Annotated in this window: 56 protein-coding genes and 1 other annotated feature (1 of these 57 running past the window's edge); of the genes, 23 read left to right on the top strand and 33 right to left on the bottom strand. The window is 30.8% G+C overall.

Going from position 1 to position 57,671, the window contains the following annotated elements; genetic code table 11:
• Positions 1 to 747 carry the 5' portion of a DUF6414 family protein gene (locus tag N3C_RS03400; protein ID WP_074364672.1) on the bottom strand. The gene continues 171 nt to the left of window position 1, outside the view, so only the first 747 of its 918 coding nucleotides appear in the window; its start codon is at positions 745 to 747; its stop codon lies beyond the left edge, outside the window.
• 140 nt (positions 748 to 887) lie between these two features.
• Between N3C_RS03400 and pflA the strand changes: the two genes are divergently transcribed.
• Both pflA and N3C_RS03390 read left to right on the top strand, forming a co-directional pair.
• The gene (pflA, locus tag N3C_RS03395) at positions 888 to 1,634 is read left to right on the top strand and encodes a pyruvate formate-lyase-activating protein (protein ID WP_074364671.1); all 747 of its coding nucleotides are present in this window, start codon (positions 888 to 890) and stop codon (positions 1,632 to 1,634) included.
• A gap of 62 nt (positions 1,635 to 1,696) precedes the next feature.
• Positions 1,697 to 1,924, top strand: coding sequence for a hypothetical protein (locus N3C_RS03390; protein WP_074364670.1), 228 nt, complete (start codon positions 1,697 to 1,699; stop codon positions 1,922 to 1,924).
• A 15-nt stretch (positions 1,925 to 1,939) separates the two neighbouring features.
• Here the strand turns inward: N3C_RS03390 and N3C_RS03385 are convergent, their stop codons facing one another.
• The 3 genes from N3C_RS03385 to N3C_RS03375 form a co-directional block, all read right to left on the bottom strand.
• A complete protein-coding gene (locus tag N3C_RS03385; RefSeq protein ID WP_074364669.1) occupies positions 1,940 to 2,398 on the bottom strand; it encodes a hypothetical protein in 459 nt (152 codons plus the stop codon).
• A gap of 136 nt (positions 2,399 to 2,534) precedes the next feature.
• On the bottom strand, positions 2,535 to 2,894 hold the full coding sequence (gene spoVAE / locus N3C_RS03380) for a stage V sporulation protein AE (RefSeq protein WP_074364668.1): 360 nt from the start codon (positions 2,892 to 2,894) through the stop codon (positions 2,535 to 2,537).
• Between the two features lie 167 nt (positions 2,895 to 3,061).
• Positions 3,062 to 3,319, bottom strand: coding sequence for a hypothetical protein (locus tag N3C_RS03375; RefSeq protein WP_074364667.1), 258 nt, complete (start codon positions 3,317 to 3,319; stop codon positions 3,062 to 3,064).
• A gap of 419 nt (positions 3,320 to 3,738) precedes the next feature.
• Here N3C_RS03375 and N3C_RS03370 point away from each other — a divergent pair, with 419 nt between their 5' ends.
• The 4 genes from N3C_RS03370 to asd all read left to right on the top strand — a co-directional run bounded on the left by N3C_RS03370 (position 3,739) and on the right by asd (position 7,594).
• The gene (locus tag N3C_RS03370; protein WP_178377756.1) at positions 3,739 to 4,917 is read left to right on the top strand and encodes a glycosyltransferase family 39 protein; all 1,179 of its coding nucleotides are present in this window, start codon (positions 3,739 to 3,741) and stop codon (positions 4,915 to 4,917) included.
• A gap of 108 nt (positions 4,918 to 5,025) precedes the next feature.
• Positions 5,026 to 5,409 carry a GtrA family protein gene (locus N3C_RS03365; protein WP_074364665.1) on the top strand — a complete coding sequence of 128 codons (384 nt, stop codon included), beginning with the start codon at positions 5,026 to 5,028 and terminating at the stop codon, positions 5,407 to 5,409.
• Positions 5,406 to 6,374 (top strand): glycosyltransferase family 2 protein, encoded by a 969-nt coding sequence (locus N3C_RS03360; protein WP_074364664.1) that lies wholly within the window; start codon positions 5,406 to 5,408, stop codon positions 6,372 to 6,374. Before N3C_RS03365 ends, N3C_RS03360 begins: the two co-directional genes overlap by 4 nt.
• Before the next feature lie 134 nt (positions 6,375 to 6,508).
• Positions 6,509 to 7,594, top strand: a complete 1,086-nt coding sequence (gene asd, locus N3C_RS03355; protein ID WP_074364663.1) for an aspartate-semialdehyde dehydrogenase — start codon at positions 6,509 to 6,511, stop codon at positions 7,592 to 7,594.
• 30 nt (positions 7,595 to 7,624) lie between these two features.
• On the opposite strand, the gene N3C_RS03350 is transcribed toward asd, so the two are convergent.
• On the bottom strand, positions 7,625 to 8,428 hold the full coding sequence (locus N3C_RS03350; RefSeq protein ID WP_074364662.1) for a tetratricopeptide repeat protein: 804 nt from the start codon (positions 8,426 to 8,428) through the stop codon (positions 7,625 to 7,627).
• Positions 8,429 to 8,537: 109 nt separating this feature from the next.
• Here N3C_RS03350 and N3C_RS03345 point away from each other — a divergent pair, with 109 nt between their 5' ends.
• The 4 genes from N3C_RS03345 (at position 8,538) to N3C_RS03330 (ending at position 14,191) form a co-directional block, all read left to right on the top strand.
• On the top strand, positions 8,538 to 9,089 hold the full coding sequence (locus N3C_RS03345; protein WP_074364661.1) for a hypothetical protein: 552 nt from the start codon (positions 8,538 to 8,540) through the stop codon (positions 9,087 to 9,089).
• A 312-nt stretch (positions 9,090 to 9,401) separates the two neighbouring features.
• Entirely contained in the window at positions 9,402 to 10,742 is a 1,341-nt protein-coding gene (locus N3C_RS03340) for an aspartate kinase (protein WP_074364660.1), read from the top strand.
• Positions 10,743 to 10,806: 64 nt separating this feature from the next.
• Positions 10,807 to 11,006 (top strand) — a binding site (T-box leader).
• Positions 11,007 to 11,077: 71 nt separating this feature from the next.
• The gene (gene thrS, locus N3C_RS03335) at positions 11,078 to 13,012 is read left to right on the top strand and encodes a threonine--tRNA ligase (protein ID WP_074364659.1); all 1,935 of its coding nucleotides are present in this window, start codon (positions 11,078 to 11,080) and stop codon (positions 13,010 to 13,012) included.
• Between the two features lie 117 nt (positions 13,013 to 13,129).
• Positions 13,130 to 14,191 (top strand): S1C family serine protease, encoded by a 1,062-nt coding sequence (locus N3C_RS03330; protein WP_074364658.1) that lies wholly within the window; start codon positions 13,130 to 13,132, stop codon positions 14,189 to 14,191.
• 73 nt (positions 14,192 to 14,264) lie between these two features.
• Here the strand turns inward: N3C_RS03330 and mnmA are convergent, their stop codons facing one another.
• A complete protein-coding gene (gene mnmA / locus N3C_RS03325) occupies positions 14,265 to 15,359 on the bottom strand; it encodes a tRNA 2-thiouridine(34) synthase MnmA (protein ID WP_074364735.1) in 1,095 nt (364 codons plus the stop codon).
• Positions 15,360 to 15,455: 96 nt separating this feature from the next.
• Between mnmA and N3C_RS03320 the strand changes: the two genes are divergently transcribed.
• Positions 15,456 to 15,824, top strand: a complete 369-nt coding sequence (locus N3C_RS03320; protein WP_074364657.1) for a L,D-transpeptidase — start codon at positions 15,456 to 15,458, stop codon at positions 15,822 to 15,824.
• Here the strand turns inward: N3C_RS03320 and N3C_RS03315 are convergent.
• Positions 15,819 to 16,091 (bottom strand): hypothetical protein, encoded by a 273-nt coding sequence (locus tag N3C_RS03315; RefSeq protein ID WP_074364656.1) that lies wholly within the window; start codon positions 16,089 to 16,091, stop codon positions 15,819 to 15,821. The two genes, N3C_RS03320 and N3C_RS03315, sit on opposite strands and share 6 nt — an antisense overlap.
• 138 nt (positions 16,092 to 16,229) lie before the next feature.
• Between N3C_RS03315 and N3C_RS03310 the strand changes: the two genes are divergently transcribed.
• Entirely contained in the window at positions 16,230 to 16,682 is a 453-nt protein-coding gene (locus N3C_RS03310; RefSeq protein ID WP_074364655.1) for a hypothetical protein, read from the top strand.
• A 25-nt stretch (positions 16,683 to 16,707) separates the two neighbouring features.
• Here the strand turns inward: N3C_RS03310 and N3C_RS03305 are convergent, their stop codons facing one another.
• Positions 16,708 to 17,205, bottom strand: coding sequence for a TspO/MBR family protein (locus N3C_RS03305; protein WP_074364654.1), 498 nt, complete (start codon positions 17,203 to 17,205; stop codon positions 16,708 to 16,710).
• Positions 17,206 to 17,392: 187 nt separating this feature from the next.
• Between N3C_RS03305 and N3C_RS03300 the strand changes: the two genes are divergently transcribed.
• Both N3C_RS03300 and N3C_RS03295 read left to right on the top strand, forming a co-directional pair.
• On the top strand, positions 17,393 to 18,415 hold the full coding sequence (locus N3C_RS03300; RefSeq protein ID WP_074364653.1) for a branched-chain amino acid aminotransferase: 1,023 nt from the start codon (positions 17,393 to 17,395) through the stop codon (positions 18,413 to 18,415).
• 171 nt (positions 18,416 to 18,586) lie between these two features.
• Positions 18,587 to 19,501: a 2-oxo acid dehydrogenase subunit E2 gene (locus N3C_RS03295; RefSeq protein ID WP_074364652.1), complete on the top strand. Its 915-nt coding sequence runs from the start codon at positions 18,587 to 18,589 to the stop codon at positions 19,499 to 19,501.
• Positions 19,502 to 19,637: 136 nt separating this feature from the next.
• Here the strand turns inward: N3C_RS03295 and N3C_RS03290 are convergent, their stop codons facing one another.
• The 5 genes from N3C_RS03290 to N3C_RS03270 all read right to left on the bottom strand — a co-directional run bounded on the left by N3C_RS03290 (position 19,638) and on the right by N3C_RS03270 (position 25,121).
• Entirely contained in the window at positions 19,638 to 21,371 is a 1,734-nt protein-coding gene (locus N3C_RS03290; RefSeq protein WP_074364651.1) for an NADH-dependent [FeFe] hydrogenase, group A6, read from the bottom strand.
• A gap of 10 nt (positions 21,372 to 21,381) precedes the next feature.
• A complete protein-coding gene (gene nuoF, locus N3C_RS03285) occupies positions 21,382 to 23,268 on the bottom strand; it encodes an NADH-quinone oxidoreductase subunit NuoF (RefSeq protein WP_074364650.1) in 1,887 nt (628 codons plus the stop codon).
• Between the two features lie 13 nt (positions 23,269 to 23,281).
• Positions 23,282 to 23,746: an NADH-quinone oxidoreductase subunit NuoE family protein gene (locus N3C_RS03280; protein ID WP_074364649.1), complete on the bottom strand. Its 465-nt coding sequence runs from the start codon at positions 23,744 to 23,746 to the stop codon at positions 23,282 to 23,284.
• A gap of 140 nt (positions 23,747 to 23,886) precedes the next feature.
• A complete protein-coding gene (locus N3C_RS03275; RefSeq protein ID WP_074364648.1) occupies positions 23,887 to 24,177 on the bottom strand; it encodes a hypothetical protein in 291 nt (96 codons plus the stop codon).
• Between the two features lie 2 nt (positions 24,178 to 24,179).
• Positions 24,180 to 25,121, bottom strand: a complete 942-nt coding sequence (locus tag N3C_RS03270; protein ID WP_074364647.1) for a VgrG-related protein — start codon at positions 25,119 to 25,121, stop codon at positions 24,180 to 24,182.
• A gap of 290 nt (positions 25,122 to 25,411) precedes the next feature.
• On the opposite strand from N3C_RS03270, the gene N3C_RS03265 reads away from it, so the two are divergent.
• Positions 25,412 to 26,440: a 3-deoxy-7-phosphoheptulonate synthase gene (locus N3C_RS03265; protein WP_074364646.1), complete on the top strand. Its 1,029-nt coding sequence runs from the start codon at positions 25,412 to 25,414 to the stop codon at positions 26,438 to 26,440.
• Positions 26,441 to 26,633: 193 nt separating this feature from the next.
• Here the strand turns inward: N3C_RS03265 and N3C_RS03260 are convergent, their stop codons facing one another.
• Both N3C_RS03260 and N3C_RS03255 read right to left on the bottom strand, forming a co-directional pair.
• Positions 26,634 to 26,960: a hypothetical protein gene (locus tag N3C_RS03260; RefSeq protein ID WP_074364645.1), complete on the bottom strand. Its 327-nt coding sequence runs from the start codon at positions 26,958 to 26,960 to the stop codon at positions 26,634 to 26,636.
• Positions 26,961 to 27,064: 104 nt separating this feature from the next.
• On the bottom strand, positions 27,065 to 27,376 hold the full coding sequence (locus N3C_RS03255) for a hypothetical protein (protein WP_083604400.1): 312 nt from the start codon (positions 27,374 to 27,376) through the stop codon (positions 27,065 to 27,067).
• Positions 27,377 to 27,626: 250 nt separating this feature from the next.
• Here N3C_RS03255 and N3C_RS03250 point away from each other — a divergent pair, with 250 nt between their 5' ends.
• The gene (locus tag N3C_RS03250) at positions 27,627 to 28,226 is read left to right on the top strand and encodes a flavin reductase family protein (protein WP_074364644.1); all 600 of its coding nucleotides are present in this window, start codon (positions 27,627 to 27,629) and stop codon (positions 28,224 to 28,226) included.
• 26 nt (positions 28,227 to 28,252) lie between these two features.
• On the opposite strand, the gene N3C_RS03245 is transcribed toward N3C_RS03250, so the two are convergent.
• From N3C_RS03245 to N3C_RS03210, 8 genes are all read right to left on the bottom strand, one after another.
• Positions 28,253 to 29,422: a DUF4317 family protein gene (locus N3C_RS03245; RefSeq protein ID WP_074364643.1), complete on the bottom strand. Its 1,170-nt coding sequence runs from the start codon at positions 29,420 to 29,422 to the stop codon at positions 28,253 to 28,255.
• A gap of 98 nt (positions 29,423 to 29,520) precedes the next feature.
• On the bottom strand, positions 29,521 to 30,177 hold the full coding sequence (locus N3C_RS03240) for a hypothetical protein (RefSeq protein ID WP_074364642.1): 657 nt from the start codon (positions 30,175 to 30,177) through the stop codon (positions 29,521 to 29,523).
• A 148-nt stretch (positions 30,178 to 30,325) separates the two neighbouring features.
• The gene (locus N3C_RS03235; protein ID WP_074364641.1) at positions 30,326 to 33,664 is read right to left on the bottom strand and encodes an ATP-binding protein; all 3,339 of its coding nucleotides are present in this window, start codon (positions 33,662 to 33,664) and stop codon (positions 30,326 to 30,328) included.
• Between the two features lie 59 nt (positions 33,665 to 33,723).
• Entirely contained in the window at positions 33,724 to 34,599 is an 876-nt protein-coding gene (locus tag N3C_RS03230) for a deoxyribonuclease IV (RefSeq protein WP_074364640.1), read from the bottom strand.
• A 39-nt stretch (positions 34,600 to 34,638) separates the two neighbouring features.
• Positions 34,639 to 35,301 (bottom strand): DUF6483 family protein, encoded by a 663-nt coding sequence (locus N3C_RS03225; protein WP_074364639.1) that lies wholly within the window; start codon positions 35,299 to 35,301, stop codon positions 34,639 to 34,641.
• Positions 35,302 to 35,548: 247 nt separating this feature from the next.
• The gene (locus N3C_RS03220) at positions 35,549 to 35,821 is read right to left on the bottom strand and encodes a hypothetical protein (RefSeq protein WP_074364638.1); all 273 of its coding nucleotides are present in this window, start codon (positions 35,819 to 35,821) and stop codon (positions 35,549 to 35,551) included.
• Positions 35,822 to 35,884: 63 nt separating this feature from the next.
• Positions 35,885 to 36,133: a hypothetical protein gene (locus N3C_RS03215; RefSeq protein ID WP_242944033.1), complete on the bottom strand. Its 249-nt coding sequence runs from the start codon at positions 36,131 to 36,133 to the stop codon at positions 35,885 to 35,887.
• A 70-nt stretch (positions 36,134 to 36,203) separates the two neighbouring features.
• A complete protein-coding gene (locus N3C_RS03210) occupies positions 36,204 to 36,467 on the bottom strand; it encodes a hypothetical protein (protein WP_074364637.1) in 264 nt (87 codons plus the stop codon).
• Between the two features lie 209 nt (positions 36,468 to 36,676).
• Between N3C_RS03210 and N3C_RS03205 the strand changes: the two genes are divergently transcribed.
• From N3C_RS03205 to N3C_RS03195, 3 genes are all read left to right on the top strand, one after another.
• Complete coding sequence (locus N3C_RS03205; RefSeq protein WP_074364636.1) at positions 36,677 to 37,222, top strand: DUF5662 family protein; 546 nt, start codon at positions 36,677 to 36,679, stop codon at positions 37,220 to 37,222.
• Positions 37,223 to 37,297: 75 nt separating this feature from the next.
• On the top strand, positions 37,298 to 38,092 hold the full coding sequence (locus N3C_RS03200) for a thymidylate synthase (protein ID WP_074364635.1): 795 nt from the start codon (positions 37,298 to 37,300) through the stop codon (positions 38,090 to 38,092).
• The gene (locus tag N3C_RS03195) at positions 38,092 to 38,580 is read left to right on the top strand and encodes a dihydrofolate reductase (protein WP_074364634.1); all 489 of its coding nucleotides are present in this window, start codon (positions 38,092 to 38,094) and stop codon (positions 38,578 to 38,580) included. The genes N3C_RS03200 and N3C_RS03195 overlap by 1 nt, the downstream gene beginning before the upstream one ends.
• A gap of 60 nt (positions 38,581 to 38,640) precedes the next feature.
• On the opposite strand, the gene N3C_RS03190 is transcribed toward N3C_RS03195, so the two are convergent.
• The 3 genes from N3C_RS03190 to N3C_RS03180 form a co-directional block, all read right to left on the bottom strand.
• Positions 38,641 to 38,853 carry a DUF3006 domain-containing protein gene (locus N3C_RS03190; RefSeq protein ID WP_074364633.1) on the bottom strand — a complete coding sequence of 71 codons (213 nt, stop codon included), beginning with the start codon at positions 38,851 to 38,853 and terminating at the stop codon, positions 38,641 to 38,643.
• A 13-nt stretch (positions 38,854 to 38,866) separates the two neighbouring features.
• Entirely contained in the window at positions 38,867 to 39,805 is a 939-nt protein-coding gene (locus N3C_RS03185; protein WP_242944032.1) for an alpha/beta hydrolase, read from the bottom strand.
• 158 nt (positions 39,806 to 39,963) lie between these two features.
• Positions 39,964 to 42,084 (bottom strand): alpha-amylase family protein, encoded by a 2,121-nt coding sequence (locus tag N3C_RS03180; RefSeq protein WP_074364632.1) that lies wholly within the window; start codon positions 42,082 to 42,084, stop codon positions 39,964 to 39,966.
• Between the two features lie 200 nt (positions 42,085 to 42,284).
• Between N3C_RS03180 and mltG the strand changes: the two genes are divergently transcribed.
• The gene (gene mltG, locus N3C_RS03175; protein WP_074364631.1) at positions 42,285 to 43,292 is read left to right on the top strand and encodes an endolytic transglycosylase MltG; all 1,008 of its coding nucleotides are present in this window, start codon (positions 42,285 to 42,287) and stop codon (positions 43,290 to 43,292) included.
• A 101-nt stretch (positions 43,293 to 43,393) separates the two neighbouring features.
• Here mltG and recQ read toward each other — a convergent pair whose 3' ends face one another.
• From recQ to N3C_RS03145, 6 genes are all read right to left on the bottom strand, one after another.
• Entirely contained in the window at positions 43,394 to 45,544 is a 2,151-nt protein-coding gene (gene recQ / locus N3C_RS03170) for a DNA helicase RecQ (protein WP_074364630.1), read from the bottom strand.
• Between the two features lie 96 nt (positions 45,545 to 45,640).
• Positions 45,641 to 46,684 carry a DNA polymerase IV gene (locus N3C_RS03165; protein WP_074364731.1) on the bottom strand — a complete coding sequence of 348 codons (1,044 nt, stop codon included), beginning with the start codon at positions 46,682 to 46,684 and terminating at the stop codon, positions 45,641 to 45,643.
• Positions 46,685 to 46,738: 54 nt separating this feature from the next.
• Positions 46,739 to 49,984 carry a DEAD/DEAH box helicase gene (locus N3C_RS03160; RefSeq protein WP_074364629.1) on the bottom strand — a complete coding sequence of 1,082 codons (3,246 nt, stop codon included), beginning with the start codon at positions 49,982 to 49,984 and terminating at the stop codon, positions 46,739 to 46,741.
• A gap of 139 nt (positions 49,985 to 50,123) precedes the next feature.
• Positions 50,124 to 52,370, bottom strand: a complete 2,247-nt coding sequence (gene clpA / locus N3C_RS03155) for an ATP-dependent Clp protease ATP-binding subunit ClpA (protein WP_074364628.1) — start codon at positions 52,368 to 52,370, stop codon at positions 50,124 to 50,126.
• A 3-nt stretch (positions 52,371 to 52,373) separates the two neighbouring features.
• Entirely contained in the window at positions 52,374 to 52,673 is a 300-nt protein-coding gene (locus N3C_RS03150; protein ID WP_074364627.1) for an ATP-dependent Clp protease adaptor ClpS, read from the bottom strand.
• Between the two features lie 30 nt (positions 52,674 to 52,703).
• Complete coding sequence (locus N3C_RS03145; RefSeq protein WP_074364626.1) at positions 52,704 to 53,123, bottom strand: hypothetical protein; 420 nt, start codon at positions 53,121 to 53,123, stop codon at positions 52,704 to 52,706.
• A 258-nt stretch (positions 53,124 to 53,381) separates the two neighbouring features.
• Between N3C_RS03145 and cwlD the strand changes: the two genes are divergently transcribed.
• From cwlD to N3C_RS03130, 3 genes are all read left to right on the top strand, one after another.
• Positions 53,382 to 54,092 carry an N-acetylmuramoyl-L-alanine amidase CwlD gene (gene cwlD, locus N3C_RS03140; protein WP_074364625.1) on the top strand — a complete coding sequence of 237 codons (711 nt, stop codon included), beginning with the start codon at positions 53,382 to 53,384 and terminating at the stop codon, positions 54,090 to 54,092.
• 68 nt (positions 54,093 to 54,160) lie between these two features.
• Complete coding sequence (locus N3C_RS03135) at positions 54,161 to 54,724, top strand: YsnF/AvaK domain-containing protein (RefSeq protein ID WP_083604398.1); 564 nt, start codon at positions 54,161 to 54,163, stop codon at positions 54,722 to 54,724.
• Between the two features lie 91 nt (positions 54,725 to 54,815).
• Positions 54,816 to 55,244, top strand: a complete 429-nt coding sequence (locus N3C_RS03130) for a YsnF/AvaK domain-containing protein (RefSeq protein WP_074364624.1) — start codon at positions 54,816 to 54,818, stop codon at positions 55,242 to 55,244.
• Between the two features lie 75 nt (positions 55,245 to 55,319).
• Here N3C_RS03130 and N3C_RS03125 read toward each other — a convergent pair.
• Positions 55,320 to 57,671, bottom strand: a 2,352-nt coding sequence (locus N3C_RS03125) for an AAA domain-containing protein (protein WP_143312586.1), incomplete at its 5' end; no start/stop codon positions are given.

The raw sequence follows: 57,671 nt of genomic DNA, 5'->3' as shown, positions 1-57,671 counted from the left end.
TTCTTTAAGATAATTTGATTCAGAACTTTCCTTATTATCTATCATGGATTGTACTACCTTACCCAATATCCTAACATTACCAGTTAGCATATAATCTTCATGGTCTAGCAAACTCCCTAATTTTAAGGGTACTATTGCCTTTAAAGAATTATTTACTCCAGTAGCAATATATCTTATACATCTTTCCTTTTGGTGGGAAGTTAAACTTTTCTTTAAATAGTTTAGTAGCTCCTCTCTTTTTATATTAGAAATATTAGTATTTTCTTCAGCAATTTCATCTACAGTAACCTCATTTTTGTTTTCATTTATTGCTCCTTCAATTTCTAGAAGATTTATAGCATTTATCATATTTTCAACATAGGGATTTCTTTTAAGTTTACAATAGAATTCAACATAATCATTAACCTGAATATTATTAGAGGAATAATTATTATCTATGAACTTTAATAAATTTTCCCTAGCTAATATGTCTTTTAGTTTTTTTAAAATTACAATGGTTGCAGATACCCTCTCCTCTGTTCTTTGTTTTATAAATTCATTCTGAATCTGAATAGTAAGATCCCCTTGCATATGTCTACCAAATAAATCGTGGGAAAATTCACTAATAGGTGTTCTTATTTGAGCATTTAATATATCCTTTGCACTAAAACTTTTTATTTCAACAAACTCTTGTATTACGATGGTAAAAAGATTGTTAAGCATATCAGTATTTAAGTATAAAGGAATTATAGCTTTATTTTCAGGCATATCTAAACCCCGTATCACTTTATATTTTCTCGTAATATATTATGAATAAAAGTAAGTAATAATGATATTTAATAAGCTTTTAAAATATTAAAAAGCATTGTATAATAAGATAAAAATCGATGAAAAAGTGGGTGACATACATGAAAGGAAGAATTCATTCTATAGAAAGTATGGGATTAGTAGATGGACCAGGTATAAGAACTGTAGTATTTTTTCAAGGTTGTAAGTTAAGATGTGCCTATTGCCATAATCCAGATACCTGGGCTATGAATGAAGGTACTGAAATAGAAGCAGATGAATTATATAAAAAAATCACACGTTTTAAACCCTACTTTGAACGTTCTGGTGGTGGAGTAACATTTTCCGGTGGAGATCCATTGATGCAGGCGGACTTCCTAATTGAAATTTTAAAACTTTGCAAAGAAAATGGAATTCATACCACAATCGATACAGCTGGTTATGGTGTTGGTAAATATGAAGAAATTTTAAAGTATACCGATTTAATCTTGTTTGATATTAAACATGTTACCTCAGAAGGATACAAAAATCTTACTGGTTTGGATGGCAGAGGGGCATATGATTTTTTAAATATTGCTCAAAAACAAAAAGTCCCTCTATGGATAAGACATGTAGTTGTACCTGACATTACAGATAGTAAAGAACATTTTGAAAAGTTGGCCTCAATTATTAATGATATAAACTATATCGAAAAAATAGAACTTCTCCCCTATCACACTTTAGGAGTAAATAAATACGAAACTATGGGAATAAAATATAGATTAAAGGATACAGAACCTATGTCAAAAGAAAAAATTAAAGAAAAAGAAAAAATCCTTTTGGAAATGTTAAGAATTGACTTAAAGGACAAACTAAAGATAACAGAATAAAACTTCTTCTATGAGGAAAGATATAAATAAAGCAATTGACTTAAATAAGGGGAGGAATTTAAATGAAAGAGGGATTAATACCAACTGCTTTAGGTACTATTGTTACAACCGCTGGAGCAATTGTTGATTATAAAGCTATGAAAGCAAAACATACGAAAAAAAATGATCTAGTAAGAATGGCTGCAGCTGGAGTTGTAGGCTTTGGATTAGCGCATATAGTTTTAGGAACTATAGATTTAATTGAACATTGTAATTTAAGAAACAAAAAAAACTGTTATAATTTATTATAACAGTTTTTTTTATAATTACTTCATAAGAGCAACTTCATCTCCATTGACTGTAGAATAATTTATCATAGTATGCTCTTCATTGTAAATATGTTTTTTAGGCTTTTCGGACCTCTTGTAGTTTTCAATAGATTTTAATTCTATAGAAACTACCTCCATGTCCACTCTTCCTAATTTAATTATATTTTTATGATAAAATCCTTGAACTAAATCAAGCACAGTACTATAGGATGGACATGAAATATAGCAACTTATGGAATCCTTAAAAATAATTTTTCCCTCATGCACTTCATACTTCTTACAGAACAATGGAGAAAAAAACAGTTTGTCCTTTTGCTTCTTTTCTTCAGTGAATGTTGGATATCGCTTCCTATTGAATTGTATAAGTTCTTTGCATAAAGCATTTAATCTTGGCCTATAGTTTATATTAATGGCCACTCTTTTCATAGGTCTTAGTTGAACTTTTAATCTAAACATATTCCCCCCTAGTAAAGTAATGACAGTTTAAATTATACCATTTTATTATATTTTTTCCAATATTTATTATCACAAATATTTATATACATTTCTACAAATATTTGTTTTATTTTTCGATCTAAATTTCAGTTACATTTTATCCTTTAGGTTTAAAAATTAAAGAAGCTACAAAAGCAAAAATTATAGCAACAGAAATACCTCCGCTTGTGATTTTAAATATACCTGTTAAAACACCAATATAACCTCTCTTTTCTGCTTCCATCATAGCGCCCTTAAGTAATGAATTTCCAAAACTACATATTGGAACTGTAGCACCTGCCCCTGCTAACTTAATTAATGGTTCATAAAGACCTAATCCACCTAATATAGCTCCTGCTACTACTAAAGTGCACGTAGTGTGCGCTGGTGTTAATTTAAACACATCCATTAGAATTTGACCTATAACACATATCCCTCCACCAACTGCAAAAGCCCAAAATAACTTTGATAAATGCATATGTTTCTCCCCTTTCATCCTATGATTGTTCTTATAATTCCATAAGTAAAACTTTTGATCTTTAATCTATTATTTCTCATTCCTTTAATTGTTATGATTTTTTATTAATTCTTCATTATTACAATTGCATACTAGCAAATAAGACTGAGATCTCCTCAGTCTATGTTTTAATTAGTTTCTAAGGATAAAAAATCACATCCTATTTTGTCAGCCTGTTCAATAGCTTCTTGTTTTGTTAATCCATTAGATATAATATTATCTTCTCTAGTATTTAATTCCACAATACTTTTAACAATGGAAGGATCGTCTTTACCGCGACTTTTCATATCTTTAATTTGATTAAAAGAATTTTGACTTACTTTCTTGATAGAACATGTATCTTCATTTTCTACTAAAATAACCGCATATTCTTTCCTCTTAGACACAAGCTCATCTCCTTTTTATAAAATATATTTCTCCTCTTAAATATTATGTGTAACATTTTCAATAATATTTCCTTTTATAAAAAGCTTGTAGATAAATAACAATGAACTTATAATCATAATAGAAGAAAATTATTTTTAAGGAAGGTGTTGTAATAACAATGGTTAATTATTTTAGCAGTTTTTTAAGATATGCTATGAAAACAGTGGTAATTTTTATTTGCATATTTACTATTTTAATTCCTTTTTACTTTATTATAGAAACCAAAAAAATAATATTTCCGATACTTACTCTTTTTTTATTAATATTAACAACTTATATTTACATTAAAGACCGATTTAATATTAAAACAACAATTTTTAATTTATTTGAAAGAAATATAACTTTTTATATTTTAGTTTTAGCTTTTGCACTTAGACTTATGTGGGTTTTGTTAGTTCCATCAAAGCCCGAATCTGATTTTGCCTTGATGTATAATACCGCAGCATCGGTAGCACAGGGACACTATCAATCCTTTCATGGCACTGCTTATTTCGCTAGATTTGCTCATGATACTATTACAGTTCTGTATTTTTCACTGTTTTACAATTTTTCTAACAGTCCATTGTTACTAATAAAGATCCTGAATATATTTTTTCAAACTTTTGCAGTTTATGCTATGTACTTATTGATAAATGAGCTATACAAAGATAAAAAGGTATCTAGATATGCTGCTTTTTTTATGGCCATCTTTCCACCTTATATAATGTATTGTTCTCAAGTTGTATCAGAAAATATGGCAGTTCATTTTTATCTTCTTAGTGTCTATTACTTTTTTAAAAGTCTTCATAGAGAAAAAAACTACTTATATCCATTACTAGCAGGACTTTTTTTGTCTGTAGGAAACTTATTTAGAATGGTTGGTATTGTATTTATAATTGCTTATTTAATGTATACTCTTTTGTATAAAGGTTTCAAGGATCTTGTCAGAACCTGTATTCCTTTAGTAATAGCATTTCTATTACCTTTATTATTTATTAGTAATATGTTGTTTCATAACAATATAACAGATACCCAATTATGGAATTCCAAAGAGCCATACCATACATCAATACTTAAAGGTACAAATATAAAATCTCTAGGCCGTTGGAATGAAGAAGATGCTGCTTTACCTGATAAATATAACTATGATACTGAATTAGTAAAAAATGAAGCTACAAAAATTATTAAAGAAAGACTAACCACTACTCCAATTTATATATTAATTCCCTTCTATATTGGAAAATTAGTATTTCAATGGGGTTTGGGAGACTTTGGTGCTTATGATTGGACTGTGCCTAATGCGGATTTAACTTTTGTATCTAGCTTTTTCAATAGTAATAAGGCCTCAGTAATAATAATATGTAATTTTATCCTACTTATCTTCCTTTGGAAAATTGTCAAGAAAACCAGTAAAAAAGAGAATATAAATAGTTTTGATTATTTCTTTATAATTCTCTTTGCAGGATATGTTTTACTATATTTGATTACAGAAATGCAAGCAAGATATGCCTTTATTATTTCATGGATTTTTATACCAATATCTCTTTCTTGTAACCTTAAAAGAAAATCTTTACAGTAGAGCGTTACTATTGATTAATCTTCATTTTAAATATATAATTCTATTGTTTTGTATTAATCAGAAAAAACTATAATTTATAGTTAGTTATTTTAGGAAAGGATTTTAATAATGTTTAAGCAATTATTTAAATTTGGTATAGTAGGAGTTATAAATACTGTTATAAACGTCATTATATATCAAATACTAACTAATATAGGTATCGATCCTAATTTATCTAATACAATAGGATATGTTGCAGGTACTGTCAATAGTTATTTTTTTAACAACTATTGGGTTTTTACGGCAAAAGATAAGAGTAAAGAAGTACTGAGTAAATTTATTGTTGTAAATTTACTTACCCTTGGATTAAGCAATATTCTGCTTGCATTCTTTATAAATAAACTTAATATAAGCAAAACATATGCTCAATTTTTTGTTATTCCTATCACTATGATATTTAATTATTTGCTTAATAAGTTTTGGACCTTTAAAAAAGGAGGAAAAAGTAAATGAAAGAGAATTTTTTATTATCAGTTGTAGTGCCAATGTATTATGAAGAAGAAGTAGCTGAAGAATGCTACAATAGACTTAAATCTGTTATGTTAGAAAATAACTTTAACCATGAACTTATATTTGTTAATGATGGAAGTACTGATAGAACTCCTGATATTTTAAAACAAATAGCGGAAAAAGATTCAAGTTCAAAGGTAGTTAACTTTTCTAGAAACTTTGGACATCAAGCGGCTGTTACTGCTGGTGTACAAGTTGCTAGGGGAGATGCCATAGTCATTATTGATGCAGACCTACAGGATCCACCAGAACTAATAGTTGATATGGTGAAACTTTGGCAAAGTGGAAATGAGGTAGTTTATGCAAAAAGAAAAAAAAGAAAAGGAGAAACATGGTTTAAGCTTATTACAGCTAAGTACTTTTATAAGTTTTTAGATGCTATGTCTGATACTAAGATACCACAAAATACTGGGGACTTTAGATTAATTGATAAAAAAGTTGCTGAAGTATTTCTTCAATTACCGGAGAGAAACAGATTTGTAAGAGGAATGATTTCATGGGTAGGCTTTAAGCAAGTAGCCATCGAATATGTTAGAGATGAAAGATTTGCTGGCGAAACCAAATATCCTTTAAAAAAGATGATTAAATTCGCCAAAGATGGAATTATAGGATTTTCCAGTAAACCGCTAAAATTAATAACTACTCTCGGTTTATTTTCTGTTTTAATATCATTTTTAATACTAATATACACTTTAATAAGCAAAATAGTTCAATCAGATATTGAACAAGGTTGGACATCTATTATGGTTGCCATCTCCTTTTTTAGCGGAGTACAATTGCTATCTTTAGGTATAGTTGGCGAATACATAGCTAGAATATATGATGAAACTAAAGGAAGGCCTCTGTATATAATAAAAGATACATACAACATTACAGAAGAAAAGAATAAAAATTATTCAGAAAAATAAATTATCCGACAAAATGTATAAATATTCATCTTCTATACTAAATACTTGTTTTATTTTGTAGATATAGTATAATATTTTTACGATGATTCGAATATATATCCAATTAATGAATTTTATTAGAGGGGTGCTAAAGTATGAAAAAGTTGAAAGTTGGAATTCTTGGGGGTACAGGTTTTGTTGGCCAGCGATTTATAACTTTACTCAACAATCATCCATACTTCCAAGTTGTAGCAATAGCTGCTAGTGAAAGATCTGCTGGCAAAACTTATGAAGAGGCCGTTAATGGTAAGTGGAAACTAGATCTTCCAATACCAGATGCCGTTAAAAATATAGTTGTAAAAAATGTTTATGACATAGATGACATAAAAAATGAAGTAGATTTTGTTTTCTGCGCTGTAGATATGAACAAAGATGAAATTAAAAAATTAGAAGAAGCATATGCTAAAGCAGAGGTTCCAGTGGTATCAAATAATTCTGCTAATCGTATGACACCAGATGTTCCCATGATTGTGCCAGAAATTAACAATGATCATTTAAAAATAATAGAAGCTCAAAAGAAGCGTTTAGGAACCAAGAGAGGTTTTATAGCTGTAAAACCAAATTGCTCTATTCAAAGTTATGTTCCTGCTTTAAATGCATTAAAAGAGTTTGGACCTAAAGAAGTTGTAGTAACAACTTATCAAGCTATATCTGGAGCAGGAAAAACCTTTAAGGATTGGCCTGAAATGGTTGATAATATTATTCCTTTTATCGGTGGAGAAGAAGAAAAAAGTGAACAGGAACCTCTAAAGGTTTGGGGCCATATCGAAAATGACCAAATAGTTCATGCTACTTTACCAAAAATCACAACTCAATGCATTAGAGTTCCAGCATCTGACGGTCACATGGCTGCAGTATTTGTAAATTTTGAAAAGAAGCCTACTAAAGAGCAAATTCTTGAATGTTGGAAAAACTATTCTGGCAGACCTCAAGAATTATCTTTACCTAGTGCGCCAAAACAATTTTTGAATTATTTTACAGAAGAAAATAGACCTCAGACAAAACTTGACCGAAACCTTGAAAATGGTATGGCAGTATCTATTGGAAGATTGAGAGAGGATTCAATTTATGACTATAAATTTGTATGCTTATCTCACAATACTATAAGAGGTGCCGCTGGTGGTGCTGTTTTAACAGCTGAATTACTTTATGCTGAGGGTTATTTAACTTCTAAAGAATAGTAACTAAGACAGTCTTATGAAAGACTGTCTTTATTTTATGCTACTTTTTAACTGCTCAAATTGTTGTTTTGATGGTGATTCCTTATTTAAAGCTACTCCATTAGCAATGGAAACCGCTGCATCTTCTTTAAAGCCAGCCTTTATCTGAGCATCTGCTAAATAGTACCAAGCCCAAGCATTATCCCTCTGAAGGGAGCAAAGATTTTTATAGTATTCTACAACTTTTGCAAAATACTTTCTATTTAAATCTTTTGCTTCTATTAATTCCTTTCCGTTCCAACGTACCAACTCTATTTTAAAACAATTTTGCTCACCTCTTTTCCAAAAAGCCATAACTACAGAACTATCTTTAGAATCCTCTAAAATATCAAGTTTACTATATGAATAAGAGAATTCTTTGTGCATTTTATTTTTGCCGTGAGAATATACCGTTAGTTCATGAATATCCATTCCAGTTCTCGTGCCTAAAACTATATCCTTTTTTCCATCACCATTTATATCGTGAAATTCTAATCTTTCAATGTTGCTTCCTTCTCCCTTTACTTTATAGGCTGTACTGCTAGTATCATCATAATTTATTACTAATAAGAAAATTGCTTTGTCTATCCCCTTTTCCTTAAAAGGTACAATAATTTCCTTGTTTCCTTTCCCATCTAATTGCTCTGTAAAATAATTTTTCTTTTTAAATAGAATTTTTTCCGCCTTTGAGGGTAAATGTTTATTTATATACTGTTCTTCTATTGAATTATCTAGGAAATTACCAGTGATATCTATTGAATTATTAAAAACTCCTAAAAAACCTAATAATAGTATTTTGGCAATATATAACTTCATTATAAATCCCTCGCTTATTTTTGCTTATCTATAGTATTCAAATTAACTTATCATTATACATTTTTATTTAGTATATAATGTATTGTAATAATATTTTATAGGTCCCAACATGTATTGTACCTTTAGTCAATTTATTGATATTATGAATTCTGTTTCTTCCAATAACGTAAAAAATGACTTAAATCATTATATTTTAAAAAACAACTTTTATGAAAAGCATTATTTTATTTACGATATCCTATACGATAAGTATTCCAACCCAATAATATTTTTATGCAATTTTAAAGATCAAGATATATCTAGCTTAAAACACTTTTATATATATGGCTTTTTTGGAAGATATCTTTCTCACAATGACTTATTGCAAATGGAATTAAGTTTAAAAATATATAACCACTACCCTTCCTTAGAAGTTATTAAAATTCATGCTGGATCAAAAAAAAGACAAGGAAGAGGATCTTCAGCTATAAAATTTTTAGAAGAAACTATAATCCCCTATTTAAATTCTCAACTAAAATCCCTTTCAAATTCTTACAAAATTAATTGCATATATGGTATAAGTGCTGATTTAGATGATGATACCAGCGGCTTAGACAGAGCAAAATTTTATTATAAAAACGGATTTAAACTTATTAATAATCACTTTTATAAATACCTCTAATATTTTCACCCAATATCTTTCTTTGATAATATTAATTTTATATGATACAATAATTCAATGATAATGATGCTGATGATATAGTAAAGTCAAAATTAGTCATAATATCCTACTTAATTACAATCAATACTCCTATAGAAGTAAATAAAAATAAGTAGCAATTATATTGACAATTATAAGAACTTTTTATAATTTATTAAAATGTTGCATCTTATTTAATTATGTAAATATTTACACAACATTGCAGAATTATTAATAAATTGATATTATATAAATATAAATTTAACATTTATTATAACTAGGGGGGTAATTATTATAGAAACTATAGTTACAGCTAAATTTGGGGGTAGTTCTCTTTCAGAGGCAGGTCAATTTGAAAAAGTAAAACATATTGTAGAATCTGATCCATCCAGACGTTACATAGTACCTTCAGCTCCAGGTAAAAGATTCTCTTCAGACTATAAAATAACTGATTTATTATATTTGTGTCATGCTCACGTTCAACAGGGAATTCCTTTTAATGATGTTTTTGATATTATTGCAGCACGTTATAAAGAAATTGTAGCTTGCTTAATCTTAAAATATCACCATTTAAAGGAATTAGATATCGATTATATTCTAGAGAATGTAAAAAAGCAAATTGCTGATGGTGCCTCTGCTGATTTCACTGCAAGCAGAGGAGAATATATTAACGGAATAATATTAGCAAAACTCTTAGGTTATGAATTTGTAGACGCTGCTGAATTGATATATTTTAATGAGGCTGGCGTATTTGATGCTGAAAAAACCAATACACTTGTTCAGGAAAAACTAGCTTCTATAGAGAGAGCGGTTATACCTGGATTTTACGGATCAATGCCTGATGGAAGCATAAAAGTATTTTCTAGGGGAGGCTCTGATGTAACTGGAGCTATAATAGCTCGTGGTACCAATTCCTCCTTATATGAAAACTGGACTGATGTTTCTGGTTTCATGATGGCAGATCCAAGAATAGTTCCTGATGCAAAACCTATCGATGTTGTAACATATCGTGAACTAAGGGAACTTTCTTATATGGGTGCTAGCGTGTTACATGAGGAAGCGGTATTCCCTGTTAGAGAAGCAGGTATACCTATAAATATAAAAAATACCAATAGACCAGAAGATAGAGGAACCCTTATTGTTGATGATAATGTTACAAATACTAAAGATTATACCATAACCGGTATAGCTGGCAAGAAAAATTTCACAGTAATAGCCATAGAAAAACATTTGATGAATAATGAATTAGGCTTTTGTAGAAAGATCCTATCTATTTTTGAACATAATGGAATTAACTTTGAATGTATGCCTTCTGGTATAGATAGCGTATCTTTAGTGGTAGAAGATAAGTGCTTCCAAAATAAGTTAGATTCTGTTTTGGAAGAAATAAAAAGACAATGTAACCCTGATTCAATAGTAGTTCACCCAAATATGGCTCTAATCGCCACTGTGGGCAAAGGAATGTCAAGAACCAAAGGAATAGCTGCTACTATCTTTTCAGCTCTTGCTAATGAACAGGTTAACATCCGAATGATTAATCAAGGTTCCTCCGAAATAAATATCATAGTCGGTGTAGAAGTTGAGGATTTCGAAAAATCTGTAAGAGCTATTTATAATGCATTTATGAAAAAATAAGCTTTCTATAAACTGTATCTTTACAGCTTGTAATAATATGTTATAATATATTTAATTGAATAGTAATAATACTATGAAGAGAAAAGTAAGCTACAGGAAATTAACAGAGATAGAATGTATTAGCTGAAAGCATTCTTTAATGGAATCTAGCTGAAAACCACCTCTGAGTGACTTTAATAGAGCCCGGTAATGCCGTTATCCTAACTAAGTGGTTTATTAATAACAAATTGGGTGGAACCGCGGGAAGATACTCTCGTCCCTTTTCTTTTGAAAAGTGACGAGTTTTTATTTTGCTAAATGCTAGATATACTAATGGAAAGGATTGGTATTAAACTATGAAAGTAACATTAAAAGATGGCAGCGTAAAAGAATTTGCTGAAGCAAAATCCGTATATGAGGTTGCTAAAGAAATCAGTGAAGGATTAGCTAGAGTTGCTTGTGCAGGTCTAGTAGATGATCAAGTAGTTGATCTAAGATATCTAATAGATAAGGATTGCACATTAAATATATTAACCTTTGATGATGAAGAAGGAAAAAAAGCTTTTAGACATACTGCATCACATATTCTAGCGCAAGCTGTTAAAAGGCTATATCCTGATACTAAATTAGCTATAGGTCCAGCTATAGATAATGGTTTCTACTATGATTTTGATAAAGAAGGTTCTTTTTCTGCTGAAGATTTGACAAAGTTAGAAGAAGAAATGAAGAAGATAGTAAAAGAAGAATTACCTATTGAAAGATTTGAATTACCTAGAGACGAAGCTATTGCTAAAATGAAAGAACTTAAAGAAGATTACAAAGTTGAACTAATTGAAGATCTACCAGAAGATGCAGTAATCTCCTTCTATAAACAAGGTGATTTTGTGGATCTTTGTGCTGGTCCTCACCTAATGAATACTAAATTTGTGAAAGCCTTTAAACTTACTCTTGTAGCTGGTGCTTATTGGAAGGGCGATGAAAATAACAAGATGCTAACAAGAATATATGGTACTGCTTTTACAAAAAAATCAGACTTAGAAGCTCATTTAGCACAATTAGAAGAAGCTAAAAAGCGTGACCATAATAAATTAGGTAGAGAACTTGGACTGTTTACTACTGTGGATGTAATTGGTCAAGGTCTTCCTCTATTAATGCCAAAGGGAGCTAGAGTAGTGCAACTTCTTCAACGTTTTGTAGAAGACGAAGAAGAAAGAAGAGGTTATCTGCTTACTAAAACTCCTCTTATGGCTAAGAGTGATTTATACAAGATTTCTGGACACTGGGATCACTACAAAGATGGAATGTTTGTATTAGGCGATGAATCTAATGATGATGAAGTAATGGCCCTAAGACCAATGACTTGCCCCTTCCAGTTTATGATATACAATGCAAGCCAAAAGAGCTACAGAGATCTGCCATTAAGATATGCCGAAACTTCCACCCTCTTTAGAAATGAAGCTTCTGGAGAAATGCATGGATTAATTAGAGTTAGACAATTTACAATTTCAGAAGGACACTTAGTGGTTACTCCAGAGCAATTGGAAGAAGAATTTAAAGGCGTAGTGGATCTTATAAACTACATGATGACTACTCTTGGTATAGAAAATGATATTACTTATAGATTTTCAAAATGGGATCCTAATAATAAGGAAAAGTATATTAATGATCCTGAAGCATGGGAAGCTGCTCAAGCAAAGATGAAGAAGATCTTAGACCACCTAGGAATTAACTATAAAGATGCCATTGGTGAAGCTGCCTTCTATGGTCCAAAGTTGGATATTCAATTTAAAAATGTACATGGAAAAGAAGATACTATCATAACTGTGCAAATAGATTTCTCTTTAGCAGAAAGATTTAACATGACTTATGTTGATAAAGACGGAGAAAAGAAAAGACCTATAATTATTCATAGAACTTCTATTGGTTGCTATGAGAGAACTCTAGCAATGCTTATAGAAAAATATGCTGGTGCCTTCCCTACTTGGCTAGCACCTGTACAGGTTAAGGTACTTCCAATATCTGAAAAGTATCATGATTATACTGAAAAAGTTGTTAAAACTTTAAAGGATAAAGGCATCAGAGTAGAAGGCGATTACAGAGCTGAAAAGATTGGTTATAAAATTAGAGAAGGTAGGATGGAAAGAGTTCCTTATCTTCTTATAGTTGGAGAAAAAGAAGCTCTGAACAATCAGGTAGCAGTTAGAAGCAGAAAGAATGGCGATGAAGGTCCTGTAGATCTTAATGATTTCGTAGAAAGAATTGTTAAAGAAATAGAAGCAAAAGAAAAATAGTCCTATAACCTACAAGCTAGTCTTTATGACTAGCTTTTTTTGTCCATTATATTCCATAATAATTAACTCTTTATTTGAAAAGAATAACATTAATGATTAAAACTTTTGGAGGTGACCATGGAATATATGAGAAGAAAAACTATTTTACTGTTTACAATTACAAGTATACTTATACTTTCACTTATTGGTTGTACAGTAAATAGAGATTATTACCTCCCTATTAAAAAGGCAAATCCTATTAGTTACAGGGATCTTTATAATTTATCTCAAAATAACTTTTCATCCATACCGGAAGTAGTTGAAAAAGTAAATGCTGCTGTGGTAGGTGTAGCTACTAGGAGTATAATAGAGGATGATTTTAATGATGGCGATGTAGTTGAAGAAGGTATCGGTTCAGGCTTTATAATTAACGATGAAGGATATATATTAACTAATCATCATGTAATTGCTGATGCTAGTAGTGTAAAAGTTATATTTAGTAATAACACTGAAGCAGAAGCACAAATAGTAAATTTCGATGAAAATCAGGATTTAGCAGTGCTTAAAATAATTGATGGATCAAAGGTTCCTGCCATAGTTGAATTAGGAGATTCAGATACACTTAAGGTTGGTGAGACAGTTATCGCTATTGGTAATCCCTTAGGAAAAGAGTTTATCGGTACAGTAACTTCTGGAATAATCAGTGCTGTTAATAGAAATATAGTAATAGATGATAGAGTTCTATCCTTTATTCAGACCGATGCAGCAATAAATCCTGGGAACAGTGGTGGTCCCCTATTGAACAGCTCAGGACAGGTTATTGGCATTAACACTGCTAAAATTGGCGCTACAGGTATTGAAGGTATAGGTTTTTCTATTCCAATTAACATTGTAAAAGGAAGATTAAGCGCTATGGCTTCTCCTATACCTGAGCTAGGCATGGTTGCTATGAAAGTTACTCCGGAAATGACTAAGTATGAAAAGGTTCCAACAGGAGTCTTTGTTAATAAAGTCACTAAAAATGGCTGTTGTTGTACTGCTGGTTTAAAATGTGGAGATATTATTGTAAAGTTCGACGGTGTAAAAGTTAATTCCGCTGATGAAATTAATGCTATTAAAGAAAAGCATAAAGCCGGTGATACTGTAGAAGTAGTTATTTATAGAAATGGATTTTATAGAACTAAAAAATTGACACTATAAAATAAAGCAGGAAGAAAAATTTATTTTCTCTCCTGCTACATTTATATTTAAGTAAAGTTTTGTTCTATAAAATTTAGACTTCTTTTAAGCCTTTCTCTATAATTCCTCCACCTAAGCAAACTTCACCGTCATAAAAGACCACCGCCTGCCCTGGCGCAATACCTCTTTGTGGCTTATCAAAAATAACTTTGCATGTATTATTTTCTCCTAAAATCACCTTAACTCCTTGATCTGGTTGTCTATATCTAAATTTTGCTGTACAAGTAAAGTTATCTGGCATCTTCTTCTTGCTTATCCAATTTAAATTAGAAGCTTCTAATCCATAAGTAAAGGCTACAGGATTATTTTCCCCTTGTGCTACATATAAGATATTATTTTTAATATCTTTATCTACTACAAACCAAGGTTCACCTGTACCTCTACCTCCAATTCCTAGCCCTTTTCTTTGACCTATAGTATAATGCATAAGGCCTTCATGTTTACCAATAATCTCTCCATCTATAGTTTTCATAAGCCCCGGTTTTGCTGGAAGGTAATTATTTAAAAACTTTCTAAAGTTTCTTTCTCCAATGAAACAAACCCCGGTACTATCTTTCTTTTTTGCTGTAGTTAAATTATATTTTTCAGCTATTTCTCTAACTTCCTTTTTAGTTAAATGTCCAATTGGAAATAATGTCTTTGATAGAGCCTCTTGATTTAACATACATAAGAAATAAGTTTGGTCCTTATTATTATCCACTCCACGAAGCAAGCGATATTCACCATCATGATAATCTAGTCTAGCATAATGACCGGTGGCCATATAAGTGGCCCCTACTTTCATTGCGTAATCCAGAAAAGCTTTAAACTTAATTTCTTTATTGCACATTACATCTGGATTAGGTGTTCTCCCCTTCTTGTACTCCTCTAAAAAGTACGAAAATACCCTATCCCAATATTCCTTTACGAAATTTACAGAATAGTATCTGATACCTATTTCATCGCAAACCCTTCTCATGTCTTCGTAGTCATCCACTACAGTACAAAGTCCTTCATCGTCTTTTTCATCCCAATTTTTCATAAATACACCGATTACTTCATAACCTTGTTCCTTTAATAATAGTGCTGCTACAGAAGAATCAACTCCACCAGACATGCCAACGATAATTCTCTTATTCTGATTATCCATTTCATCCACTGCCTTCCTAAATTCTTTTTATTAACATTAACAATAAACTTATATAAACTGTATACTGTATAACAAACATGCAATTTGGAGGTTTATATGAATATTTATAGTGACTCTTTATTAAGAGTTCAGTCTTCTTATGAAATATTGGTAAACACTAATAAATTTTTATTGTCATTATTTAAAGATGGTAAGTTAGTTAAAAACTATCCCATAGCCATAGGTAAACCCTCTACACCTACTCCTAAAGGCACCTTTACAATAATAAATAAAGCCCATAATCCTGGGGGACCTTTTGGAGCTAGGTGGCTTGGATTGAGTATTAAAGGTTATGGAATACATGGTACAAATGATCCTTCATCTATTGGCAAAGCTGTATCTAACGGCTGTATTAGAACCTATAATGAAAACATAATAGAATTATATAATACTGTCCCTATTGGCACCACCGTAAAAATCTTATGATTCCTCATACTCTAGTTCTTCTATTATAAGTTTATCAAATTTTATTGATTCCATAAAATTATTATGATCAAAAATCACTTTATTACGTTTATTGAACTCTTCCAAGTTATAGGGAAGCCAGTAAGGCTTCTCTATATCTAGTTCTTCACACAAGATTGTTATACAAGCTTTTAAATTTGCTTGATAACCACCTTCTATATTTGAACTTACTACCTTATCTTTAATAATTTTATTGTTCTTTATAACCTTTCCCCATACTTTTAGCATATTTGATACCTCGCCATATATAATTATCCATTATAATAATAATTATTATTATTGTAAACAAACCTAATATAAATTTTATCACATAATATATAATTTTTCATATTTTATATTGTAATACTTAATTAGGAGTGTTAAATCTTGTACTACAATTATCCTTATTATGATTTTAGATTTGAAGATTCAGAAGAGATAGATGGGGTAAAGGATATAAAAGAGCTTTATGAACTTGAGACGGAAGACTTACCAGCTCAATGCCCCTATCGACAGGTTATTCCACCATTTTTCCCATTCAATGGCTTTACTCCTGATCAAAATGGTGCTCCTACTTCACCTCCACCATCCTTTACTCCAGCTAAACCAAGTACTCAAGTTCAAACTTATGGAGCTCCATCAGTACTGGCTATGGATCCTGGCGCCATAAGACCATGCACCTTTAGATTTGTATATATATGGCCTAGAAGAGGATCAGGATTTTGGGCCTTCCTAACCTTTGTAGGAAATAGATCTGCTTCAGGATTTAGATGGACACGTGGACAATGGAGATTTTTTGGAATGGATCTAAGAAATATTGAAAGTTTTCAGTGTTATTAAAAGAAAAGTGGCTATGCCACTTTTCTTATGCTTCATTTAAAAGCCATATGTAATAGTTTAATATACTTGAATAAGTTACAAGGATTATATATGGTAGCATAAGCAATCCCGCTGCCTTATATCCTTTGAGGAATTTTATTGTTGTTAAAACTGTAGTTAGTATTATTAATAAAGACAATAGAAAGGATATTCCATAAAGATTTAATCTAAAAAATATGAAAGGCCATAGGAAATTTAAAGTTACTTGTACTATAAAATAAAAAACTCCCCTCCTGTTATATACTCCTTCTCTGTTTTTGCTTATAAAAAGATAAGCAGCTATAGAAATTGATAAAAGTACTACTGGCCAAAAAATAATTAATATTACTGAAGGTAGAGCAAAAAAGGGTTTTCTTAAAATTTCATAATATCGTCCAGAACCTTTATTAAATATATTAGCAATGAATGCTAAGCCTTCAATAATAACTATTATTATTAATAATGTGCCCCAATCATTATTTTTAGAAACTTTTTTATTTTTCATATAATCATCCCCAATTAATATAAATTAATCCTCTATTAAATTTATTAAACAGATAATCATATTATGCTTTTAATATTATAATGATAATAAAAGGTCGCACTAATTAATAAAAAAACAAAGAAAAAAACTATTTTTTTGTATATTTATGCTATAATATTATATAGAATTTTGTGAAAGTGGTGATAATATGAGTAATTTAAAAGATCTTGACTGGAGTAACCTAGGTTTTAGTTACATAAAAACTGACTGGCGTTACATTTCCCTTTGGAAAGATGGGCAATGGGATCAAGGAAAGCTAGTAGAAGATAATAAATTAACTATTAGTGAAGCTTCAACTGCTCTTCATTATGGTCAACAATGTTTCGAAGGCTTAAAGGCCTACAGGACTAAGGACGGTTCTATTCAACTTTTTAGACCTGATGAGAATGCAAAAAGAATGAATTCTACCTGCCGAAGACTTTTAATGCCGGAATTCCCTGTTGAAAGATTTATAGATGCGGTAATTCAAGTTGTAAAAGCTAACGAAGCCTATGTACCACCCTACGGTACTGGAGCAACCCTTTATATTAGACCTTTCATGATTGGTGTAGGGGATAATATTGGTGTTAAACCTGCTTCCCAGTATATTTTTTCAGTATTTTGTGTACCTGTTGGCCCATATTTTAAAGGTGGCCTGACACCGGTAAACTTTTATGTAACGGATTTTGATAGAGCAGCTCCTAACGGTACAGGAGGTGTAAAAGTAGGAGGTAATTATGCCGCAAGTTTACTTCCTCATGAAGAAGCTGCAAAAAGAGGTTTTGCCGATTGTATATACTTAGATCCCGCTACTCATAGTAAAATAGAAGAAGTTGGAGCTGCAAATTTCTTTGGAATAACTAAAGATCATAAATTTATAACTCCTTATTCTAAGTCCATCTTACCAAGTATAACAAAGTATTCCTTAATGCACATTGCAAAAGAATACATGAACCTTGAAGTTTTAGAACAAGATGTATATATAGATAAGCTTGATATGTTTTGTGAAGCAGGAGCTTGTGGTACCGCTGCAGTTATTACACCAATAGGCGGAATCCAATACAAAGATAAGTTCCACGTATTTTATAGCGAAACAGAAGTAGGTCCAATTACTACTGAATTGTACAATACTTTAACTGGTATTCAATTTGGTACTGTTGAAGCTCCTGAAGGTTGGATATATAAAATATAATAGTTTTCTTATATGTTATAATGCCAAAGATAGGGCTATAAAGCTAGCTGTATCTTTGGCTTTTTAACTTTTTCTATACATTTATTATAAAATGCTTTATAATCTAACTGTATAGATTTATAAATTACAAAATATATTTTAGTAACTATTGCATTTTGAGGGGATTAAATTATGAATACTGGACTACCTACAACAAAAAACTTAGTAAAAAAACTTACAAGAGGTTATAGTATAAGAAAAGATGGCAGACTACTTAGAAATATAGATCCTATGAGAAAGCTTATGCCTTATCTCTTTAAGAGTCGTAACGGAAGCATTGTGCATGCTCCAGAAACTCTTGAATTTGATAATGCTAGAGAATTCATAAAAAAAATAGCTCGAGAAAATCCAGAATTGAATATAGGAACCTTTGAAATAATAGTAGCGGCTTTAGTAAGAACCTTATCCCAATATCCCTACTTGAACCGCTTTGTAGCTGGAAAAAAACTTTTTGCTAGAAATGACCTTTCTATCTCCTTTATTGTGCTTAAATTAGAAAATGGAGAATACAAAGAAACTAATGCAAAGGTGTACTTTTCTAGGGAAGAAACTTTGTTTGAAGTTGCCAAAAAAGTTAATGAACATATAAAGTTATGTCAATCTAGTTCTGACAAGAGTGATGATGAACTTATGAGAACTTTTACAAAATTACCATCACCTATTATTAGTTTATCTGCAAATTTAGCTAAGAAGCTTTGTGATTGGGGCTTACTACCTAAGAGTTTTATAGATGCTGTACCCCTATACTCTACAGCATATATTTCAAATCTAGGTAGCATAGGACATGATGCTTTAAATCATCATTTATATGAATGGGGTACCACTTCTCTTTTCTTGACCATGGGAAAACTAAAAAGAAGCAATGAAATTGATAAATACGGTCAAGTACATACGAAGACCTCATTAGATATCGTTGTAACCTTAGATGAACGTATTGCCGACGGTATATACTTAGTTAAAGCCCTTAAGTATTTTAAAAACTTAATAAAGCATCCTGAGAAATTGTTGGAACCACCTAAAGTTGTAGTTGAAGATGATGGTATATAGTTTTAATAAGAATTTTTCCCAACACTAATTTGATATTTATTAGATTTAAAAAAAGGAGTTATTATATAACGACCCCCAAAGTTAAACCGAAAAATCTATCCCTTGGAGGTCGTCTCATTAAATTAACTCCTTTTTACTATTGTTTTCTATTTTTATATCCCCTATGCAATAAAGCGTGGGCTAAAGGGCTGTTTGGATATTCTAAAAATTCATTATATATCTGCTTAATTATAGGATTTTCATGGGACTTTCTTATCGTCATATTTGAATCTCCTTCATACAATACTTCCATTCTCTTTCGTAGTATTTCTCTGTTTGCTCTAATAAATGGTTGCCCTCCACCATCTATGCAACCTCCTGGGCAAGCCATTACTTCAACAAAATCATACTTACATACTCCTGCTCTAATATCATCCATAACCTTTTTAGCATTGCCTAAGGAGGATATTACAGCTACTTTTAAATCAATATCCTCTAATTTCACACTAGTTTCCTTTATTCCTTCTAATCCTCTTACCTCATTGAACTCTAATTTGCCTAATTCTTTTCCAGTTAAAATTTCGTAAGCAGTTCTTAAAGCAGCCTCCATAACACCTCCGCTGTTTCCGAAAATCACACCGGCTCCAGTAGCTTCTCCTAAGGGATTATCAAATTCTTGCTCTTCCATATTTGTAAGATCCATACCTGCTTCTTTTATCATTTTAGCTAGCTCTCTTGTGGTAATAACTATATCCACATCTTTTATGGCATTTTTCTTAAATTCTTCTTCATTAGCTTCAAATTTCTTAGCTACACAAGGCATAACTGAAACTAGTACTAAGTTTTCTACTTCAATTCCTAACTTGTCCGCTAAATAAGTTTTTGCAATTGCTCCAAACATTTGCTGAGGGGATTTACAACTAGAAGGATAATCCAACATATCCCCATAGTTTGTTTCCAAGTAGTTAATCCAAGCGGGACAACAGCTTGTAATCATAGGAAGTCTACCACCATTTTTCAATCTGTCTACGAGCTCATTAGCCTCTTCCACAATAGTTAAATCTGCAGCAAAGTTAGTATCATAAACCTTTTTAAAACCTAAAGCCTTTAATGCTCCTACCATTTTCTTAGTTACATCAGTACCTGCAGGCAATCCAAACTCTTCTCCTAAGGCTGCTCTAACCGCTGGTGCTGTCTGAACAATTACATACTTATCCTTATCACTTAATACCTGCCAAACTTCATCATAATTATAGACTTCTCTTAAGGCACCGGTAGGACATACTGCTAAGCATTGTCCGCAGTAAGTACATTTAGTATCTACAAAAGGTTTACTCAAAAAGGATGAAATTACTGTATCAAAACCTCTGTTAACAGCAGTTAAAACATAAGTTTTTTGGATATCATTGCACACCGTAACACATCTTCTACAGAGAATACATTTATCCATATCCCTAATAACAGATGGTGAAGATATATCTATAGGATAAGTAGATATTTCACCTTCATACTTTATTTCTTTAACACCTAAATCCGCCGCTAATTTTTGAAGTTCGCATTTCAAATTCTTTTCACATTTTAAGCAATCTTGAGGATGATCAGAAAGTAATAGTCCTACTATGTTTCTTCTAGCATTAATAGCTCTTGGAGTATTAGTTTTTATAATCATTCCATCTGTAACAGGAGTGGAACAGGCCGGTGCTAAATTTCTTCTTCCTTCAACTTCTACTACACAAACTCTACAAGTACCATTACAATTCTCAGTACTTCCGTCCTGCATATTCATATGGCAAAGGGTAGGTATTTCAATATTCAATTTCTTAGCCGCATCTAATATAGTTTTTCCTTCTTTAATCTCAACCTCTCTATTATTGATGGTTATCTTAACCACACAGCACCTCCTACACCTTAACAATTGCTTTTATAGGACAAGAATTAAAACAAGCACCACATTTAATACACCTGTCTTTTTCAATACTGTGTTTTTCTTTTAGTTTACCCTTTATAGCATTTACAGGACACATTCGGAAACATTTAGTACATCCAACACATCTTTCAGTTATCATATAGCTTAGTAATCCTTTGCATTGACCTGCTGAACACTTCTTTTCTTTAATGTGCTCCTCATATTCCTTCATAAAATACCTCATAGTACTTAGTACCGGATTAGGAGCAGTCTGTCCTAAACCACATAAGGCTGTATCTTTAATAGTTTCAGCTAAGGATTCTAACTTTTTAAGATCCATTATATTAGCCTTACCTTCAGTTATTTTATTTAAAATTTCTAGCATTCGTTTGCTTCCAACTCTACAAGGCGTACATTTACCACAGGATTCATCAACGATAAACTCCAAATAAAACTTTGCAATATCAACCATACAGTTATCTTCATCCATTACAATCATTCCACCAGAACCCATCATTGAACCTATGTTGGTTAGAGAATCATAATCTATAGGAACATCTAACATAGATTCAGGTATGCATCCGCCAGAAGGGCCACCGGTCTGAACAGCTTTAAGTTTTTTACCATCTTTTATACCTCCGCCTATATCATAAATGATATCTCTTAATGTAACTCCCATAGGTACTTCAACTAAACCTACATTATTGATTTTTCCTGCTAGAGCAAAAACCTTAGTTCCTTTGGATTTCTCTGTACCTATTTTATTGAACCAAGAGGCACCTTCGTTAATAATTTTAGGTATGTTAGCAAGTGTTTCTACATTATTTACACAGGTTGGTTTATTCCATAATCCCCTTTCTGCAGGAAAAGGAGGTTTGTTAGTAGGTTCACCACGGGAACCTTCTATTGAATGAATCAATGCAGTTTCCTCACCACAGATAAAGGCTCCAGCACCTAACTTTATTTCAATATCAAAGTTAAAGTCTGTGCCAAAAATATCTTCTCCTAATAGCCCGTATTCTTTTGCTTGATTTAAGGCAATTTTTAACCTACGTATTGCAAGAGGATATTCTGCTCTAATATAAATGAATCCTTTATTGGCACCAATAGCAAAGCCACCAATAGCCATTGCTTCTATAACACTATGTGGATCCCCTTCAAGTATAGATCTATCCATAAAGGCTCCTGGATCTCCTTCGTCAGCATTACATATGATATACTTTTCAGTACTATGGTGGGATTTTACAAACATCCATTTCTTCCCTGTAAGAAAACCGCCTCCCCCTCTTCCTCGTAAACCAGATTCTGTTATTTCATTAATTACTTCCTCCGGTTTCATAGTTGTAATAACCTTTCCTAAAGCTTTATAGCCATCAAAGGCAATATACTCCCTTATGTCTTCAGGATTTATAACACCACAATTTCTTAAAGCAATTCTTAATTGTTTTTTATAGAAAGACATCTCTTCTTGAGTATTTACCTTTTTACCTATGGTAGGCTCTTCATATAGAAGCCTATCTATTATTTCCCCTTTTACAATATGCTTTGATATAATTTCTTCCGCGTCTTCAGGGGCAACATGTATATAAAAAATATTATCCGGTAGTATGTGAACAATAGGTCCTTTAGCACAGAAACCAAAGCAGCCTGCTAACACAACCTTTACCCTATTCTTTAATCCATGCTTTTCTATACTACTTTTAAGTTGTTCTACTATTTTATCTGATTTAGAAGACATACACCCTGTACCTTGACATACCAATATATGTCTTTCACTACCCTCATTGCTTAATTTACTAATCCTTCTTACGGAAACTAAAGAATTATATTTTTCTGCTAAAAGATTTAATTCTTCTAGGCTCTTTACCTTGATTTGGCTCATAGCATCACCTCAATCACTTATATTCATTAAGAAGTTTATCTATGTCCTTTTTGGTAAAGTGGCCATAAACTCTATTATTAACCATAACTACCGGAGCTAAACCACATGCACCAACGCATCTTAAGGTATCTATAGTATATAAACCATCCTTAGTGGTCTCTCCTTCTTTGATCTTTAATCTCCTTTTAAATTCTTCTACTATTTCCCCAGAACCCTTAACAAAACAGGCGGTTCCTGTACAAATATTGATTACATATTTCCCCTTAGGTTCTATGGTAAAAAAGGAATAAAAACTTACTACTCCATATACCTTTGAAACTGGGATACCTAATTTGTCAGCTACAAAGTTTTGAACTTCTTCACCTAAATAGCCAAAAAGCTCCTGTGCTTTATGAAGTACTGAAATTAACTCACTTTCTTTGTATTGACGTTCTTTTATATATTCTTCCAATTCTTTAAATCTGGGATCCCTGCACATAAAAATTACCTCCATATGGTTTAATATCCCTACAAAATTATTATATTAATTCGCTAATGTTTTAACTACAAATACTATTTTCCTATATAAAAAAATTACTATTAGTAATATTTAATTTACTAATAGTAATTTAAATGTTTTTATAATTTTACTGTTTTAATAATATTTTCTTCTGATACAATATAAATTTCACTTTTTTCTCTAGAATATTCAACCCTATCGTTACCAATTTCCATAATAGGTTCTTTACCTAAGGCATAAAAAATATCATCCGCCAAAGTTTTGCTGAATTCGATTCTGTCTTCCTTATGAAGTTCTTGCCAAATATCTTTCTCCATACCTAAGAAATTATAAATGTCCTCAATTTCCAATAAACCATCTGCTATTTCTTCGATTATTCTTTTGTATTCTCTAGAAAATCTCAATGACATCTTTATACAATCCTTTCATTTTTAAGCATACCAAGAGCTTCTTCTCTTTCCCTATTAAATCTATTATATACACTCTTTCTCACATCAGCAGAGCTACTTCTGAAATATATGTTTACCTTTTGTCTTTCATTATAAATTCCATTGATTATATTTTCATCTGAACTATTTAAATCTACTTTTGAAAATAGATTAACTGCTCCACTAACACCATGTTGTACTGCTGTGGACCACAAAACATTTTTTAGAGCATTAGACCTTCTATTAATGTCAAAATTATAAGTATTCTTTAACTTTTTAGCAGCTTCATCATAAAAAGCACTCTTAACGTAGTTATATTGTAAAGCTAAAAAACCTGCACTATCATTTTTAGCTATAGATTGCCAAGCCTTATCAAAATTCATTCCATAACTATTGCCATCCATAGCTTTAGCTTGAACTAAAGTATTATAATAGTCATAATTTGAGTTTTTTAAGTAATTAATAAAAGATGTTAAAGATCCTGTTTTAGAGGAAAACTGCCAAGCGCCATAGGACTTACCACCATAGTCACCGGGATTATTTGCAATAACTCCCGGTCTTCCATTAGATTCATACTTGGCAGATAAGGCTCCAAGATCTTTACTGTCAATGTATGTCACATTGGATTTAGTACTTCCATAGTTATTTTGTACATATCCTCTTGAGCTCATATTAAGAGAACCTAGTAAATCTAAGGATGACCCTAAATCTATATCATTATCTCCACTAATTTGAGATAGCAATAAAGTACTCATTAAACTACTGGAGCTTGTACTACTTCCTTCAATCATCATTTCATATATTTTTTGAAAAGCTATAATAGCTAATTGTTTCTCTGCTTCTACTGCACTATTAACTTTATTATTAGATAAACCGCTACTTAATAACTGGGTCAAATAACTTACCTGTAAAGAGGTATTATCCATTTTACATCCTCCTCTTTAAATCATCTCTTTGAATTTCAGTAACACTGTTTAAATTATAGCATAATTCAATCTATTTATAAAGCCATTATGCTATTAAGCAATTTTAAAAATTTTTCAATATTAAAATATATTTTTTGATAATTCCGTATAATTATGCGGTGAAATTTTTATTTATTCTTGAATTTATTTTACTTTTATAGTATTCTGATAATTAGATTATAGTAATCCATCCACAATTTAACTGCATATTTTTCATTAATAGCATGTTTATGTAGAAAGGTTGAAATATTATGAATATGAAATTTATTAAAAAACTTCCAACAGCAGAAGAAGTTATAAAAGACATACCTCTCAGCCAAGAATTATCTCAAGTAAAAAAAGATAAGGACAAAGAAATTGAAAAAGTATTTAAGGGTGAACTAGACAAATTTATTCTTATTATTGGGCCATGCTCCGCTGACAGAGAAGATTCTGTTTTGGATTATATATACAGATTGGCTAAAGTACAAGAGAAGGTCAAAGATAATCTTATATTAATTCCACGAGTTTATACTAATAAACCAAGAACTACCGGCTTAGGATATAAAGGAATGGCTCATCAACCAGATCCAAATAAGGCTCCTAATATTGAAGAAGGTATAAGAGCAATTAGAAGATTACATTTAAAAGCTTTATCAGAAACTCATATGGTTACAGCAGATGAAATGTTATACCCTGAAAACTATACTTATTTGGCAGACCTACTAAGTTATGTAGCTATCGGTGCAAGATCTGTAGAGGACCAACAGCACAGATTAACAGTTAGTGGAATGGATATACCAGTAGGTATGAAAAATCCTACATCAGGAGATATTACCGTTATGCTTAACTCCGTAGTAGCAGCACAAAATTCCCACACCTTTCTTTATAATGGATTTGAAGTGGAAACAAAGGGTAATCCTTTATGTCATACTATTTTGAGAGGTGCTGTAGACTCATACGGTAGAAATATACCTAACTATCACTACGAAAATCTTCTTGAGTTAGCTAAGGCTTACGAAGAAAGAAAGTTAGCTAACCCAGCTATTATCGTAGATACAAATCATTCTAATTCTATGAAGAAGTTCTACGAACAGCCTAGAATCGCTAAAGAAGTATTATTCAGTAGAAAATGGGACTCAAAACTAAAAAAATTAATTAAAGGACTAATGATCGAGAGTTATATAGTAGAAGGTAGCCAAGATGTTAATTGCCATGTATATGGTAAATCTATAACAGATCCTTGTTTAGGATGGGAAGATACAGAAAAACTTATATACTATATTGCAGAAAATATATAAAATAAATAAGATACCATACTTAATAGTTTTTTAGTATTAAGTATGGTATTTTTCTTCTTTTAACAATATATTTCTGCTATAATTCTTCATCATATTTTACTCCGTATGTTTCAAATCTCCCCTGCTTACAAATTCAAATAAACCATGAAACTCATAGAAGTTTGTAAAGTTCTATGAGTCTCATGGTTTATTTTTACTTTAATCCTTTAATTTTTCCACGTAAAGCTTTAATTCTTCCATTAACATATTCTATTAACTTATTTTCATCATTTTTAAACTCCATAGGAGCTTTAGTTACTATGTCAATAATATCTAGTTTATTTCCTTTTATTTGTTCTGATATTATAAGAGCTAAACACCTATTTTTAACCTCCCAATAGGCCTGATTAAACTCTGTAGCTTGCCATTTATTATAATATCCCCTTTCAATTCCAAACTGAAATAGATCTGCTGCCGCTTCCAATTCATCCAAGTCCTCTGCTTGAAGGGTTTCTTTTATAAGCGTATCAAATGATTTCATCATAACACCTCTTTATTTTAAGTATAAATAATTTCAGACTTTACAAAGCATTATTTTCTTCAATTAGTAGAAAATTAATGAATATCCATATGCCCCGAAGTTTCTTATCCTAAAAACTCTGGATTCTCTATATGATCAGCTCTTATGGCTTTTCTCAGTATTGTAAAATTAATTTTAGAACCTTCCTCTTCTAAATTAATAGGATATTTATTCTTGCAAGTTTTGCATAATAAATACTCCTTAGACTCTGTCTTTTCTCTATTATCAAAAAGAAAAGGTAGCTCTTCTGTTTTGTCTAAATTTTCATCATTACTATCAATATTTATTTTATAAGTATAAATATATGTTACTTTACGTTTAATTTCAAACTCCTTACTATTACATCTAGGACAATGTAAGTTTTTGCTCAATTCCATCTCTGAACTTCCCTCTCTCTTTTTCTAATATATTGGATTATAATTATAATTATAGTTAATATTAAAATATTTTACTTTAACTTATTACTTTTACTTAAAAATTATATATGCTATAGTATTTCTTGTATAGATTTTTTTATCCATAAGCTAAGAGAGAGAAATAAATTAGTAAATATAAGCTAGATTCAAACATAGTTAAGCTTTAAAATCATAATTAAAATGCTTAATGCAGGAATAGGAGTTAATTATTATGACAAAAAGAATTTTTAAAGGTAGCGCTATGCTCAACCCGGTGCCGGTAGTATTAATTACTTCTTTGAACGAAGACAAATCTGTGAATGTATTTACTGTTGGTTGGATAGGTACTGCTTGTACTAGACCTCCAATGATTTCAGTGGCTATTCGACCAGAACGATTATCCTACAAAAATATTAAAAATCTTGGTGAATTCGTAGTTAATCTTCCAACAAAAGATTTATGTAAAAAAGTGGATTATTGTGGAGTTAAATCTGGATTAAGCCATGATAAAATAAAAGAAATGGCCTTCACTTTGGAAAAGTCTAATAGTATTAGTACCCCAAGTATAAAAGAATGCCCAGTAAATTTAGAGTGCAAAGTAAAAGAAATAATTCCATTAGGCTCTCATGACTTATTTATTGCAGAAGTTTTAAGTGTAAAGGTGGAGGAAAACTTAATAGATGCCGCAGGTAAAATACATTTTGAAAAAGCTAATTTAATAACTTATTCTCATGGAGAATACTTCCCTCTTCCTTCTAAATCTATTGGAACCTTTGGATACTCTGTGAAAAAAAGAAGCACTAATAAAAGTAAAAAGGGTAAGGGTAATTAGTTTCCTTCACCCTTAATATGCTTATTTTAAAACTCAGAGCCTTTAATTTTAAAACCGTTAATTTCAATGTCTTCGTCCAGCTCTATAAGTAAACACTTTTTCCCTTGCTTGTTTCTAATTTGCTTAATTTTACTTAGTGCACCAGGCGCTATACTAATACTTGCCTTTTCACTTTCAATTTTCACTGATTTACTCTTTAAATCAGGTAAAATATTATCCACCTTAAAATCGAAATTAGTATTACCTAAAGTTTCTTCATAAGCTTCTTCTAATTTCTCAATTTTTTCTTCTTCTATACCACTGCTAGCCAAAACACTTTTTACATCTCTTATTGATAAAAGAGCTTCCTCGCCTTCTTCAATATCTTCTGCCTTTATAGCTATGTTTTCGTAAATTGTTTGCATAGTCTCCGGTTCTATTGCATCCCCAACAACCTCTTTAATTATGGCATTAAAGCAATTTTTCTCTTCTGCCGCAGTTATTTTTATAGTTGCATTTAATACATCCTCTATAAAGCTAAGATTAACTTCATTATTTTTTGATGAATAATACATAACATGATTAACATCTGAATAATTGTTGTTAAAACAAGGGAACATGAAACCATCCATAGGTGAATTTAAATTAATTATAGCATCTAAAGAAGAATTAGTTCTAAATTCTCTGTTTATATAATCAAATTGAATTGCCTTTTTAGGGTATTCTACCTTATTAATACTACCTATAATAAATTTAAAGGAATAAACATTATCATCTTCCGCCTCATCAGCTTCTATATTTCTTTTTTTAGCTCCCTTCCAATACTCTCCATATACAAAGGTAATTACTATATCATTTTCATATTTATAATTATTGGCTAGCTTATTTACAATTGCATCAAGAGCCATAAGTCTTTCATCTTTATCTTCACTCTCTAAAGCAATATGCAAAAATTTTTGAGAGTTATCATCAAAGTCAGTATTAGAAAAGTCCAATTGAAATAGCTTGGTATCTAAAGCTCCACCCAATATTTTTTTAAAGTTTTTTATGTACAATTCTTGTGATTCTTCATCTAACATATTCATATTCTTAACTTCTTTATGGATAATTTCTAAATTATCTTTTTTTAGATAGATGCTGTATAAATCATTAAGTTGAAGCATTATGCTTCCTAACTTCATATGTTTTCTCATATCAGCCAAATCTTTTTTTATCATTGCTTATTTCTCCTTGTACATAGTTTTTACCGAAGACGTACCATATATAAATTTATCACAAAGATTGTATTAATTCAAATCAAATTAAAAAAACAGCATTAAGCTGTTTTTTTTAATGTTATAGTATTTAATCGTGTTCCATCCATGTACTGTACAGAAAAATTATACCCATCGCCTAACACCGATAAAAAACTTTCCAACCATGCTTGCCTTAAATCATAAAAGTGCTGAACATTTCCTCCAACTATTTTCCAATTATCACTATGAATACATTGGGTTGAAATCCATGCAATCCTATCCTCCCCATCTTCTATCACTCGGTCTACAGCATCACAGGGCATACCCTCTAAAATAAAATCATTTATTACCCTATAAGCTTGATTAGCTGAGGAAAGCTGATAAATTTCATTTGCTTTTTTCCCTTTTTCCTCTCCATCCTCTCTAAAAATCTGTTCAAGGTTCTTTTTATATTCAATTTTTACAGATAGGATATTGGTTATCCATGATGCCATTCTAGATTCAGTCCTACATATTTTATCTTGCAACCATCCATGAATGTTGGATTCATTAATAATTGCTTCTAAAGGTTCTTGACCTGTAGTAGGACCAAATTTACTAATAATATCTGACTTCCAATGTGCAGCCTCTAACAATCCCTCTTCAAAGGCAAACTTTTCAATTTTATTTTCTAATTCCTCTGAATATTTTATTTTATTAAAGAGCCAATAGTGAATTTTCCCTAAATACTTACTCATAATTTTCCTCCTAAATAGAACAAGCTTCAACAATAAAATTGTTTTATTAGTTTACTTCAAGGAAATTATATCATTCATATTCAGAGGAATCTGTATCATAAGTTACCTAAATTTAAATTTACCTTTGAAACTTATATCAGAAAAATAGCTAATCAGAAAAAATATCAGAAAACTCTAATTGAATACTTTTATCATGTTCTCTTTGTAAATCCTCTATTATAACTTCTTGTGGATTAATCTTTTCTTCTTCCACTTTTCTTACTGGCAATCGTATAATAAATTCGCTACCGACACCTAATTTACTTTTTAAGGTTATACTTCCCTCATGCATTTTTACCAAGGATTTTACTAAAGATAAACCAATTCCACTTCCCTCTGTTCTTCTAGTAGTAGTTTTATCAACCTGTGCAAATCGTTCAAAAACATAGTCTATTTTGTCATCCGGTATACCTATGCCAGTGTCTCTTACTCTAATTTCTACAAAGCTATCTAGATCTATTATGTTGATAAATATTTTTCCCTTTTCATTAGTAAACTTCACAGCATTAGACAATAAATTTAACATTACTCTTTCAATCTTTTCTTCATCAATTGCTAAATACTTCTCCTCAACATCCGTATCAAAAATAATATCTATATCCTTTGATTTAATATACTCTGCAACAGATTGAGTTAAGTCCTCAATTACCGTAACTATATTACAATTTCTTAGATTCAATTTAATATATCCTTCATCTAAACGACTAATATCAATTATATTATTAATAAGTCTTAAGAGCCTATAACAATTATTATGCATAATTTTTAAATACCTCTTTATTGATTCATCTCCTAATTGTCTAGTAGGTTCAAGACTTTCAAGAAGCTGCAAAGTACTACTAATTACATTTAGGGGAGTCCTAAGCTCATGAGAAATATTGGTAAAAAATTCTGTTTTCAGTTTATCATATTCTATAAGCTTATCCATTTTTCGTTCACTTTCAGCATTTTTTAAGTTTAAATCTTGCACTTGTTTTTTTACAACATTCATACGCTTTGCAAGAGATATGGCCTCTGCTACAGAATATTTAAGATTAATTAAAGTGTTAACTCTTGAGATTAATTCTTGCCTATTAAAAGGTTTGCTTAAATAATCATTAGCTCCCCGTTGAAAAGCTAATGTCAAATTTTCAATACTACTATCTGCCGTCATTATCAGTATAGGTAATTGAAAACTAGTCTTTTTTTCCCTAATAATGTTAACTACTTCATCCCCTAATAAATCTGGCATCATCATATCAAGTATTACCAAATCTAAATCATCATTTTCTTCTATTATATTTATAGCATCCTTGCCATAAGCAGCTTTAAATATGACTGTACTTTCATTTATCAAATAGTTTTCTAGAACTTTTTGATTTATATAATCATCATCAACTATTAAAATTTTCGTTGCATTTTTGATGAGACTGGCTGATTGCATTATATTAAAGCTATTTTTATCATTAAAACTAATATTAGTAGTTTTATCAAAGGTCTCTTTTTCTAGCTTTTCTATTTCGTTAGCAGGGCAAATTGGTAATGTGAAAGTTACCTTTGTTCCTTTGCCAATGATAGAATCTATCGATATAGTTCCCCCATGTAACTCTACTAGCTGCTTAGTAATGTATAAGCCTAAGCCATTACCACTAGATTTGCGCGAAATTTCATCCTGTTCATAACTATCAAATATTGCATCTAATTTATCTTTAGGTATCCCTACTCCTGTATCTTCCACGCAGATTTCAACAAAATCCACTTTCTTTTTGTAAGATACTGTAATATTACCTTCCTTTGTAAATTTTACAGCATTTCCTATTAGATTAAATAGTATTTGCTGAATTCTATTTTCATCACCGTAAATTAAAGGAATATTAGCATCAATATCATTTATAAATTCTACCTTATTTGTACCTTCAATAGACTGACAAAATCTTATTGTTACTCTTATAATTTTTTCAAGATTAACAGGCTTTTTCTCAAGACTAATATTTTTAAGTTTTAATTTAGAGAAAACTAAAATATCCTCTACCAAGTTTGCTAATCTTCTAGCGCTATGATTAATTAACAATAAATCTTCATTGTATTCTTCTGATAAGTGCTCAGCTTTATTTGATAACAACCCTTCTGTCAAACCAATAATACCATTAAGAGGAGTTTTTAGTTCATGTGATATCACTGCTAAGAAATCATCTTTTAATTTATTAATAGTTGCTAACTTGTTTGAGTTGTTTTCAGCCTGAGCAAAAGTCTTAGATTGCCTTTTAGCAAAAGCATATGATACCGTTATAATAAAAATTAAGATTCCTAATGGTGCAAAAGAACTGGTTATTATTACGCTGTATTCGTATAGAACATCATTAATTACTGTTAGTAATAATGTAAATACTCCACTGCAAATAATATATTCACTTCCGAAATTCTTTAAATAGCTCTTATATAACTTAAAAAAAATGTATATCAGTAAAAAAATAGCTAATATCTGATATGGAATAATCACATCCATATAATATTTCCATGGGGTTACTAAAATCAAAATTATATACAGCCAAATAGAGGTTTTTGATATTTTTACAATATATTTTGATATGATATCAGGATAAAAACTATTTATAAATAGGATAATAAAAGGTATATATAAATAGAAAGTCCAATGCATTATTTTTCCTGATAATATGTAACTAAAGTTTGGAAATAGTGTGATAAAAAATCTTTCTCCTAAGAATAAGGTTCTAACAGCTACTATTAAACAAACTATAGATAAATATAAAGCACTTTTATCCTTTTTCCTAAATATATATAGGCCCAAAGCATATAGAGCTGCCAATACCGTAGAGCCAAATAAAAACATTTCAAAAGCTAGACGCTTCTCATCATACAGAGTTATTTGCTCCATGGTACCAATAAATATATTATCAACATAACCATTTTTAGGATAAAAATTACTTACTTGAAGTGTAATATATACTTCCTTACCTTCGCTATGGAAATAAGCATATTTGGAAATCAGTTGAGGATTCATACTTTTTTTATCTTTTCCAACAGTTCCTACAGAAATAATTTCTCTATCATTTATCCAAAGTCTATAAGCGCTTTGTATATATTTAACATCTATCGAGTAAAGATCCGCTTCTTTATTTGCTAGTAATTTTAATCTATAGGTCCCATAACCATGTCCTGCATAAGAACCTGGTATTATGTACTTTTCACCTTTTAGATTATTTTCACCTTTAAAATCCTCTGGATATAATAGTTGGTCTTTATAATATATCCATTCCCCCTCTAATTTTAACATGCCATCATTTTCACAATCCCAGTTTCTTAAATCAATGACACCATTTACAGCTTTAGGTGGAGTTTTGCCATAATTTGCTTCCACCATAGACCCTCTTATGACTCCTACAATTATTAATGTAATAAATATCAAAGCCAAAGTTAGCTTTAACTTAGCACAAACTATTTTCTTCATCGTTAACTTCCTTTATCGTAAAAATTTCATATACAATAATTATTATTTTAAAACCCAAACTAGAAATATCTGTTAAATACCTTTTCCTTTATCATTTCAATCTCGTACTTATAAGGTGACTTTTTATTCCCTTTTCCATCATCTACATAAGGTGTTTCTAATATTTTAGGAATATCTTTAAGGGATTCATGGTGAGCAATATAACATAAAGCATCGAATCCTATATAACCATAACCTATTAACTCATGCCTATCCTTTTTACTACCTAAAGGATTCTTGCTATCATTTAAGTGTATAACCTTAAGTCTGTCCAAACCTATTATTTTATTAAATTCCTCTAACACAAGATCAAATTTATGAACTATGTCATAACCAGCATCATGAACATGACAGGTATCCATGCAAACACTAATTTTCTCATTATATTTAACGCCATCTATAATTCTTGCTAATTGCTCAAAGCTCTTACCACATTCAGAACCTTTACCAGCCATAGTTTCTAAGGCAATCTGTACAGATTGATCTTTAGTAATTACTTCATTTAAGCCTTCTATAATTCGTTCTATTCCTTTATCTTCACCAGCACCAACATGGGAACCTGGATGTAGAATGATTTGCTTTGCTTTTTTCAAAGCTTCTGCACGCCTTATTTCTTCTCTTAAAAAATTAATAGCTAATTGAAATATTTCCATTTTTACGCTATTTCCTAAATTAATTATGTAAGGGGCATGAACGATGATTTCATCTATATTATTCTTTTTCATAAAATTAATAGCAGCCTCAATATTTAGGTTCTCTATAGGTTTTCTTATAGTATTTTGAGGTGCTCCTGTATATACCATAAAAACATTAGCACCGTAAGATGCCGCTTCTTCAGCAGATCCTAAAAGCATTTTTTTACCACTCATAGATACATGAGAACCTATTTTTAACATAGTAATCTCCCACCTTTAGCAAGTAGTTTATCTTTTGTTTTATCTTTTTCTCAAACCCTTTAAATAATCTAAAGCTTCTCTAACCTCAGAAAGAGATAAATTCCCCTTCTCCAATTCCCAATCTTCTTTATCCAAAAGCCTAGAATAAAAATCTATTCCTAATTTAATTACTCCTTCATTGTCTTTGTTCTCTTCTAATAATTCGTAATATGCATCTTCAGCTTTATCAAAGTTTTCCAAAAGTTCAAAGTGTTTCATAATTATTTCATAAGCTTTTTGCCCCATTTCATAGCTACTTAAATAATCAACTATACTTTCCATTGATTCTTTTGAAGTCCCTAAGGTTGTTCCCTTGTCTAATGACAAAGCCCTATTAAAAACATAAAGGCTTTTTAACTTGATATTTAGGGCCTTGCTAGTATTATTTTGACAGTCATACAAATCGCTTTCTGCTTCTAAAAGTTTAGCCAATATAACTAATTTATATATCTCCGCAGCTTCATGTGCACTAATTAAGCCAATCACATCGTCTACGCTTAATTTTTCTACTAATTCTCCATTTAATCCAAGTAATTCTTTATAAGCTTTTTTTATATACAAAAGACCTTCTTCCCATTTTAATTCACTTTTATATTCTAATATTTTTTTTAAAATTTCAGAAAGCTCTAATAGCTTTGCATCATTCAAATCATTTTTTATCATTAAAACCAACTCCAGTTTAAAGAATCATAATTTACTACCTTAATATTATATCAATGGATTAGACTATATACCAGTATGAGAAGTATTAAACTTACATGTGCTTGAACATTGCTTTAATTTACAATATAATTTTTAAACATTAATATCTATATTAAAAGGCACCAAGGTGCCTTTAATTAAAAATTATATCTTAATCTAAGTTAGCCACTATTATGATATATACTATTTAATTTATAAAATCTAAACTTTAAGAGTTTTGGATTACAGGTATATTAATAATAGAATAAGGATACCTATAACTACATTCTATACAAGATAAGAAATATAATGCAATAATAAATAATATTTCATTACTTATTTGCTGATCTTTATCCCTTAACTTTGAGCCTGTCCCCTTATTGGAAAATTGAAGTATAATTAATATTAATATAGCAATTTGTGATAAACTGCAAATACAACTTTGTGCATATGTGCTAATTGGCACTTTTATAAGCTCCTCTTTTTTCTTTCTTCTACTCATCTTCCTCCCGCCTTTTACTTATTTAAATATTTAAAGAGAGAGCTAAAAGCTCTCCCAGTATTTTTAATATGCTCCTTTACCGCAACCAGCGCATGTTAAGAAGAATAATGCAATTATAAATAATACACCATTACCTATTTCATTTTTTCCATGATTTCCACCGTAACTTCCCTTTTCCCCCTTATTTTTAGAGAACTGAAGAACGATGAGAATCAAAATAACTAGTGTAGGAAAGTTACAAATGCATTTGTTATCTACTCCTCTAAACATAGGAACATTTAATAATTCTTTGTTACAGCATTTTCTACTCATGGGTACCCTCCTTTACTATTTACAAATGTTTTTCATTTTTACATCTTGTTTTTTATATAATTTATATTTTTTAGCGTCTTCCACAACCTGCACAGGATAGGAAGAAAAGTGCTATAATGAATAATACACCATTGCCTATTTGATCATATTTATCCTTATGGCAGCCTTCATAATCCTCATCATCATGGCCGTAGTTTTTATTCTTATTGCTGAATTGAAGTACAATTAATATTAATATTACTAAAGTTGGAAAATCACAAAGGCATCTTGATCCTCCAACATAGCCGCCCATAAATCCTCCAGGAAGGTTACTACCATGATAACAGCCTGTCATCCCTTTATTTCACTCCTTTTTTCTTGCTTTTTCCTTAACTAATTTTCCTCTTAGGATGCATATTATTTATCTTCATAGTATATGCTATGATGGGTATTTCACATTTGTCACAGATTTAGCAAAGAAAAAATTTGCTTATTGTCTTATTAACTCAATTGCAATATATTATTTTTGATAGGATAATTAATATAAAAAGGATGGACAAACATATGAGAGGTAAAAAATTATATAATGCAATAAATCATTTTAAAACTATAACTAATCATAAAATCTTAGTAATGAAATATTGCTTTAAGGTTGGTCTATATAAACAAGGGCTTTTACATGACCTATCTAAATACTCCTGGGTAGAGTTTTCCGCAGGTGTAAAATACTATCAAGGAAACCGCAGTCCTAATGCTATAGAAAAGATTGAAGAAGGTTACTCAAAGGCCTGGCTACATCACAAAGGAAGAAACAAGCATCACTTTGAATATTGGATTGATTACGGCGTTAATCCATCTGAAGGACTAATTGGGATGAAAATGCCAATTAAATATGTAATAGAAATGTTTTTAGATAGGATGTGTGCTTCAAAGAACTATGAAAGGGATGCCTACAAAGATACTTCTCCTCTTGAATATTATAACAAAGGTAAAGATTATTATATTATTCATGATGAATCAAGAGCATTGCTTGAATTGCTCTTGAATAAATTGGCAAGTGAAGGAGAAGAAGCAACTTTAAACTATATAAAGAAAGAGTTACTTAATTGAAAATAAACAAAACCGAAAAATCAATAATTTTTATGATATAATATTTTTTAAAGCAAAAGTGTAGGAGGTCTAGAAATGAATAATGCGGATAAACAATATTTAACCTTGGTGAGAGATATTTTAGAAAATGGTTTTTATGAAACAGAAAATAGGACAGGAATGCCAACCTATAAGCTTCCACACAAAATATTTCAATTTGATCTTCAAAAGGAGTTCCCTATTCTCACTACTAAATTTGTAGCCTTTAAAACAGCAGTGAAGGAACTATTATGGATTTATAAGGATCAATCTAATGATGTAAAAAAACTTCAAGAGCAAAATGTACATATCTGGGATGAATGGATGCAGGAAGATGGTACAATTGGAACTGCTTATGGTTGGGTTGTTAAAAAATATAATCAAATAGACACTTTAATAGAAAACATAAAAAAAGATCCTCAAAATAGAAGACATATAATGAGTCTATGGCAAATTCCTCACCTAGAAGGCGGTTCACTATATCCCTGTGCCTTCATGACTATGTGGGATGTTACAGAAGACAGGTTAAACTGTATGCTAGTACAGCGTTCAGGTGATGTTCCTCTAGGCGTACCCTTTAATATGTGCCAATACGCAGTGTTAGTTCATCTAATAGCTCAAGTAACTGGCTATAAGCCTGGACTCTTTACCCATGTTATTAACAATGCTCATATATATGAAAATCAAGTAGAAGGAATGAAACTTCAGCTTACAAGAGAGAATGATGCATATCCAAGTCCAAAGCTTTGGATAAATCCTGAAATAAAAAACTTTTATGATTTTACTATAGATGATATTAAATTAATAGATTATCAGCATCATCCTGCTATTAAAATGGAGGTATCTGTATAATGCTCAGTATTATTGTTGCAATTGCTAACAACAATGTTATAGGAGGTAACAACGGTTTACTTTGGCATCTTCCTGAAGATTTGAAAAACTTTAAAAAAATCACAATGACAGGTAGTAAAAGTATGATCATGGGCAGAAAAACCTTTGAATCCCTTGGTAGAGTATTACCTGAAAGAAAACATATAATTCTTACTAATAATAAAGACTTCTATGTTGATAATGAAAATGTTAATATTATCCACGATATAGACTCCTTAAAGCCTTATATAAATTCTGAAGAAGAATATTTTGTAATTGGCGGTGGTGAAATTTATCGACAACTTCTTCCTTATACTTCAAAAATGTATGTTACAAGAGTTTTTGAAGATTTTCAAGGTGATACTTATTTCCCTCAATGGGATGAAAATCAATGGGATGTAATTGAGGAAAGTGAATTTATTAACACCGATAAATATCCTTATAAGATGATTACTTACCTGAGAAAATAATAAAATGCACCCTAATGTTACATTACTTAACTATAGGGTGCATTTTTATATATTTACAAGTCAATTCCACAGGTCTTTTGTCAGCTCTTCTATTTCTTTTTTTCTTTTATCTGTAGCTTCCCTATCTATAGTAATCTGATTTTCTTTAATCTCTAGAACATCCCCTTCCTTTGCTTCTGGTGGTAACTTAATTCTTTCAATATCTATCATAGTTCTGTCATTCTTTTCACAAACTGCATACTCTCCCTCAAATCTGTCTATTACAACTTTCATCATCTACCTCCTCTCACTTCAAAAGAACCTTATCTAAAAAAGTCTTAACTCTTCTTTGATATTCTTTCATGTTTATAGTATAAGCTTCTCCATGTCCCGCTCCTTCAACTATTAATAACTCCATGTTCTCATTATTTTCATCATAAAGTTCATAAACCATGCTAGTAGGAACAAAATCATCTTTATCACCATGAATAAAAAGCACCGGCAGCTTACACTTTTTTACTTGGTCTTTAGCAGAAGCTTCTTTAAAATTATACCCTGCCCTTAGTCTACATATTAAACTAGTGGCTGGTATTAGTGGATACTTAGGCAAACCATACATTTTTCTTGCTTGATAGCTCATAATTTCTTCTACTGAGCTGTAACCGCAATCTGAGATTATTCCTTTCACGTTTACAGGCAGTTCTTCCCCAGAAGTCATCAATACAGTGCTGGCCCCCATTGAAATACCATGTAAGATTATTTTCTGATTTTTACCTTTGTTCTTAATTATATAGTTTATCCAATTTATAATATCAAGCCTATCATGCCACCCGAAACCTATATAGTTACCTTCACTTTTTCCATGACCTCTTAAATCCGGCATTAAAATATTAAAGTCCAATTCATCATGATAAAATTCAGCGAAGTAACCCATGTTCTTTCCATGGCTGCTGTATCCATGTACAAGAATAATAGTTATATCTGACTTTTCTTTTGCTTCAATATAGTATCCATTAAGTTTCAAACCATCATGAGATAATATAGTAACATTCTCATATTTAACATTCTCCATCCAACTTAAGCCTCTATGATTTGATTTACTTATGTTATCTGAAAAGTCATCATTATTACTTAAAAACTTTTTTTCACTCCTGAGTATAGCTAAATTATAAAAATATTGTGATGCAATAATAACAATTATTAACAATACTAATAATATTACAGAGACAATTATATATAAATTCACTATATTTACCTCCAAATCATATTTTATAATGGTACGTCAACTTTTACCCCCTATTTCAATGACGAGAAATTAACTATAATAACCCATCCTATGAAAAAAAGATGTCAATTGACATCTTTTTTAGTGAATCTTATAAATAAAGTTAACTTCCTCTTCTTTTACAACAATAATATTTTTACTTCACCTGGTTTAAACTTTAAATGTAAATTCCAATTTTCATCAAAATCATAAATGTCATGATTCCATTCATATGGAGAGAACATCAACCAAGCTTTTCTTGATGCATTACCAGAGGCCTTTCTGATATTATCTAGATAAAGAACATATTCCCTTTCATTATTAAGATCTGCATTACCTACTACTATTAATACATTATCATTAGGATTCCATCTTTTGCCTTCTATCATCCATCCTAAACCAATGGCTGGAGTAGTTGGACTTTCAAAGTGAACAGGTACAAAGTTCTCTGTATTAGTTATAGTATTTAAATATTGTCTTCTAATGCTTGAAATCACTTCTAAAGTATCAGGTAAATCCCATCTATCAGGGTTTGTCCAATGCAATTGATATCTATCAAAGAAAGCCAGTTTGTCATTATATGGGTCACCTTCTGGTAACATAAATCTTTCATTAGGTCTGCAATCTAATCCTGTATTCATAGGCTGAGTCTCATAAATTTCTAAACCTGAATTAATAAATGGAACGGCATTTGGAACAAACTGATTCATAATAGTAAGGAATTTAGCTAGTGTTTTACCGCCTTCACGGGCTGCTACTCTTGGAGTATCTGCAGTTTCAGCGCAGGCAAATACTGGTGCTTTATAATTAACTGCTCCATACATAAATTCATGAGTCTTAAGTTGGGAAATTCTTGGTTGAAGCCACCAACCAAAACCTATTATCATATTATAATTATTTTTCCTTGCTTTTTCACCAGCTTCAGTTTGAAGCTCTTCAGCAATAAATGCAAAATCTCTATCTTTCTTTCTTGGCTTATCTAATATCATTTCAACTAATTCGCTTGGTAATGCATGACCCATATCTAATCTAGCACCATCAATACCAAACTTTTCCTGATAATAAGGTATAATACTAGCTAAAGTATTCCAAAGCTCCTCATTTCTTTGTTTACCTTTGAACATATTATTTTTTATTGTATCAAATAGTATATATGGTGATAATCCTTTACCTGCTGTATATTTTTGTGATTCCACGGGATCATCTAAATACAACTTTACATATGTAACATCAGTCCATGGTGGTTGAGGGTCATTTATGCAATCCGCAAAAGCAGGAGCTGTTGTTAAACCTATTTCTTCTTCTATTAAATCAAAGAAATCTAAAGTAGGATCCTTCTTGCATCTTTCTTTTATGCTCTTCCATTTTTCTGGAGCGTAAACATCTGGTGAAGGACAGAATCTTCTAATATGCTCCCAAACTTCTGGAGAACTATAAATTAAGTCTAGATTATCAAATGATGGTTTTTCTGCTGGTGGAATTCCATCAACTGTTGGTGGATGATAATATTCTAAATCGCTCTTTTTGATCCAATAAAACCAATCTGGATGATCTAATATTAAATCATTATCCCTAGAAGCTGTTCTTGGTATAAGATCTATCATTACTCTAATTCCAAGTATATGAGCCGCTTCTACAAAAGCTCTAAACTCTTCTTCAACAGTTAAATCATTATCTGTCATTGGATCTTTTAAATTAGCATCTAATTTAAAATAGTTTTTAACGGAGTAAGGTGAGCCTAATTCTCCTTTTTTAAATTTAGTACTATAAGCAGAAATAGGCAATAAATAAATAGCTGTAATGCCCATTTTCTTCAAAAGAGGTAATAAAGCTATTGACTTAACAAAAGTACCTGTTTCTTTTAACCCAAACTTATCTATTTCTTCTAACTTTCCACTACCATCATGATCCCAGGAAGTAGATGTTCTAATATGCATGGAATAAATAGTACTTTCCTTTATCCAGTCTCCTCCTAAATATCCATATCTAACTTTAAAATTATCAGTAAGTAAAGAAAGTGATTGGGCATAATTTAATTTTCTATCATAATTTTTCATTATGTAATCTTGAATACAAGTATAATAAAAATGATATGGATTAACATATATTACGCCATCTTTAGTTCCTAACATTTGATCTTCCGGATAACCAAAACAATTCCATAAATCCGGCACTGCGTAATTTAAGTCTTTACCTTGAACAATTTTCTTCTTTAGCTTATTCATAAGTTTAACTAAGCTACTGCCCTTTTTGCTTGACATATTTTTGCCTCCTTTATATGTACGTAATAATATTATACTTCAGATTGCTGATTGATAAAATATATTTTAATAATTTTTCATTCAATTTGTAAATCATTTAGTACATAATCATATTATACTATATTAATTAAGAAAAATGTCTACGCTTTATAAGAAATTTAATGTATAATGATAACATAATTATTAACGGAGGTGATTCATTGAAAAAATACCTTATTTTTTTTATCAGCTTGCTCTTTATTACCGGTATTGGTGGTTTTTTATATATTAAATATTACGATTATAAAAATGGTAAAACCCTTAACTGGGTAGATAAGTATTTAATAATAGATGAGGATCTGTCCTTTGAAGATGGTATTAAAATGTTGAAGGATGAATCCTACATTACATCAACTAAAGCCATTAAGTACTACGCTAAGCATTACAAGCTTATGAATCCAATAAAAAAAGGGAACTACATAATTAGCCCAAGGATGAATCTTAAGGACCTGCTTGCCAAAGTGCAAAGTGGCATATCAGATTTTGAAAAAATCACAATACCAGAGGGGTATAGTCTTTACCAAATAGCATCCTTATTAGAAGAAAAAAATTTATTAAAAAAAGAGGAGCTCTTAAAAACAACATGGAAAGAACTCCAGTTAACGTCGATTATTGAGCCTTCCTCAAATATAATTTACGATTTGGAAGGATATTTATACCCTGATACATATTATATTCCGGTAAATGCAAGTAAAGAACAAATCATTAATGAATTATATGGTCAATTTTTAAAAGTATTCACTGAAGAGTATCGTAACAGGGCAAAAGAATTAGGGTTGACCGTAAATGAAGTTGTTACTATAGCTTCTTTGATTGAAAAGGAAGCTGCTAAAGTTGAAGAGATGGCAAGAATTTCAGGTGTAATTCATAACAGACTAAAAAATAATATGTTGTTGCAAATAGATGCAACTCTAATCTATGCCCATACTGCTGGTGAAAAGTCTTTTTCTCCAACAAATAAACATAAACTTATAGATTCCAAATATAACACCTACAAATATAAGGGAATTCCTCCTGGTCCTATAGCTTCTCCCCGTAAAGAAGCCATAGAAGCAGCCCTATATCCAGAAAAACATGATTTCCTTTATTATGTAAAAGGCCAAGATGGCCATGTCTTTAGTAAAACCTATGAAGAACATCTGGCAAATGTAAGGAAATATATGAACTAAGCATTTAATTTAATATTGATGCCATAATAAAAGCAACCTGTTTCAATTATACATTCTCAGGTTGCTTTATTTACTTTCACTATAGAATTTAAACCTATAAATTAACCTACCCTTTTATACTTATATAACACTGCTTTTATAGCAGAATATCCTATTTCTGCAGGTAATGCTTCTTTTATAGCTTTTAATTTTCCTTTATGATCCACATTTTCGATAGCTTCAAGTATTTTTCCTTCATACTCTTTCGGAATAAAATCATCTAGATTAACATTTAAGCCTTCTTCATAACACTGAAAAATATGATACTCTACAGTAACTAAGGTTAATCCCCTTTCAGTACAAATATCTTTTAAGGACATACCTGAATTATATAACTCATAGGTTATCATATAACTTTTTAACTTATCATCTTTAGACTTTCCAAAAGTCTGTTTTTCATTTTTAATATTTTTTATAGAATCAGAACTTACTTCTATTCCTTTTTCCATCATATAATTTTTAACTACTTGGCACACTTCACGGCCATATAAACTTACTTTTTTCTCACCGCACCCCCTAATTGCTAACAACTGATCCTTATTTGTAGGCATCCTTTCTGATATCTCCTTCAAGGTACTATCATGAAATATGATATAAGGAGGCAATCCTTCTCTAAAGGAAATATTTTTTCGTAAATTCTTTAAAAGTTCAAAAAGTTCATTATCTACAGTATTTTTTCCCTCAATTTTATCAATTTTCATAAATACTTGTACTTTATTTTTTAAAACATCTATAGATTTAGCTGTTAGTTTTAGTACAGGGTACTGTTCCTCTGTCATTCTTAAATAACCATCAGCACATAATTTATTGGTAATTAAATTTATTTTATCTCTATGTTCTGTAGCCATGATACCATAGGTTGAAAGCTCATCTAGTTTGTTTTCAATAATTTTTTTGCCCTTTGATCCCTTCAAAATATCTATTATGGTATTTTTCCCATACCTTTCTTTTGCTCTATATACACAGGAAATGATTTTTTGTGACTCTATAGTAATATCTTGAAGCTCTCTATCATCACAACAAACGCTACAATTATTACAATTTTCCTCAAGACTTTCTTCACCAAAGTAAGCTAATATAAACTTTCTTAAACAAGTTGAGGTATGACAGTAATCTACCATCCTTTGAAGTTTTTGATACTCAATAGCCTTTAACTCTTCTGAAAGATTAGAAGTGTCTATAAAATATCTCTGTGTTTGCACATCTCCCGGACTATAAAGCAATATACATTGACTCTCTTCACCATCTCTACCTGCTCGACCAGCTTCCTGATAATAAGCCTCCATGTTTTTTGGTACATTGTAATGTATTACATATCTTACATTACTTTTATCAATACCCATTCCGAAAGCATTGGTAGCAACTATCAAATCAATATCATCATAAATAAAAGCTTCTTGAAACTTACTTCTTTCTTCATCAGACATTCCTGCATGATATATACCTACTTTAATTCCTTTTCCTATTAAATAATTATACAAGGATTCTGCTTCTCTCCTAGTGGCAGTATAGATAATTCCCGCTTCCCCTTTGTGTTCATCAAGAAACTTGCTAATGTAACCTTTTTTATCTACCCCATTAACAACAGAAAATTTCAAATTACTTCTATCAAAACCTGTCAAAACTATCTCTGGATTTCTTAATCCTAATAAATTTATAACATCCTCTTTTACCCTTTCTGTAGCAGTTGCTGTTAGTGCCATTACCACTGGACGATTTTCTAATTTATTAATAAAATCTGCTATAAGCCTATAACTAGGTCTAAAATCGTGTCCCCATTGAGAAACACAATGTGCTTCATCTACCGCTATAATAGATACATGCATACCTAATAATCTACTGCAAAAACCTTGAGATTCAAGCCTTTCTGGAGAAACATATATTAACCTATATTCTCCTAAATAAGCCTTATATAATTTATCATCTATTTCACTTGCAGAAAGAGTACTGTTTATATAGGTAGCCGGTATGCCAATATTGTTTAAAGAATCAACTTGGTCCTTCATCAAAGCAATTAGAGGTGATATAACTAAGGTAATACCTTCTTGTAACAGTGCTGGAATCTGGTAACATAAGGATTTACCACCACCGGTAGGCATAATAATAAAAGTATCTCTTTTATTGAAAACACTACTTACAGCCTTTTCCTGCCCCTTTCTAAACTCATGAAAGCCAAAATATTTTTTTAGTAGTAATTTGCACTGCTCTATCATAGTCTCACCTCTTGTTAAATTTACTCAACAACTCTTATTGATTATTGACATAAACTATTGTTTTAGTCTTCATTTTAAAATTTTTTGTTCACTATTTCATAATAGACTTAACTGCTCTATAGTATCAGCTTTTAAATTTGAAACCGAAAGTCCTATAAGTCTTATTTTTTCATTTAAATCTATTTCATCGAGAATTAAACAAGCTTCCTTATTTATATCCTCTTCTTTATTGGTATGATAGTTTAAGGTTTTACTTCTTGTATGATTCTCAAAGGTAGCCGTTTTAATTTTTAATGTAATATTGCTACAGCTTATATTCTTTTCTTTTAAAGAACCTGCAATTACTTTTGAAAATTGCCTTAAGTATTCCTTTAGTTCTTCCTTGTTTTCAGTGTCCACTCTTAGGGTAGTTTCCTTTCCAATGGATTTTCTTTCCTTATGTACAGTAACCGGCCTCCGATCTATACCTCTTATTCTTTCATATATTTCAACCCCCATCTTGCCAAAATACTCAACTAAGAATTCTTGAGGAAGTTTATAGAGCTCTTCTACTGTAAATATTCCAATATCATTAAGTTTTTTTGTAGATTTTTCCCCTAATCCATATACCTTGCTTATAGACAGCGGAAATAGAATATTAGGCATCATTTCTTCTGTAATGATTTTAAAACCATTAGGTTTATTCCAATCAGAGGCAATTTTAGCAAGGAACTTATTATAAGAGATTCCAACGGATAAGGTTAAGCCTATTTCTTTTTTTACCCTGTTTTTTATAAAACTTGCTGCTTCTTTTGGTTCCATTTTTAGCTCTGATATGTCTAGGTAAGCTTCATCGATACTTAACGGTTCCACTATATTAGTTAGTTCATAAAATATATTAAATATTTGTCTAGATACTTCTTTATAGCGCCAATGTCTAGTAGGTAGAAATATTCCATTAGGACATTTTCTTTTCGCTAAATATATAGGCATGGCGCTTCTTACGCCATAGGTTCTAGCTTCATAGGAACAGGTTGCTACCACGCCTCTTTCTGAAGTACCACCAACTATAACTGGCTTTCCTTTTAAACTTGGATTATCTAGTACTTCAACAGAAGCAAAAAAAGCATCCATATCCACATGCATTATTACTCTATCCACTGATATTCTCCTTTTCTTTATCCTTTTATTATCAGCTTCATTATTTAGCATAAGTTACTCTCTATCTTCTAACAATCTAATGATCTCTTCCTCCGATAAGGATGAAAAGAGTCCTTCTGTAGCCCGATTTTCTTCTATAACCTGGGATATTAACTTTTTCTTATCTTCCTGTAAAGAAAGTATCTTTTCCTCTATAGTACCTTTTGCAATAATCTTAATTACCTCAACCACCTTTTTCTGCCCAATGCGATGAGCTCTATCTGTAGCCTGATTTTCTACCGCCGGATTCCACCAAGGATCATAATGTATAACTATATCCGCTGAAGTTAAATTTAATCCTGTACCTCCTGCCTTTAAACTAATTAGAAAAACTGAGTTTTCTCCTTCATTAAAATCTTTTACTAATTCAATTCTATTTTCTGCACTAGTTGAACCATCTAAATAACTAAATTGGATATTTTCTATCTTCAACCTGTTAGCTATATTTTTAAGTACAGAAGTAAATTGAGAAAAGACTAAGATCTTGTGGCCGCCCTCTATGCTATTATGCAGCAATTCTATTAAAACTTCTAGTTTTCCGTTTTCTCCTTTGTAATCTTCCATAACAAGACTTGGATCTAAACATATCTGTCTTAGTTTGGTTATATATGAAAGCACTTCTATTTTACTTTTTTTAAATTCCTCTTCCTTTACTTTCTTTTTTATTAACTCTAGAGCATGATTTCTATAGGCCTTATAGACTTTCTTCTGATTATCATCCAAAGATATGGTTAAAATCTTCTCTATCTTATCCGGTAATTCCTTAATAACATCCTTCTTCTTTCGCTTAAGTATAAAGGGCCTTATAAGCTTGTTTAAATCTTCAATTACCTCTGGCTCTTCCCTTAATTTTTTATGATACCTTACACTAAAGGTTTTTTCATCAAATAAAAATCCTGGCATAACAAAATCCAAAATAGACCATAAGTCCATCAAAGAATTTTCCACTGGTGTTCCTGTTAAGGCAAACCGTCTCTTAGCTTGTATTGATTTTACGGCTAAAGCATTTTGAGAACGGCCATTTTTAATATTTTGAGCTTCATCAATTACACAATAATCAAAGGATATATTTCGATATACATCTAAATCTCTCTTTAGTAAATTATAAGTGGTTATGAACACATCAAAGTTATCTAAATGATTTAAAATTTCCTCTCGTTCTTCTTTATTACCATTTACTGTTGCTACCCTTAATTGAGGAGCAAACTTTTGAAATTCATAAAGCCAATTATATAGTAAAGAGGTTGGAGCTATTATAAGTGTCTTACTAGTTTTATTGGATAATATAAAGGATATAGTTTGCAGCGTTTTACCTAAGCCCATTTCATCTGCCAATATTCCTCCAAAACCGAGATAATCCAACGTCTTTAGCCAATTGTATCCTTCTTTTTGATAATTTCTTAGTATTGCTTTTACCTCTTTAGGCACCATGAAAGTTTTTTCATTTGCCTTGATAAGCTTTTTTTTAATTTCTGCCAAACTTTCTCTACCTTCTATGGATATAGAGTCTTGCTCCTTTAAACAATCTTCAACATATGGAGCCTTACTTGTAGGTATAATTACTTTGTTTTCTAATAATTTTTCCGGTGCTAGAGCATTTATAAGCATCAAGAATTGCTTAAGCTGCCACTGCTCCAGATCCAAATATTCACCATCCTTCAATTTGTAATACTTTAAATTATCTCTGAAAGCTCTTAATATTTCTGTTGTTTCCTTTGGGGTTAGATCTCCTATTTTAAAATCCATTTCAAAATAATCGTATTTACCAGATTTTATAGTGCCTACAATGCTATTGGCATTAATTTTTCTTATGCCTCTAAAGTTTTCTGAATAGTATACTTCTCCATATTGCTGAAGTTGAATTATGTCCTTCTTAAAAAAGTTAAAAATATACTCATCATCCCTCATAAGGTAAAATCTACCCTTATGCTCTTGAAATCCAAGCAAATTTAATTTTCTCTTTACTTCTTTTTCTTTTTTAAGATCCCTATAAATAACTTTTTCAGAGTAATCTTCAAAAATATTAAATTCATATTGTCCATACTTAACCTTTAGTTTTAAGATTACTTTGTCATCCTCCATATCAAAATAAAAGTTAAAACCACAAGGTTCACTTACAATTTTACTTTCAATAATCTTTGACAAGGTTACTTTGGATGATAAGAAATTTAGCTGTGGTATTAAATTTCTAAGAATTTTCTCTTCTTGAGCTACTGGTATAGTAACAACTTTTGCAGGATTAAAAACTCTTATATAAGTTGCAAATTTATAGCAAAAATCATAATCTGGCAAATATATAATAGTGCCATATAAAAACACATCATTCTTTGATCCTAAGGTTAGTGGCATACCTCCGGGAGACTTCAACACATAATTATCTTTAATAATCTTTAGATCAAAATCTACTGGAGGTTTTTCTCTCAATATTTCAGTTTCCACTGGTCTGTGAAAAAAGCCCTCATTCAAATAAACCCGATGATCCTCTATAGTATTAAATAAATCCCTTACCATATAACTAGGAACTTGTACATACTTACCCTCTATAAGATCTTGCTGTTTCTTATAAATAGCACTAGCATAGGATATTTGCTTTATTGCATAAATAAAATCAATAAGCCTTTTATCCTTAGTGGTAAGATACTGCTCTGTTATACTAAAGGTAAAGTTCTTGCCATAGTAAATAGGAACTTTATGCTCTAGAGCTATTAAAAATTGATTAATATCCTTTAAGCAGTACAGATTATTAGATGACATATCTTTACTTCCTATTTTGAGCTCAAAACTTATGCTGTCATCCCATTGATCTTTATTAATGTAGACCTCAATCTTAATTTGAGTTTTAATATTTTCTTCAGATAGCAACATATTTAATATGTTGCTGTTTTCCCCTATAAGCTCTTTTTCTTCCCCCTTATTCAATATCAAAGGATGCTTTACTAAAGCTTCTAAAGATTTATAAAACACAGCATTCAAATGCTTACAGCAATAATTTTTCTTTTTATCTTTGAATTTTTGAAAATCATCACAACTGCAATAAGTAGAAAGAATATGATTTTCTTCCGTATCAAAATTAATTTTAGTAGTATATTCATTAAAAAGATTTTCAGAAATAACATTTCCACTAATAACAATTACTTTATTATCCTGCAATATATCTACATTTGCTACTAAATCATTTTTTATGACTCTATGGGCATCTTCTTGCCTTTTTCCACTAGTTTCCTCATTAAACAACTGCAATAAGGTATCTTCTGTTATCATACTATCACCTACATAGGATACTTTAATATACCGTGAATTTGTACTTTATTATATCATATTTTTTAATCAATAATTAAGGAAGCATAAAGATCTGTTAACCAGAAGTTTATGCTTCCTTTATGTAGTTCTATTATAAAGGCTACTCTAACAATAATGTAAATTTTTCATCTTTTACATCAATAGAGCATTGTCCTCCATTGCTAAGCTTACCAAATAATATTTCGTCTATCAGTAAAGGTTTTAATTCTGAATTAATAATTCTTTGAATTTCTCTTGCACCAAATTCCTTTGAAATACCTTTTTTAGCTATAAACTCTATGCAAGCTTCACTGAAATTTATTTTAACCTTCTTCTTAGCTAGCTTTTCCTTGAATTTGTTTAGTTCTTTTCTTGATATGTTTAAGGCCATTTCTTTATTAATATGATTGAAGACTATTATTTTATCCAAACGATTTCTAAATTCTGGAGAAAAGATCTTTTTTACTTCATCCATTATGGCCTCTCCTTGTACTTCTCTATCTCCAAATCCTACTAAATTTTTACCTATACTTCTAGCTCCTGCATTGGAAGTCATAATAATAATTACATTTCTAAAATCAGCTATTCGACCTTGATTATCTGTAAGAGTTGCATAATCCATAACCTGTAAAAGTACATTTAGTATATCGCTATGAGCCTTTTCTATTTCATCCAGCAAGAGAACACAATGAGGTTTCTTTCGAATAATATCCGTTAACAAACCTCCTTCTTCATAACCAACATAGCCTGGAGGAGAGCCGATTAGCTTTGAAGCTGCATGTTTCTCCATATATTCACTCATATCGAATCTTACTAATTCTATTCCTAAACTTTTTGCTAAAGTTTTTGCTATTTCCGTCTTACCAACTCCTGTAGGTCCGACAAATAGCATAGAAGCCACTGGTTTATTATCCTCATTTAAGCCGGCCTTTGACATTTTAATACATCTAACTACCTCTTCAATAGCTAAATCCTGACCAAAGATATTTTCTTTAAGAGTTGTTTGGAGATTTTTCAAAGAAGCTATTTCGTTACTCTCAACGGTCTTTTTAGGTATCTTACACATTTGAGATACAACTTCTTCTATTATCTTTTCATCTATTATTATTGTCTCCTGTGATTTTCTCATTTTTATTGAAACATAGGAACCTGCTTCATCCATCACATCTATAGCCTTATCTGGTAAGTACCTTTCATTTATATATTTATCACTTAATATCACAGCACTTTTAATAGCCTCTTCAGTATACTCTACTTGATGATACTTTTCGTAGTTTTTCTTAATTCCCTTTAATATTTCTATAGTTTCTTCCACAGAAGTTTCATTAACATCTATAGTTTGAAATCTTCGACTTAAGCTCTTATCTTTAGAAAAATACTTTTTATATTCGTCGTAGGTAGTAGCCCCAATAAATCTAAGCTTTCCTTCCATCAAATAAGGTTTTAGAAGGTTAGAAGCATCTAAAGACCCTCCGGTCAAAGCTCCAGCCCCTACTATATTATGGATTTCATCGATATAAACTATGGGATTAGGATGCTTTTTAGCTGCTTCCAACACCTTTTTTATTCTCTCTTCAAAATCTCCCCTATACTTTGTTCCTGCCAGCATAGACCCAATATCCATGGCAAAAACTTCTGCATTTTTAAGTTTCTTAGGAACCTTTCCTTCTGCTATAAGTCGCGCTAATCCCATAGTAATAGCTGTTTTCCCTACGCCGGGTTCGCCTACATGGATAGGATTATTTTTTGTCCTTCTACAGAGTACCTGAATGGTTCTATTTAATATGTCTTTCCTACCAATTAGAGGATCCTTATTCTGTTCCTTTGCTAAAGCTGTCAAATTGATAGTATACTTTTTTAATATATTATTATCAGACTTCTTAGAAGTATTATCATTTTCTTCACCAGATCTTTCTGTTTTATTTATATCTTCCTCTTTCTCTTCCCTTTCCTTATCATGGCAAAGAGCAAATAACAAATCCCGTAAATTTATGCCCTCTTCTTGCATATAGTAGCTAGCATAACTATCTTCTAATGTATAAATAGCATTTATGATATGATCTAATGTAATTATATTCTTTCCACAACTTTGAGCCTGTAAGCCCGCTCTATAAATTAACTGCTTAAAGCCAACGCTTTCTGTAGGTTCTCCCTCTTCCTTTTTTGAAATATATACATCTATATATTCTTTTAACTTAGCTTTAAGACTTTCTACATCTCCTCCACAAGCTTCTAGGCCATTGATAAATTCTTCTTGAAACAATGAAGCATAAAGTATATGTTCAGGTGTAATAAACTCATCCTTATTAATTTTGGCCTGTTGAAAGGCTCTTAAAAAAATATCATTGACAGATTTGGTTATTTTCATAATCTACTCCTCTTCCACGGTAAGTTTGAAAGGATATCCTTCTTTCTCAGCCGCTGCAGTAGCTATAGCAATCTTTGATACTGCGATATCATAAGGATACACTCCTGCAATACCCCTGCCTTTTTCATGAACTTCTAACATAATTCTATTAGCATCTTTCAAACTTTTATTAAAAACTTCCATTAATATATATACTACGAATTCCATAGTAGTATAATCATCATTATGCATTATTACCTTATAATGTTTTGGTTTTTTTAATTTGATCTTATTTTTCTCTATTATGGATGTATTATTTCCCAAGGTTTTCACCCCTTCAACAGAGAATTTAATTTATTTTTTATCCATACTTAATAATTGCTTTATACTATTAAAGAAATCCATAATTATCTCTTTTTCTCCTTCTCTAAATTCATAATTATCAATTTCTCTTAAACTTATCCACTTAACCTTATTAATTTCTTTATGCAAGGATAACATTTCTCTAACTTTGCCTGTGTACACCAATAAGCTACCATTCTCTTCAGAATTTAATGGGTACTCTTTAAAAAGGTCTAAATCAAAAATAGTACATGACAAGTCCTTATCAATTACCTTAGCTGCACAGGTTTCTCCATTTTCTTTTCCCCTTAGATTTCTTCCAAATATACCCCAAAGTTTAGGTGAATCCTTTTTTCCTTTTCCACGCTCAGCAATAAGCACATTATTATAGTCGTCATAAACAATAACTAAACACTTAATAACTTTACTCATATGTCCCCCTCCAATATTTATTTCATTTGCTAATTATAAGATTATATATATTCTTCACCTATTAGCAAATTCCTTCGACAAATTTATCATATCTTAAAATTCTTTGCTATACAAGGCTTTATATGATTTAATATAGGAAGCTTATTAGAGAATTAAAAATTAATTACTTTCATTTAATTCAATAATGTTCCAGTATTTTTTTCTCTCTTTCAGGGTATCACTTTTACTGTAATATATTTTTAAAAGTAGGTGTTGCTTTTGACTTTTCAAAGGAAATTTCTAATACTTACTGTTCTTATAGGATTTTTACTTAACTATATTAGCTCTAAAAGTTATACTCAAGTATTGGCATCAACTCCAACAGAAAATTACTATAATAAAGTAATTCTAATAGATCCCGGTCATGGTGGTTTTGATGGTGGAGCTGTTTCTAAAAAAGGGACTTTAGAAAAAGATATTAACTTAAATATTAGTATTAAACTAAGAGATCTTTTGCAAGAGTATGGTTACATTGTGATAATGAGCAGAGACAAGGATCGCGGACTTTATAGTAATGAAAAAGCATCAATTTTCCAAAGAAAATACGAAGATTTAAATAATAGATGTATTTTAAAAAGAGATTCAAACTGTCACATATTTATTAGCATACACCAAAATTTCTTTCCAGAAAGTAAGTATTATGGAGCACAAGTTTGGTATTCCAACTGCGAGAAAAGCGAATTATTGGCAAAGTTAATTCAAAAAAACTTAAGGTTAGATCTAGATAAAGATAATAAAAGACAATGCAAAAGGGCTGTAAAAGATTACAAGATTCTTCGTTGCCACCCTGAAATTCCTTCAGTAATAGTTGAATGTGGATTTCTCAGCAATCCAGAAGAAGAAAAAAAACTAAAGGATGAAGGCTACCAACAGAAAATTGCTGAATCAATTGCAAAGTCTGTTAATGAATATTTTGAGCTAGAAATTTAAAGTAATGTATAGACAATGATATAAAAGCCTAAAATATAATTATCTTTATACTGATTGGAGGCGGTATCATGCTTAGTTTCTTTGGTACTTCTGGATCTGCTAATAATAACGAGAATTTACAAAAGAATAGTTCTAACAAAAAAGAAGAAGGAGAAACTTCAAACAATGACCAATCAATTAAAAGTGAGGCAGCTAGTAATCCTTCAAACAAAGAAGATTCCAATAAAGAAAATTCAAATAATGAAACCATAAGCCTTCATAAGGAAGAGTTAAATGTAAATAAAAATAAGGTTGAATCTGGAGAAGTTATTATAAGCAAGGAAGTAGTAGAAGAGAAAAAAACTGTAGAAGTTCCAGTAACCCATGAAGAAGTGGTAATAGAAAGAAAAGTTCTAAACAACGAGGTTACCAATACCCCTATAGGACCATCGGAAACTATACGTATACTCCTTAGAGAGGAGCAGGTTGAAGTAAGTAAGCAAACGGTTTTAACTGAAGAAATATCTGCAAAAAAACGAGAAGTTCAAGAGAACAAAAAAATAGAAGCAAACCTTAAAAAAGAAGAAGCAAAAATAAGCACTAAAGGTAATGCGGAAGTAAGTTCTAAAAGCTCCAATCCATCTATGAATTAATATCAAAATAAACACTTCACTTATCTTGTATAGATATGTGAAGTGTTTTTCAAACTACTATTCTCCCTTCTATACTCATGGAGGTGAAACTATGGATAAGGAAGCAAAAGATGGTGAAGTTATAGCTAACCTTCAACTTAAAGAAGAACATTTATCTATAGCAAAAAAATGGGTACAAACTGGAGAGGTCGAAATATATAAAGAGTCTGTTACCATAGAAAAGACTATAAAGGTGCCTATAGTTCAAGAACAACTAGTTATACAAAAAAAATCAATTCCATCTGAAAATCCAAATGCAGAAGAGCAGAAATTAGAAACTATAAGGATTCCTCTAAAAGAAGAAAAGATAGAAATCATTAAACACCCCATTGTACTTCAAGAAGTGGAAATCTACAATAAAAAATATTTGGAAACACAGCTTATAGAAGAAAGCATAAAGAAAGAAAAACTAAATATAAATACGTCTGGGAAAGCTGTAGTGACGGAGATTAAAACAACTATTAAAAAAGGTGAATCTTGAAAAAGAAACCCCTTCTTAAATATTAAGAAAGGGTTATTTTTAAGCTCAAACATATAAAGAAAAATATTAACGCTTTTAATTCCAAGACTTTTTAATTTTTGCTGCCACTTGCTTAACCTTATCTACTAAAGTGTATTTTGACTCCTGTAATGATTCATTAGAATTTGTATAAGGATATACTTTTAAAGCTTCCAGCTTTTTAATAACTAATTCTATAGTTTCTTCCTTATTACTATAAAATTCGCTACCTCTAATTCTAATAAATGTCCAACCTAGTCTTTCAAGAATTGATTGCCTAATCATATCCTCTTCAATTTTATCTTCACCATGCCATCTTTCGCCATCACACTCTATGGCCACTTTTTTATCTCCATATATAGCCACCATATCAATTCTATAAGCACCTACTTGCCATTGAGGTACAATTTTATACCCTTTAAAAATTAGATATTTCATTACCTCTTTCTCAAATTCTGATTCTGCTTCCAAGGATCTTCTCTGATACTCTATATCTTTACCATGAGGATTTTTAAAATAGTTAATAAGTTCCTTTCTTATATCTCCTGGTTTTAAATCCTCTTCTGTATCCAAAGAATAAACAAGCCAAATTTGATCCTTAGCACGGCTTACAGCAACATTATACCTCTTCTTATACAAATCATCGGGTCCGTATCCGTTAAATCTCAAAGGTCCTTCACCTTCATTTGTATCTACCATAGATAAGAAAATAATATCTCTCTCATCTCCTTGGAAGTTGGCTGAATTTCCACATAGTATTTCTCTTTTGCTGTATTCAGAGGGCGACATTCTTTTCTGAAGCATCCTATCTATTACCGCTGCTTGCTTCTCTCCCCTTAAAGTAATTACTCCAAAGGTCTTGTCCTTGTATTCTTCCATTTCACAACAAGCAAGTATTAAGGAAACTATTGCTTCCGCTTCTTTTTCATTAATCTTATTTTTAGAAATTGCCCCTTCTACTCTATAAGGCACTAGAGCAGGTTTTACCATTACTTGGCTATCATCTCTTAGTGGCTTAATCTGACCATTATATGAAAGTATATTTGAATACTGTATAATATCTGGAACGCATCTAAAGTGTTCTTTTAGCCTAATTGGTTGATAACCGGTAGCTTGTGCTAAATCATATAAAGAAAACTTACCGGAATAGAGTTTATCGTTAGGTATATCGTACAAATATTCCCTTATTAATCTATCCATATCCTCTGTTCTCTCACCTATGGATAAAGGGCTCACTTGCTCATTATCCCCAACTATTATAGCCTTTTCACCTAAATATAAAGCAGTTAAAGCCATAACATCTGATTGGCTGGCCTCGTCAATTATAACTATATCAAATCGGTTTTCTGCAGGATTGAAGCTTTCAACTACCTTACTTAAAGGCATTATCCAAACAGGAATAGCCCCTTGGCAGCTTGGCATCAATTTTCTAGCCTCTGCCTTATAAATCTCTGCTCTTTTGCCTTTTCCATTACCAATCTTCCTAATTAATTGTCTCCAACCTTCTATGGCTTGAACTTGCTTTTTATTATGTTGGAAATTAATCAATTTTGCTCTCCAGGCCTTTTTATAAGCTAGTTCTGCAGTACTACTCTTTATATCATCTTCTAGTTTAAAGATTTCATTTTGCATTTCTTCTAAGGACTGATTTTTTCTATCTAGAATTTCTTGTTTAAATTGAACATATAACCAAGCTTCTTTAATTCCAAAAGGAGGACTATCCTTTCCATGAACTGAATTTCTATTTTGGATTTCCTTGGCCCAATTAGGTGCACTTTCGCTTAAGGATCGTAGCAAATCTTTTCTTTTTTTGATAATACCAGAAAGGTTTTCTATCCGTGCTAAAGCCTCGTAATGTTCCTTATAGCTGTCAATATCACCCATCAATATAGCATCCAGCAACCCTTTTAATAAAACACTGTTTTGACTATGAGAATATCTATTTATAAATTCAATATAAGTTTCTAGGCTCTTATTTAACTTATTATACTGTAATCTATATATTTCAACTTTTAAGACTTCTATAATCTTATCCGCTAAATAATTTTTTATATATTTTAGTCTGCTATATTTATCATTAGATAGATCCAAATTATTATCTATAAGTTCAATTCTTAATCCTAAAGCTTTCAATCTTGATAAAATTGGATTCCAATATTTATCGTACCAAAGCAAATTTTCTTCTATGATGCTGCAATATTTTTTGCAAACCACTTCGAAATCCTGGCCCATGTCCCTTGTATTATCAGCACCAAGAGGAACCATCTGCCTATTCCATCTATTTGATAATTCTTCTCTAGCTTTATTTAGGTTATAATATTTCAGCAGGGCCTTATACTCATTTATTTTTTTAGGAATGACACCATTTACTCTACAAGCGTTAATGGCTATTTTCATTTCAGAATTTAA

The sequence above is a fragment of the Clostridium sp. N3C genome (genome assembly GCF_900095445.1).
In the GTDB taxonomy this organism is placed as follows: Bacteria; Bacillota; Clostridia; order Clostridiales; family Clostridiaceae; genus Clostridium_AU.
Note: the sequence above shows the minus strand (reverse complement) of the source record. Positions and strands in the feature narration are given on the sequence as shown.

Bases quoted from the DNA above. Each gene is read 5' to 3' on its own strand.
- pflA (WP_074364671.1), top strand. From the start codon at position 888: ATGAAAGGAAGAATTCATTCTATAGAAAGTATGGGATTAGTAGATGGA.
- N3C_RS03390 (WP_074364670.1), top strand. From the start codon at position 1,697: ATGAAAGAGGGATTAATACCAACTGCTTTAGGTACTATTGTTACAACC.
- N3C_RS03385 (WP_074364669.1), bottom strand. From the start codon at position 2,398: ATGTTTAGATTAAAAGTTCAACTAAGACCTATGAAAAGAGTGGCCATT.
- spoVAE (WP_074364668.1), bottom strand. From the start codon at position 2,894: ATGCATTTATCAAAGTTATTTTGGGCTTTTGCAGTTGGTGGAGGGATA.
- N3C_RS03370 (WP_178377756.1), top strand. From the start codon at position 3,739: ATGTGGGTTTTGTTAGTTCCATCAAAGCCCGAATCTGATTTTGCCTTG.
- N3C_RS03365 (WP_074364665.1), top strand. From the start codon at position 5,026: ATGTTTAAGCAATTATTTAAATTTGGTATAGTAGGAGTTATAAATACT.
- N3C_RS03360 (WP_074364664.1), top strand. From the start codon at position 5,406: ATGAAAGAGAATTTTTTATTATCAGTTGTAGTGCCAATGTATTATGAA.
- asd (WP_074364663.1), top strand. From the start codon at position 6,509: ATGAAAAAGTTGAAAGTTGGAATTCTTGGGGGTACAGGTTTTGTTGGC.
- N3C_RS03350 (WP_074364662.1), bottom strand. From the start codon at position 8,428: ATGAAGTTATATATTGCCAAAATACTATTATTAGGTTTTTTAGGAGTT.
- N3C_RS03345 (WP_074364661.1), top strand. From the start codon at position 8,538: ATGTATTGTACCTTTAGTCAATTTATTGATATTATGAATTCTGTTTCT.
- thrS (WP_074364659.1), top strand. From the start codon at position 11,078: ATGAAAGTAACATTAAAAGATGGCAGCGTAAAAGAATTTGCTGAAGCA.
- N3C_RS03330 (WP_074364658.1), top strand. From the start codon at position 13,130: ATGGAATATATGAGAAGAAAAACTATTTTACTGTTTACAATTACAAGT.
- mnmA (WP_074364735.1), bottom strand. From the start codon at position 15,359: ATGGATAATCAGAATAAGAGAATTATCGTTGGCATGTCTGGTGGAGTT.
- N3C_RS03320 (WP_074364657.1), top strand. From the start codon at position 15,456: ATGAATATTTATAGTGACTCTTTATTAAGAGTTCAGTCTTCTTATGAA.
- N3C_RS03315 (WP_074364656.1), bottom strand. From the start codon at position 16,091: ATGCTAAAAGTATGGGGAAAGGTTATAAAGAACAATAAAATTATTAAA.
- N3C_RS03305 (WP_074364654.1), bottom strand. From the start codon at position 17,205: ATGAAAAATAAAAAAGTTTCTAAAAATAATGATTGGGGCACATTATTA.
- N3C_RS03300 (WP_074364653.1), top strand. From the start codon at position 17,393: ATGAGTAATTTAAAAGATCTTGACTGGAGTAACCTAGGTTTTAGTTAC.
- N3C_RS03295 (WP_074364652.1), top strand. From the start codon at position 18,587: ATGAATACTGGACTACCTACAACAAAAAACTTAGTAAAAAAACTTACA.
- nuoF (WP_074364650.1), bottom strand. From the start codon at position 23,268: ATGAGCCAAATCAAGGTAAAGAGCCTAGAAGAATTAAATCTTTTAGCA.
- N3C_RS03280 (WP_074364649.1), bottom strand. From the start codon at position 23,746: ATGTGCAGGGATCCCAGATTTAAAGAATTGGAAGAATATATAAAAGAA.
- N3C_RS03275 (WP_074364648.1), bottom strand. From the start codon at position 24,177: ATGTCATTGAGATTTTCTAGAGAATACAAAAGAATAATCGAAGAAATA.
- N3C_RS03270 (WP_074364647.1), bottom strand. From the start codon at position 25,121: ATGGATAATACCTCTTTACAGGTAAGTTATTTGACCCAGTTATTAAGT.
- N3C_RS03265 (WP_074364646.1), top strand. From the start codon at position 25,412: ATGAATATGAAATTTATTAAAAAACTTCCAACAGCAGAAGAAGTTATA.
- N3C_RS03260 (WP_074364645.1), bottom strand. From the start codon at position 26,960: ATGAAATCATTTGATACGCTTATAAAAGAAACCCTTCAAGCAGAGGAC.
- N3C_RS03255 (WP_083604400.1), bottom strand. From the start codon at position 27,376: ATGGAATTGAGCAAAAACTTACATTGTCCTAGATGTAATAGTAAGGAG.
- N3C_RS03250 (WP_074364644.1), top strand. From the start codon at position 27,627: ATGACAAAAAGAATTTTTAAAGGTAGCGCTATGCTCAACCCGGTGCCG.
- N3C_RS03245 (WP_074364643.1), bottom strand. From the start codon at position 29,422: ATGATAAAAAAAGATTTGGCTGATATGAGAAAACATATGAAGTTAGGA.
- N3C_RS03240 (WP_074364642.1), bottom strand. From the start codon at position 30,177: ATGAGTAAGTATTTAGGGAAAATTCACTATTGGCTCTTTAATAAAATA.
- N3C_RS03235 (WP_074364641.1), bottom strand. From the start codon at position 33,664: ATGAAGAAAATAGTTTGTGCTAAGTTAAAGCTAACTTTGGCTTTGATA.
- N3C_RS03230 (WP_074364640.1), bottom strand. From the start codon at position 34,599: ATGTTAAAAATAGGTTCTCATGTATCTATGAGTGGTAAAAAAATGCTT.
- N3C_RS03225 (WP_074364639.1), bottom strand. From the start codon at position 35,301: ATGATAAAAAATGATTTGAATGATGCAAAGCTATTAGAGCTTTCTGAA.
- N3C_RS03220 (WP_074364638.1), bottom strand. From the start codon at position 35,821: ATGAGTAGAAGAAAGAAAAAAGAGGAGCTTATAAAAGTGCCAATTAGC.
- N3C_RS03215 (WP_242944033.1), bottom strand. From the start codon at position 36,133: ATGAGTAGAAAATGCTGTAACAAAGAATTATTAAATGTTCCTATGTTT.
- N3C_RS03210 (WP_074364637.1), bottom strand. From the start codon at position 36,467: ATGACAGGCTGTTATCATGGTAGTAACCTTCCTGGAGGATTTATGGGC.
- N3C_RS03205 (WP_074364636.1), top strand. From the start codon at position 36,677: ATGAGAGGTAAAAAATTATATAATGCAATAAATCATTTTAAAACTATA.
- N3C_RS03200 (WP_074364635.1), top strand. From the start codon at position 37,298: ATGAATAATGCGGATAAACAATATTTAACCTTGGTGAGAGATATTTTA.
- N3C_RS03195 (WP_074364634.1), top strand. From the start codon at position 38,092: ATGCTCAGTATTATTGTTGCAATTGCTAACAACAATGTTATAGGAGGT.
- N3C_RS03190 (WP_074364633.1), bottom strand. From the start codon at position 38,853: ATGAAAGTTGTAATAGACAGATTTGAGGGAGAGTATGCAGTTTGTGAA.
- N3C_RS03180 (WP_074364632.1), bottom strand. From the start codon at position 42,084: ATGTCAAGCAAAAAGGGCAGTAGCTTAGTTAAACTTATGAATAAGCTA.
- recQ (WP_074364630.1), bottom strand. From the start codon at position 45,544: ATGATAGAGCAGTGCAAATTACTACTAAAAAAATATTTTGGCTTTCAT.
- N3C_RS03160 (WP_074364629.1), bottom strand. From the start codon at position 49,984: ATGATAACAGAAGATACCTTATTGCAGTTGTTTAATGAGGAAACTAGT.
- clpA (WP_074364628.1), bottom strand. From the start codon at position 52,370: ATGAAAATAACCAAATCTGTCAATGATATTTTTTTAAGAGCCTTTCAA.
- N3C_RS03145 (WP_074364626.1), bottom strand. From the start codon at position 53,123: ATGAGTAAAGTTATTAAGTGTTTAGTTATTGTTTATGACGACTATAAT.
- N3C_RS03135 (WP_083604398.1), top strand. From the start codon at position 54,161: ATGCTTAGTTTCTTTGGTACTTCTGGATCTGCTAATAATAACGAGAAT.
- N3C_RS03130 (WP_074364624.1), top strand. From the start codon at position 54,816: ATGGATAAGGAAGCAAAAGATGGTGAAGTTATAGCTAACCTTCAACTT.